The organism is Clostridium coskatii, assembly GCF_001675205.1.
GTDB classification, from domain to species: domain Bacteria; phylum Bacillota; class Clostridia; order Clostridiales; family Clostridiaceae; genus Clostridium_B; species Clostridium_B ljungdahlii.
In genome coordinates this window covers 1-57,671 of sequence record NZ_LROR01000023.1, presented here as the reverse complement: position 1 = coordinate 57,671, position 57,671 = coordinate 1, and the positions used below count along the sequence as shown (strand labels likewise).

Below are 57,671 nucleotides of genomic sequence, written 5' to 3'. Positions count from 1 at the left end.
TTGAGAAGCAAGAGAAGAATTTTTCATAAGTGCAGATCCTTCTCCATTTTTTACTATTTTAGGAGCAGGACACCCCATGTTTATATCTATAATGGCGATATCTTCATTGCAATTAAAAAAATCACAAACTTTAGCCATTATAAGTGGATCACTTCCAAATATTTGAACACCTAAAGGCTTTTCTATAGAAGACACTTTGAGCATCTGTTTAGTTCTATCACTATCATAGAAAAGAGCTTTGGCACTTATCATTTCTGTATAGGTAAATCCGCACTTCATCTCTATGCACAATTCTCTAAAAGCCCTATCTGTAACTCCAGCCATAGGAGCTAAAACCACATTATCTTTCAATTCAAAATTTCCTATTTTCATCAAAGCACCTACTCTTTATTTTTGTCATAGATTATCTTAAGTCCCGTTAATGTCAATATAGAATCTATTTTATCTATAGACTTTGACTCCTCATTTATCAGTTTAGCAAGGCCACCTGTAGCTATTACAAAAGGTTCATCTTCTCCTAAATCTATCATTTCTTTTTTCATTTTCCCAACTATATAATCCACCTGACCTATATAACCATACACTATGCCAGATTGCATACTAGCAACTGTGTTTTTGCATATTACTTTTTGAGGCTTGGTTATTTCCACTCTTGGAAGTTTAGCTGCCTTTTCAACTAAAGCATCTGCAGATATTTTTATTCCAGGGCATATTACTCCCCCTAAATAATCTCCCTTTGCAGTAACTGCACAAAATGTAGTAGCTGTACCAAAATCTATTATAATTATAGATCTATTATACATTTCATGAGCTGCTACAGCATTCACTATTCTATCTGCCCCTACTTCTCTTGGGTTATCATACTTCACATTTATTCCAGTTTTTACTCCAGGTCCAACTATAATTGGAACTATTCCAAAATATATCATTATCATATGCTCTAATGAGTACATTATATTTGGAACTACAGAGGATATGATAACTCCTTTTATATCTGAAGGATCCAGTTTTTCATGTAAGAAAAGTTCCATTACTTGAATTCCATATTCATCTGCTGTCCTTTTAGAATCTGTAGACAATCTACATACTGAAATAAGTTTATTTTCATCATATACTCCTAAAACAATGTTAGTATTTCCTGCATCTAGAACTAGAATCATTAAACAACACCACCTTTCTAAATCGAAATAATAATGATTAATCCCATGATATACACAATTAAGGAGCAGCTTTGTAGCTGCCCCTATAAAACATCAATTTAAGTCAAAATAATAATTTAATTGTATCAATAAAATTTTATTTGTCAAGATTAAATTGCTATCATCCACTTTAAAGAAAATCATATACTCCAAAGGTTCTACAACTTTGGGATAGTCACTTTTATAGTATACATAGGAGTATTAGCACAAGTAGTGGTAATATAGAAAAAGCCCCTGCATACTATCACAGGAACTCTCTACTTAAATATATTCAATTAGGCTTGAGCAAATATTTCTTCAAATTCATTTGCTTCAAGTTTTTCTTTTTCTAAAAGCTGTTTTGCTACTGCATGAAGCTTATTTAAGTTATCTGAAAGAAGCTTTTCTGCTTTATCATAACTTTCATCTATTAATTTCCTTATTTCCTTATCTATCTCAAAAGCTACTTCTTCACTAAAGTTTCTACCCTTGCCTAAATCTCTACCTAAGAATACCTCATCATGTCCTGATCCAAATGCAATAGGACCTAAATCACTCATACCATAATCCATTACCATCTTTTTAGCTATAGTTGTAGCTCTTTCAATATCATTTTTGGCTCCAGTACTTATATCGCCTATAATCAATTTTTCTGCTACTCTTCCTCCTAGAAGACCCACAATTTCATCTTCCAGTTTTGACTTTGACATATAAGAACTGTCCTTCTCAGGAAGGTGCATGGTATATCCTCCTGCCATTCCTCTAGGTATTATACTTATCTGATGAACGGGATCTGAATTAGGTAAAAGTTTCATAACAACAGCATGACCTGCCTCGTGATATGCTGTAAGCTTTCTATCTTCCTCATCAATTACCCTACTCTTTTTTTCAGGTCCTGCTATTACTCTAGTTACTGCTTCTTCTAGCTCATCCATACCAATTAGTGTTTTACTCTTTCTAACTGCTAAAAGTGCAGATTCATTCATAAGATTTTCCAGATCTGCACCTGTAAATCCAGGTGTTCTTTTAGCTAATACATCTAACTTAACTTCATCTGATAAATGCTTATTTTTAGAGTGAACTTTAAGTATTTCTTCTCTTCCCTTAACATCGGGTGCACCTACAAGTATTTGCCTATCAAATCTTCCAGGTCTTAAAAGTGCAGGGTCTAATATATCAGGTCTATTTGTAGCAGCTATCATGATTATTCCTTCATTGACTCCAAATCCATCCATTTCAACTAAGAGTTGATTCAAGGTCTGTTCTCTTTCATCATGTCCTCCGCCAAGTCCAGCGCCTCTTTGTCTTCCAACTGCATCTATTTCATCTATAAAAACTATACAAGGTGAATTTTTTTTGGCTTGATCAAATAAGTCCCTAACTCTAGAAGCTCCTACACCAACAAACATTTCCACAAAATCTGAACCAGATATACTAAAAAACGGTACTCCAGCTTCACCAGATATAGCTTTAGCAAGAAGAGTTTTTCCTGTTCCTGGAGGTCCTACAAGTAAAACTCCTTTAGGTATCCTAGCTCCCATTTCTATATATCTTTTAGGTTGTTTTAAAAAGTCTACTATTTCTGCTAATTCTGCTTTTTCCTCTTCTGCTCCTGCAACATCTGCAAAAGTAACTTTCTTCTTATTATTGTCTGGTGTGGCCATTTTAGCTCTGCTCTTTCCAAAATTCATCACATTACGATTTCCACCGCCACCTTGTGATTGCTGCATAAACATAAACCAAAATGCTACAAGCATAAGTATTAAAAGAACCGTTGGTAAATATTGTACCCACATAGGTATTGTTGCAGGTTTAGCATACATTTCTTGAACTTCACCATCTTTAGGATGCTGACCTATAAATTGAAATAATCTTTCAGATGGGACTACAGTCTCATATGCTGTTCCATTTTTTAAACTACCTTGAACTGTCATTTTATCTTCTCTAAGCTGAAAACTTTTTACATCATTACTTAACCAATACTTCTGAAAATCATTAAAACTAATAGATGTTGAACTTTCACCAGTTCTTACCAGCAACAATGCTGCAACTATCACTAATATAAAAACTACTGCCCAGGCCGTTGCACTTGAAAATTTTTTCATTAAAGGCCCCCCTCTCTTTCTAGTTTTATACTGTAAAATTGTATCATAATTAAAATTCCTTTACAATAAAATTTATTACTAATTATTTGTAAATTTCTTCTTTTAATATCCCAACATATGGGAAATTTCTATACTTTTCTGCATAGTCTAGGCCATATCCTACTAGAAAATAATCAGGCACTTCAAATCCTATGTATTTTGCATTAACGCTAACCTTTCTTCTATCGGCTTTATTTAAAAGACATGCTATTTCTACACTCTTAGCTTTTCTTCCCTTCAAGTAATCCACAAGATAGGCTAAGGTTATGCCTGAATCTATGATATCTTCTACTATTAATATGTGCTTATTCTCTATTTCAAAATCTAAATCTTTTAAAATTCTAACAACACCTGAGCTTTTCGTAGAATTTCCATAGCTTGAAACTGCCATAAAATCCATGCTACATGGAATAGTTATTTCTTTAAGCAAATCTGCCATAAATGGGACAGATCCTTTCAGAATGCCTACAAGGAGCAAATCTTTTCCATCATAATCCTGACTTATTCTTTTCCCTATTTCCTTAACTTTCTTTTTAATCTTACCTTCATCAAGTAGTACTTCCTTGATATCTTCACTAATGTTGGTCATGCTTTCCTAGTTCCTCACTTTCAAATTTTATAGCTAAAATATTTCTAGTATTCTTATCAACTTTAAAAAGTTCGCTTATTCTATATCCAACAATCCATCCAATTTTGTCTCCAAAACATATGATAGGAATATAATTTCTTTTATCTTTTGATACTTTTAAATCTATAAACAGGTCTTTTAATTTCTTACTTCCAGTCATTCCAAGTGGTATAAACTTATCCCCTTCTCTCCTATTTCGTAATGTAACATCTCCTTCTATCTTATCATAATCAAAATACTGTACGAACTTATTTTTCTTACAATGTATATATTCTTTAGCTTCAACTAGCTCTATGTACACGGTAGATTTAATTGGGGAGATATTATTGCATCCAACTTGCAGTATATACTGCTTTTTATAATCTGATACAGCTTTTTTTGTATTTTTACTTATTATAATATTTCCATAGTCGTTTAAAACCAATACATTATTGGGAAGCATCTGTTCCTTACCTGTAGAATGTTTTTGAACTTCTATTATATTTAGAATATGAATTCTTTCAAAATCTTTTAAGTTTCCAGTTACAATTTTTAAGGACATTCTTATTATCCTACTTAATATTGCTTCCTTTTCTAAGAATGCCTCTTTAGATATTATAACCTTTTCTCCCTTTATGTCACAATGTTTTTTAAATTTTTCTTGTGAAATATAGCTTAAATATTCATTATCTATTTTTATTGTATCAGAAAATCTATTTAATACTTTAATTATATCTTTATTAAAGTTCTCCTGTATATATGGTATAAGTTGTAACCTTATTTTATTCCTAGAATATAAAGTTTCTAAATTAGTTTTATCAATTCTAGGATTAAGATTATTTAAGCTGCAGTATTTTTCAATTTCATCTCTAGTACTGCATATTAGAGGTCTAACATATATATTATCTCTTACAGGTCTTATTCCCACTAAACCGTCCAGCCCTGCACCCCGCATAATTCTCATTAAAATTGTTTCAGCCTGATCATTAGCATTATGGGCTATAGCTATTTTTTGAGCTTTTAACTCATCTTTAAGTTTTTCAAAAAAGCTATATCTTACTTTTCTTCCAGCACTCTCACAAGATATTCCTTCTTCCTGAGAAACATGATTTACATCTATTTTTAAGCTTTTAAATTGTATCTTCAAATTTTCACAAAACTTTTTTACATATTCTTCGTCTCCATCTGCATCTTTTCCTCTCAGACAGTGATTTACATGAGCTACACATAAAGTTATGTCTAATTTTTCTCTCAAAACATACAATATGTGTAATAGACATATCGAATCTGGTCCTCCCGATACAGCTACTATTACTTTATCTCCTCTATCAAACATTTTATTTTTTGTGATGGTATCTAATACAGATTCTATCAAAACAAACACTTCCTAAAAATTATTATTTTAGAAACAATACGCTAATTTATTATAACATAAATGAATTATTTTTTGTGCAAGAATGACATAAAAGCTATATTTAGACTGCCTACAGCACCAATTCACAATTTACACCGCACAGTTCACAATTCACAATTTCAGTAGATTTTTATCCGCCAGTATTATGAAAAATCTAAAAACTAAGTGGCGTAAACTAAAAGAATTGCCAAGCAATTTTTTTAGTTAATAGTTAAGAATGAAGAATTAATAGTTAATGTGGATTTTTTTCCGTTACACTACAAAAAATCTTTAATTAAATTTTTGAATGCTCGTTTTGCTAAAGCAAAACATTACTAAGCACTGACTTATATAAATTTAAAGATTTTTTGCGATAGCTAAAAATCACCCTTAACTATTAATTTTTCATTCTTAATTTTTAACTTGCGAAGCTTTGCTTCACAATGTTTTTAAACTGTAAACGTTGAATACTCAAAGATAATACCTATCTCCTTTAATAAAGGCTGTATACCTTTTCTACTATTGCTGTCATATCATCTTTTGCCTTCCCTCCAGAAAGTTCTTTTGCTTTATCAGTAATTTTCTTGCACATTTCCTTAGGATCAGTGCAATCTAATTCTTTTAGGAATTCTATCATCCAATATAAATTTCCTGCTGCCTCACTTTCATAATCAATCACTCCATCGCTTACCATTATTAGGAAGTCTCCATTCATTATTTTGTTATTACTAATGTCCACATCCACTTTATCTAATATTCCTATAGGAAGTGTTTTTGATTTTATTACTATAACATCCTCCCCTCTTTTTATAAAACTAGCCGCTGCTCCTACTTTCATAAAATCTACTTCGCCTTTATATAAATCCACACTGCTTAAATCTAATGTGGAAAACTTCTCATCTTCAGTAAATTTTATACCCATTATAGAATTTACCGTATTGATGGCTGTCATTTTATTGAAACCCGCACTTGTAAATTCCTTTATAAGTTCAACAGATGCACTACTTTCCTGTCCTGCCTGAGGGCCTGAACCCATTCCATCACTTATAATCGTCATATATGTTCCATCTGGCAATTTTCCAAAGCTATAACTGTCACCATTACATTTTTCACCATCCTTACAAACTCTACTCACATAAGCTGCTATATGATATTTAGGCGTTTCTTCAAAAGTTATACTACAGCTATCCATAGAAGAATTTATATTACATCCGTCTTCACTTACACACATTAATTTTTTAGTTACATTGTTTATAAGTGGAAGTATATTTTTAACACACTCCTGTTTGCCGCCGCAAGCTTCCATAGATAAGTTTACAACTAAGTGTCCCTTTTTATTATTAAAGCAAAACACATCTTTATAATGTATGTTGCTTTTGTTTAGAATTCTTCGTATATCATTTTCCACCTCAGGATTGAACTTCATATTTAAGTTAAAATCTTCTACTATATCACCTATAGTTTTTCCCATATTCTTTATTTGGGATGCTAGTAATTCTCTACATTCACTGAGTCTGTTCTTTCTCATTTCACTTACAATATAATTATTTACAATCTCTTCCGTATTTTTTATAAGTACCGTTCTTTTAGTACATTTTCTTTGAAGTTCCCCTGGCATATGTTTTTTGTTATCTTCGTAATTTTGTATTAATTCTGCAAAAGCATTATAAGTATAAAAAGCTTCTCTGTTCCAACACATGTGCTTCATATCGCAATCAGAACACACTCTATCTGCCAAATTTTCTATAAGTGCACTACTTTTATTTTTCAAAGCAAGCTTATCATTATCTGCCAATTTAGCCAAAACAACTGACATGTTATTAAGTACTTTAGAAAAGCTATCAAACTTATGTGAAAAAATAGATTTGATTTTACCTGCATAATTTTCTTTTAAATGCTCCTGCTTCTTTTCCCAGTCTAACTCCATTTCTATTTTTTTGTATATTTTCTGAGGTATTACAAAAAATATACAACAACTTATAATTATTTCTATTATTTTAAATTCTGTTCCTATATTAGAATACATCTTTAGTACCATAAATCCTATAATATAAGCGCTTCCGCTCATCCACTTACCTGTTTCCCTAAACACACCTGATATAAGTCCACATAATCCATAAACTGAAATATATATCATCATATCGCTAGAGGTAACTCCTATTATAGTTCCCATGGCTACACCAGCGGCTGCCCCCGATGGACTTCCCTTTACATAACCTAATATAAGTATAAAACCTAGTGCTATTATATTTCTAAAAGATACTTCATGTATACTCATTCCCCAAGTTCCTGCTATAATCAAAGATGCAGTTATAGACATACTAATTATTTCCTCACTGCTGTATAAATGTCTAGTTTTTAATTTTTTTAAGCATAATATAGAATAATTAATAATAAAATATATTGGAAAGATACACATAACTTCAAAAACAGAATTAAAAGCAGCTACCCCAACGGTTAATTTCAATATTAAAAACTTATAAGCAAAAAACTCTATTAATGCAGCAGAAAATAATAATACTAACTTCTTTTTTGCACTAATGTTATTTAATATATGGTTTAAAGTTGCTAATGTTACAATTACTATACAATATACAGGAAGATATTTAATATTTCCATACATTGAAATATACCCTAATAGTGTTCCCAACGCAGCAATCAGGGAAGGTTTTCGTTTTTCACATTCTGCTATTGATATAAAAAAGGCTATTCCAAAGGGTGCCATAAGATTTACCATCATAACCCTTCCAACTAAAAAACCTGCTAGGAAATAAAATATTATTTGAATTGTTTTTGTTATATCCCTGGCTTCATGGTTTTTTTCTTCATTCTTTAGCTTTTCTGTCCTTTGATAAGGAAATACCTCTGCTCCATATTGCATATAATACCACCCACCTTATAAAATTACTGCTTACATTATAGCAGTAATTTCTGGAAATAAATGTCATAACGTGAGATACCCCTATATTTTTTTTAGGACATTAATTTTATGTTTTTTTCATAATTTTTATTTTATACATACACTAAAAACTAGTTATCCTATTTTATCCACAATGTTAATAAGTTTGTGATTTTGATAATTTTAGAAAGGTATACTGTAACCCGATTAGACTTTAGCCATTATTAAGAACTTCAATGGCAAGTAAATTAGAAACTAAAAAAAACTTGCAATATATGCAAGTTTCTGTGGTTGCGGGGGAAGGACTTGAACCTCCGACCTTCGGGTTATGAGCCCGACGAGCTACCAGCTGCTCCACCCCGCGGCATTAATTGGTGCTGAAGACCGGAATCGAACCGGTACGGGTTTTAAAGCCCGCAGGATTTTAAGTCCTGTGCGTCTGCCTGTTCCGCCACTCCAGCACATCATCAATTGGTAGCGGAAATAGGACTTGAACCTACGACACTTCGGGTATGAACCGAATGCTCTAGCCAGCTGAGCTATTCCGCCATGTTATATATTTCTGTGGTTGCGGGGGAAGGACTTGAACCTCCGACCTTCGGGTTATGAGCCCGACGAGCTACCAGCTGCTCCACCCCGCGACATTAATTGGTGCTGAAGACCGGAATCGAACCGGTACGGGTTTTAAAGCCCGCAGGATTTTAAGTCCTGTGCGTCTGCCTGTTCCGCCACTCCAGCAAAATATATACACAACAAATTGACGACATATATTATTATATATGGTACTAACTATATTGTCAACTAATTTTTAAAAATTTCTATAAATAAAATTTAAAAAGAGGCTAAACAGCCTCTTTAGGTAATCCTACTAGTAATTAGAAGATTTTTTGTATCCTTTGCCTTTTGCATCTTGATGTTTCTTTATATCTTGGAATCTTTCTTCACTATCTTTTAAAAACTTAGATAATCTATCTTCAAAATTACCTTGATTTTGCTTAGTTTTTTCTTTTTGCCAATCTATTTCCATAGGTCTAACACTCTTTTTATCAAGTCCAGCCTGTTTTATAGATAAACTAATTTTTCCATTGTCATCAATAGAAATTACCTTAACTTTTACTTTGTCCTTTTCCTTTAAATAATCTCGTATATTCTTAACATAAGTGTCTGACACCTCAGATATATGCACTAACCCAGTTTTACCTTCAACATCTACAAAAGCTCCAAAACTAGTAATGTTAACTACTGTACCCTCTAGTATGCTTCCTGCCTTTAAGGTCATATTAAAAAAACTCCTCCTTAAAAAATAATACTATATAATATAAACTTCTTCTCTTTTAACAGAGTAGGACTTCTTGGATCTTGCCCAAAAATCTTTGCTACATCCACAACCACTTATCCTCCATAATCTCAACAGGCATAATTTCAAAAAACCTGTTATAGTTTTCTATTACAGCATAACTGGTAATTAGTTTTTATTGTCTATTACAGGAGTTTCGCCTTGCTTAATAAGACCTAATTTTTCTCTAGCTAATTTTTCTATATACACATTAGAATTAGACATTTTAACCTCTTCCTGTAATTTTTGATTTTTATATTTACCCCTCTGCTCTTCCATCTTTTTTTCACTTATCTGTTTATTTATGTTTTGCATAGTTAATTGCTGACTTATAAAAATATAGCCTATATATAGAACTATTAATAAAAAGATTATATTTTTCCACTTGATTTTTATTTTCATTAATAATCACCGATTCTCCCACTAACGATTTACGTTTCTATATACTCATTCTATTAACTATTGCCTTCCTCGATTTATCATAGCACATCTCACTTATATTGTAATTTGATTTTTGATTTTCTTCAAGCTAATTTTTATACTTTTTTTTATTTTTTCTTTTAACACTATAAATAAGGTATTGAAAAGGATATATTATTATATATATAAATACCCTAAATAATCTTCCCAATACTTTGAAGAATTTATTATGTAATTCTATAAGAAAATTGCTGAAAAACTTCAAATATAAACATATACCTATACCTAATAAGATATACACATACATTCCCATATAGGCATAGTTTGTATACATTAAAAATATAAATACAATTATGGCTGTAAATACCCAAAACAGAGTATCCTCGATAAACGTTATTATCTTATTTAAATCTTTAAACCCTCTTATTAGTCTGTAAAAATCAAATAATATTCCCGTTATTATTCCTGCTGTAAGGCTAAATATTATAAGTCGAATTTGAGTACTTATTGATATAATCATACTAATCCTTTCATGGTAACGTGATTTTATTTAAACATCTTTGATATTAAACTTTGGTTCCTTTTTTTCGACTTATTATTAGTATATACACAAGAATTTACCATACCAACTATAACTACATCTCCATTTTGTACATCTAACTTATTCATCTTTAAACTTTTGCCTTTAATATTGAGGGTTCCAAGATTAGTATTTAAAACTATTTGATCTTCATTAAAACTTACTACTTCAATAACACCAGTTAACATTAACTTTCTTCTATTTTCAAGACTTAATAAGCTTTTCTTATCTTCTACACTTATTTCTTTTTTCTCCATAAAACATCCCCTCCACCTATAATAAATATATGTAGCCATTGGGGATTATATTACTTTCTATTTTAAATCTTATTCAGTTGAAATTATCCTATACATACTTTGAACGTTTTCTTTTGTAACATGAGCTGCAATATTTAAAATTTCTGCCTTTAAACACTTATTGGCATATTTGATTTCTATTATATCCCCTTCTTTGACTTCAACACTAGGTTTGGCCACTTTTCCATTTATAGCAACCCTTCCACCTTCACATGCTTCTTTTGCTACAGTTCTTCTTTTTATTATTCTAGATACTTTAAGGTATTTATCTAATCTCATACAAACTCCCCTTTAAAACAGAAAACCTAGATTTTCACCCAGGCTTTCTGAAAAATACATTATTTATTTACTCTATCTTTAAACTCTTTACCAGCTTTAAATACAGGAACTGTTGATTCAGGTATTTTTATTTCTTCCTTAGTTCTAGGATTTCTTCCAATTCTTTCAGCTCTTTTTCTTGTTTCAAAGGTTCCAAACCCTACTAATTGAACTTTATCTCCCTTTTCCAATGTTTCTTCTACACTTTCTATAAACCCTTTAAGAGCTGCCTCTACATCTTTTTTTGTTAATTTTGACTTTTCTGCTATACCTGCTATTAATTCTGATTTATTCACTTTTTTTACCTCCTCTAATTTTCATAGATAAATGTGTACAAATATTCACAAATATCTTTACGGCTAATTTTCGGTCATCATTAACCAAGTTTTTCTAATTAAGCTTTTGAAAGCAATAAATATTGTATACTATTCAAAAATTTTTAGCAACTTACTATGTAATTATATATACTTAAAAATATTCATCACTTTCTAATCCATTGAATATACTTATATGGATATAGTAGCATATTCTGCATTAATTAAAAAATTCCTTCTTTTTGCATATAAAAAATTAAATTTATATATTTTTAGCCTTTTCCCAGAGTTCATCCATTTCATTTAATGTCATGTCTTCCATATCCAGTCCTTTCTCTCTGGCACACTTCTCTATATATGCAAAACGATTTATAAATTTCTCTATAGTATAATTTAATGCAAATTCAGGGTCAATGTCAAGGAATCTGGCTACATTTACACAAGCAAATATTAAATCTCCTATTTCTTCTACTATTTTTGCCCTTTCCTTACTTTTATATACATCCTTTACTTCATAATATTCCTCTAATACTTTATCTAATGCACATTCAACTTTGTCCCAGTCAAATCCAACCTTAGCAGCTTTTTTTTGAACTTTAGAAGCTCTCATCAAGGCAGGTAAAGCTTGTGCAACATGTCTAAGTTCATCTGTATGAGTTTTAAGCCCTTGCTCCTTTTTCTTTAAAGCATCCCAGTTTGTTAGCACCTCCTCTGAATTATTTACCTCTATATCTCCAAATACATGTGGATGTCTCTTTATCATTTTATCACATACACCATTGATTACATCATTAATATTAAAAAATCCTTCTTCTTTTCCTATTTGAGAATGGAAAACTATTTGAAATAATACATCTCCTAGTTCCTCCGTCAGTTCCACATCATCCTTTTTATTTATAGCTTCTAGTACCTCATAGCTCTCTTCTATAAGATATTTTTTTAGACTCTCATGGCTTTGTTCTTTATCCCAAGGACAACCTTCTTGACTTCTTAATTTCTCCATTACATCTAATAAATCTTTTAAATCATATTTGCACTCTAAATCTTTAGGTATATAAATTGATGTCAAATAGTCTATATCCTCTTGTCTGTCCAGCTCATACAATTTTATTTTTCTTATACTTTCACTATCCTTAACTCCTGCAGCTCTTATAAAATATATGTCTGCATCGTCTCTATAATAATCCATAAGACTTAATTTCACTTCAGATGCAATTAACCTATCGTATACTTGAGTTATTATAGTACCTACCCTTTTATCTAATGTTTCGTGTTTTATATCAAAAGCATCTATTATTTTTATTCCTTCAATAACATCTATGTTTAACTTCTCTGCAATAACATCTATAAAGCTAACTGATGGTATCATATCCACATCTACGGAATTTTGTTTACACAATTTTAACAATAATTTTACAGATTTTTCTGCTACCAGGGGATGTCCTGGTACTGCATAAATTATTTGATGAAAACTTTTTTCTTTTAATATTAAATCTTCTGCTATGGATCTATATACATCTTCAAATTTTTGTTTTTTTTCATATAGATGATCATACGTTTCAAAATTTATACCCAATTGTCTTAAGTAACCCACAGTAGGATGTTTCTCCGTCCTCAAATATACTTTATTCACATCCTTCAGTGCATTAACAGCACCTATTGTAAGGGATTCTATGGATCCTGGCCCCAGACCTACTACCTTAATCATTTGTAAATCCTCCTTTATTTTTTTAAGAATCTCCTTTTTATATAACTGTATTTGAATATTCCAAATATAACTATGATTGGTACATATATAATCACACCAGCAATTACAGCTAAAAAACAAGCTATTCTACTATTCATGCTATAATTATAGACATACAAATATATAATTACAACAGCTGCCATCATAAAAATGGATGCAAATGCGGGTTTAACCATAGTTTCAAAATAATTTACACGAATTTTTAATTTCCTGCTTAAAAATATTATGTTTAAAATACAGGTCGCAATATATCCTCCTATACTTCCTAAAACTGCCCCATAAATATTTATATGAGGTATTGGCACAAGAAATAGGGTTATAACTACCTTTATAATGCATCCTAACGCCAAATTAGCTACAGGTCTAACATAATGTCCAATGCCCTGAAGCACAGCTGTAGATGTCTGAACAAGTACAATAAAAGGAATAGACAATGCTGAATATTGAAGTATATCAAATCCTGCAGATTGACCTGGGAAAATCAAATCCAGAATAGGGTGTGCTAGGACATATAATCCAATGGTAGATGGAATTGCAATAACCATAGAAATTTTAAAAGATAAATCCACTTTATTTATGACATCAACTTTTCTATTTAATATATACGATTCTGCAATTATTGGCATCAAAGAAGCACATAGCGCTGAAGATATTGTTAGTGGTATATTTATAAGCACAAATGCCTTTCCAGTAAGCTGTCCATATAATATAGCAGCTTCCCTATATGTAAATCCAGCCTCCAATAATTTCTGAGGTACCAAAGCTGAATCTATAAGACTCATTATACTGCTAACTGCTGCTCCTAGAGATACTGGAATAGCTATGTACAGTAATTTACTCAGTACATCCTTATTATCTGCAACTTTAAATACGTTTATTTCTTTTCTTACATAAACATACTTTACTATTAAATATATACCGCCAAATAGTCCTCCTGCTGCTGCCCCCAATGCTGCTCCTCCTGCGGAATACTCTATACCTTTAGGCAATAGCAAATATGCCAATCCCACTCCTACTATTACTCTGCCTATTTGTTCTATAATTTGAGATGCAGCTGTATAATTCATATTTTGAAGTCCTTGGAAAAATCCTCTGAAAGCACTCATTATGGATATAAATATAGGTGCAAATGCAATGGCAATTAAAGAGTAGTAAGATTTTCTATCCCACTTCAAAAAATGTATAATTGGATTTGAAAATATAAGTAATATAGCTGTAAACCCTGTTCCTAAGATAACCATTAAGAGTATAGATTTTCTAAGTACTTGAATTACCCCTTCATGATCTCCAATGGCATTTCTCTCCGATACCATCTTTGACACCGCTACAGGTATACCTGAAGCTGCAGCAATAAAAAACATATAAAGCGGAAATGACATTTGATAGTAACCCACTCCCTCATCTCCAATAAGCATTTGAAGTGGCCATCTAAAAAATAGTCCTAAGAATTTTGACAATATACCCGCTGCCCCTAATACAAAAGTGCCTTTTATAAGGGATTGTTTTTTCATAAAAATACCTCCGAACGCTATAATTGCAAACAATTTGTTCCATGTTTATAATTATTTAAAACTCGAAGGTATTATTACTTTAAATGAATATTTTTTAAATTATAGTCAATAATGTCAACAGAATATAAATGGCAGCTAATGCTGCCATTATCTATTGTTCCATTTGTTTGCCTAAAAAGGATGATGCAGTTTCAGCTAGCTTTATCTCCATATCTCCAAAGTTAGCTTTTTCTTTAGATACTATTATTACAGCTCCAATTGCATCACCTCCTGCTATTATAGGGCATATAATTTGAGCTGAGTACTTACCCTGTACATCCTCATCATCATACAAAGGAATAATTCCATCTTCATCCTTATCCCCAGCTATGGAAACCGTTTTTCTATTATCTATTAACTTTTCTAGTTCATTACTTATCTTTTTTCCCATATATTCTTTTTTAGGTATACCGCTAATTGACACCATGCTGTCTTTATCACATATCATAATTATATTTCCTATAGTTTGTTGAAGTGATTCTGTATATCCTTTTGAAACATCACTAAGTTCTCCAATAGGGGAATATTTTTTTAATATAACCCCACCTTCTCTATCGGTAAATATCTCAAGAGGATCTCCTTCTCTTATTCTAAGAGTTCTTCTTATTTCTTTTGGTATGACAACTCTACCTAAGTCATCTATACGTCTAACAATTCCTGTTGCTTTCATACTATAATTCCTCCTATAAAATATAATATATAACTTGTATTATTATTATCTTTCTAAATATGCAATTTTATACACAATTGTTATTTAAATTAGAAAAATAAAAAGAACTGCAGCACAATTGCTACAGTTCTTTTCTACCTATTTAAATAAAAATTAATTTACATAATATTTTTTTCTTTTTTAGTTATACTTGCGGCTTTTTTCCACTCTTGAACTTTTTGAGAAACTAATTTACTCTTTTGATCACTTTCCAGCTGCTTCTTTATATCATCTTTAACTTTGTTAAAATCCTTAACTGGGTATTCCTGCTTTTTTATACACTTGATTATATGATATCCGAAACTACTTTGAACTGGATCTGATATGGCACCTTCTTTTAATGCTTTTGCTCCTGCCATAAATTGAGCATCATACCCTGAATCATTATAATTTACAAATCCTAAGTCTCCACCTTTATCTTTAGTAGCGGTATCCTGAGAAACTTCTTTTGCAACCTTTGCAAAATCCTCTCCCTTATCTAACCTTGCTTTCACTTTTTGTGCTTCATCTTTTGTCTTTACAAGTATATGAGCTAAATGCATTTTATCAGGCTGCTCTGTATACTTATCCTTATTTGCATTGTAATAGTCTTTAATTTGTTTATCTGTTACCTTTACACTTTTTGCAAGGTAATTACTTATGTTTGTTTCTATTGCTTGAGTTTTCAATTGTGCTAGAAACATAGTCTTAAATGATTCCTCAGTAAATCCCTGTGCTTTTAATGCTGCATCAAATTGACTGGTATCACCTTTAAAATTCTGCTTTTTAATATCATCAATCTTTTTATCCATGTCTGATTTTAATTTACTTTCATCTGGTAGAAGCTTTAACTCTTTAGCTTTTTGTTCGATTACTTTAGTAGTAATCATATTGTCAAGTATCTGTTCTTTTTGGGTTTTAATAGCACTAGTAGCTTCATCATTTTTTGCATAGTCTGAACCATATTGTTGTTTAGCTTGACTTAGCAATTGGATTGTATTTGGATCTTTATCTAAATCACCCCTTGTGATTTTTTCTCCATTAACTGTTGCCACAGTACTATTAGCTATAGCTTCTGGTGTTTTTTCTATCATATTACATCCTGCAGTTGAAAATGCGAACACTGTTATAAATGCAGCAGCCACCAACCTTTTTATATTCTTCACGGTTTATTCCCCCACTCTTTTTGTGTTTTGCAAAATATAAATTAATTTTAACACAAAACTATTTTTACTACAAAGCTATTTTTGTTCATATATTTTTAGCATATATTTCACAATTTCCTTAATCTGATGTAAAATATCTTCTCTTTTTACATTTTTTAATTTATATCCAAACCCGGGCTTTTTATTCATCTTCAACACAAACTCATGTGGATAAGTTTTAAACAGTTCCCTAAGCACATTTTTGTCAACCCTATCCTGATCTTGAAATGAAAAAACAACTTCGTCCTTTATTTCTTTTATCTCCTCTATTCCAATTTTCTTACTCATACTTCTTATATAGGCTATATCCATCAAGTTGTATACTGAAGTTGGTATATCAGAGAATCTATCTTCCAATTCCTCTTTTATATCAAGCATATCATCATATGAACTTATAGCTGCTATTTTCTTATATATTTCTATTTTCTGAACTTCACTCTTTATATAATTATCAGGTATATATGCATCTATTTTCAATTCTACAGTAGTTTCTACAGGTTCTTTGTCTATATCTCCTTTTATAAGCTTTATAGTGTCCTCCAGCATCCTACAATAGAGATCATATCCTACAGCAGCCATATGACCATGCTGTGATGCTCCCATCATATTACCTGCACCTCTTATTTCCAAATCTTTTAGTGCTATTTTAAACCCAGATCCAAGTTCAGTAAATTCTTTAATAGCTTTAAGCCTTTTTTCTGCTACTTCCGTAAGAACCTTATCTCTCCTATAGCTCAAGTAACAGTAAGCCATTCTATTAGTTCTTCCAACCCTTCCTCTTAATTGATATAGTTGTGATAAGCCCATTTTATCGGCATCATATATTATCATTGTATTTACATTCTGTATATCCATACCAGTTTCTATAATAGTAGTTGCCACTAAAACATTATACTCATTTTTCATAAAATCAACTATTATATTTTCAAGTTCTCTTTCTTGCATTTGTCCGTGAGCTACGGCTACTTTTGCTTCTGGAATTAGTTTGGCTATGTAAGAAGCCATTTCTTTTATGCTCTCAACTCTATTATAGACAAAATAAACCTGTCCTCCTCTATTTATTTCTCTTAGTATTGCATCTCTTATTAATTGATCATTATATTCCACTACATAAGTTTGAATTGGATATCTTTCCTCTGGAGGTGTCTCTATAACACTTATATCTCTAGCCCCTACGAGAGACATATGTAATGTCCTAGGTATAGGTGTAGCACTTAACGTAAGTACGTCTACATTTTTTCTAATCTTTTTGATCTTTTCCTTATGACTTACTCCAAACCTCTGTTCCTCATCTATTATAAGAAGTCCTAAATCTTTAAATTGTACATCCTTTTGTAATATTCTGTGAGTACCAATTAATATATCAACATCTCCTACTTTAACTGCCTTTATGGATGCTTTTTGCTGTGCTGTTGTTCTAAACCTGCTTATCATATCTATTTTTACAGGAAAATCAGAAAACCTTTGAACAAAATTATTATAATGTTGTTGAGCAAGTATGGTAGTTGGAACTAAAAATGCAACTTGCTTTCCATCCATAACAGCCTTAAAAGCGGCCCTTACTGCCACTTCTGTTTTTCCATATCCTACATCCCCACAAAGTAATCTGTCCATTACCTTATCTGATTCCATATCTTGCTTTATATCCTGTATAGTTGTAAGTTGATCTGGAGTCTCTTCATAAGGGAATTCATCCTCAAACTGTTTTTGCCATACTGTATCCTTTGAATACTTGTAACCTTTTAGAGTAGACCTAATTGCATATAATTTTACTAAATCTTCAGCTATTTCCTCTATTGATTTCTTTACCTTTTTCTTAGCTTTGGCCCAATCTGATCCTCCCAATTTACTTACTTTGGGGCTCTTTCCTTCAGAACCTATATATTTTTGCACCATATCCAGTTGTTCTACAGGTACATACAATTTATCTTCTGAGTCATATATAAGTTCCAAATAATCTTTCTTGTGACCTTGAACTTCCAACTGCTTTATGCCTTTGTATATTCCTATACCATGATTTACATGTACTACAAAATCCCCAGGTTTAAGTTCTGTAAAGCTTTTTATTTTGCTTACTCCTTTTTTAAGAACCTTCCTTGTATTCTTCTTTTTTGCTTCCCCAAAAACTTCTTTATCTGATATGACCCCTAGTTTAAAATCCGGATATTCAAAACCCTTGAGTTGGCTTCCAAAAGTTATAACAACTTCCCCTGATTTAATCTCATGAATAACATCTCTATAACTACTTTCTATGCCTTTTTCTCGTAAAGTGTCTACCAATCTTTCTCCTCTAGGTCTTGTTCCAGATAAGATCAAAATTTTATAACCTCTAGACTTTTTATCCTTTATATCCTCAATAAGTAAATCTATCTGTCCTTGGTAACTATTTAGAGTTATCTGAGAAAAATTAGTTATAGTTTTAGGTTGAATAACCTTAGAAGACTTAGCAATAGCATCTAAGGTCATAATTTCCTTATTTTTAAGTTCTTCAAATAAATCAGATTTTGCACATAACATTTTACTCTGTTTGGGGAGTATATTTCCCCTTTCTAAAAGATTTTTATAATTTTCTTCAAATTCAAAATATACACTATCTAATTTCCCGGAGCATCTCTGCACATCATCCATAACTACAAAATAGTCCTTAGCATAATCAAGGAAAGAAGCAGGCTTATCATAAAAATATGGAAGAAAACTATCAATATTTTCAAAGCTCCAGTTCTCCTCTAGACTCTCTAAGTTTTTCTTTGTTAACTCATCTATTCTATCCAATGCTTCTTTATTCTTGCTTTTTTCTAATTTTTTTTCTACTAAAGCTGCGTCATCTTCTATACTTTTTCTTCCCTTTTGAATCTTCTCCTTATCAAGAATAATCTCTTTAGCAGGAAATATTTCTATACTGTCTAATTTATCAATACTTCTCTGCGATTCTAAATTTAAAGTTCTAATAGATTCTACTTCATCCCCAAATAGCTCTATTCTATATGCTTCTGCAGCTATTGGTGAGTATACATCCATTATGTCACCTCTTATGGAAAATTGGCCTTTTGAATCCACAATCTCATTTTTTTCATATCCACTTTGAACCAATTTCTCACTTATATCTTTTAAATTTAAAGCCTCCCCTACAGATATGTTAATTATATAATTTTCATATAACCCTACAGGTATATATGCAGAGGCTAAAGATTCCACACAAGTTATTATAATTTTTCTACCTGTATCTATCATTTTCCTTATTACCTTTAATCTTTCCCACCTCAGGTCTCCCGATATGGCATCTATATTATAAAATACCATCTCTTTAGTAGGAAAATAATATACTTCTGCTAAATAAAGGGATAGATCTTCATATAGTTTTCTGGCTTCTACATCACTATGAGTAACAATTAGGAAAGGCTTGTCTATTTCGTTATACACTCCATATATTAAGTAACTTTTAGCTGACTCTGAAAGTCCAAATACCCCTATAGGGAATTTTTTTTTGCTTATTTCATCAATAATATTTCTAAATTCTCTACTCTCCCTCATAGGTTTTATAAGTCCATCTAATCTCATTTTAACAACCACCCTACAAATTTTATTCATCCAACTCTAGATAAATATTGCACTTAAGTTTTTTAATTTAACGCACAACAACCGTTAATCTCTTTGTTTAAAGAGATTATACGGTATCAACTGACTTATTTTGTAATAAGCTTTATCCGATCGCTACCATTGCTAACCCCCCCTCTTCTATCAAAGTAGGGGATAAGCACTGCTACGCGCCTGGATAAGTTCTTCTAAAGTTCAGCTGGAAAAAGTTGTCCTTATAAGCAAACTCCATCTGAACCTAAGAATCACTTGATATTTTTAATCCATTGAACTTATTCATAGCTTCTTCTACTCCACAATTTATGAGACATTCTAATACATCTGCGCTAGTTTCTAAAACTTTTTCTATATCATTTCTTTCATTTATGTCAAATTTTCCCAAAACATGAGATACAAGATCCCCTTTAGGCTGTCCAATCCCTACTTTTATTCTTGGGAATACATCTGTACCTAAATTTGCTATTACGCTCTTTATGCCATTATGTCCTCCAGCACTTCCATGTTTTCTTATTCTAATTCTTCCAATTTCAAGGTCTATATCATCATATATAATTATTATATTGCTGCTTTTTATCTTAAAAAAATTTGCAGCCTCTATTACACTCTCTCCACTCAAATTCATATAAGTACTCGGTTTTAATAACATTACTTTATTATCTGCTATTATGCCTTCTCCATAGGTTCCTTTAAATTTTTCCCTATTTATAGGAATATTATACTTACTACTTATTAAATCTACAGCATCAAACCCTATATTGTGTCTTGTATGCTGATACTTAGTTCCTATATTTCCTAATCCAACTATTAAAAACATTATTTCACTCCAATCTCAATACTATATTAAATCCATTACATAATATATATTATACTAAAAGACATAAATAATAAAGAGACCAAAAGTCTCTTTATTTATTTCCCTTCAATTCAGAGAGAACTACTTCCACTTTTATAGTCTTACCATCTCTCCAAATTTCGGCATCAACCTTTTCTCCAATTTTATGACTTTCTATTATTTCTTCTATATCTGATACATCTCTTACCTTTTTATCATCTACCTGCATTATTATATCCGTAGGCTTTATACCAGCAACGGCAGCCCCACTATCTTTTTCTACCTGTTCAACATAAACTCCCTGAATTTTATCATCCTCTGACACTACACTTTCTCCAGATATACCCAAATAAGGTCTCGATACTTTTCCACTGTTCATAAGTGATTTTATTATATTCTTTGCTTCATTTATGTCTATAGCAAAGCCCATTCCCTCTGCATTTAAATTAGCACCTATTTTTAAACTATTTATGCCTATAACATTGCCTTGTAAATCACAAAGAGGTCCACCGCTGTTTCCTGGATTTATAGCTGCATCTGTCTGAATAACTTTATATATTGATCCATTATACTCTATCTTCCTGTTTAATGCACTTATTATTCCTGCCGTAACAGATCCCGCAAACTGCTCGCCTAATGAATTTCCTATGGCAATTGCAGTATCGCCAACCTTTACTTTTGAAGAATCTCCAAATCTAACTACGGGAAGGTTTTTTGCATCCACTTTTATTACGGCTAAATCAGATCTTTGATCTGCTCCTAATACAGAAGCATTTAATATCTTATTACTTGAAAGCTTAACAGTAATCTTATCCGCTCCTTGCACTACATGATAATTAGTAACTATATATCCATTAGAATCAATTATTACTCCAGATCCACTTCCTGCATCCTGCAATCCAAAATATCCTTCTGATTTATTACTTATTCCTACTACTGCAGGACCAACAGTTTCAGCTACTTCTGTTATAGAATTTTCCTTCGTATTTTCAGATTTATCTTTTACTTCACTATTATCTTGCTTTGGTTCAACTAACATTCGATTATCAGGTGTATACATTTTAGAGGCCTGTTTTTTATTAATTACATATGCTCCAGATATACCTCCAGAAACTGCAGCTACTAGTACAACACAAAATAAACTAGCTATTTTCTTTATATTTGACCTTTTCTTACTATTTACAAACTTTATTTTTGCCTCATCATCTTTTACATTTTCCCAATTAGCATCCTTTATGTTATCATCATTCATTAATTACACCTCATAATCTCTAAACTTAGAGTAATTATAATAAAAAAATTTTACACAAATATGAACAGAATGTAATTATTCCTTAAACCCTCTTTAAAGTGAAAGTAAACATAATTCCCTTAGGTTCCTTATTTTCAGCCCATATATCTTCACCTAATTGGGTAAGTATACTTCTTACAATAGAAAGTCCAAGCCCTGTACTCACTTTTGAAGTTCTGGATTTGTCCACCTTATAAAACCTATCCCATATATGTTTTAAATCTGACTCCGGTATACCTGATCCATCATTATAAACAGATACAACTGCCTTTTCACCTTTAACCTTAGTTGAAACTTTTATATTTCCACCAATATCTGAATATTTTATAGCATTATCAACTAAATTTGTAACAACCTGAGTTATCCTGTCTTTATCTGCAGCTACATACAACTTATTATCTTCCAGCAATACATCTACTTTTAGTTTCTTATTGTTTATTTTAGTTTCAAATTTTATAACACATAGTCTTATAATCTCATTTATATCTACTTCTTCTATTCTAAGTTTAAATTCACCAGCTTCAATTGCAGATAAATCCAAAAGATCATTTACAAGCCTTGTAAGTCTTTGTATCTCTGAATAAGTAACTGACAGATAATAGTTCTGTTTTTCTGCTGGAATAACTCCATCAATCATTCCCCCAATAAATCCTTTTATAGAAGTTATTGGAGATCTTATTTCATGAGATACATTGGATATAAACTCTCTTCTATGCTTTTCTACTTTTTCTAATGAATCTGCCATAATGTTAAAGGATTTCGCAAGTTCTCCAATTTCATCTTTGGATTCTATATGAACTCTCTTTTCAACTTCTCCTTTAGATATCTTATCTGCTACATGATTTATTTTTTTAAGGGGATTTATTATTATTTTTTGTGATAAATAGTAAATTACAATGCAGCATATTATAATGGCCAAAACAGCTGATATCCATATAATCTCATACACTCTCTTTAGAGGGCTCTTTAATTCACTTATAGAAGTATGCATCATTATAGCACCTCTGAAAACTCCATTCGAAAAAATAGGTATTTCAAATGTATGAACTGGAGTTGTAAATATACCTGGGTAATTTTGTATCTTATTAACTGTTTTATTCTCTCTAAGGTCTTGTAAATCTTTGGTAACTATTTGTCTAGAAGTAGCTATCAGTTTTTTATGCTCGCTTTTTGATACAGAATAAATATATCCGTAATTATCAACTAGCCATATATCTGCTGATAAATACTTTCCTATGTAACTTAAAGTTTCATTTATATTATCTGAAGTCAAATTTCCATTTAAATACTGTATAGCTTTATATTCTATAAGCTGAGATTCTCTAAGCATCTCTACTTTCCTCTGTTGAAAATAATAACTTTCAAACCAATAGGATAAAAAACCTGACGTCATTACAAAACTAACTATAATGATTCCAGTAAACGCAACCATAAGTTTTGAAAATAACCCCTTTTTCATTTACTTCACCTCAAATTTATATCCCACACCCCACACAGTTTCTATTTGCCAATTTGGTCCTCCTTGAAGCTTTTCCCTTAATCTCTTAACATGTACATCTACAGTTCTAGAATCTCCTGGATAATCGTAACCCCAAACTTCACATAAAAGTTGTTCTCTAGTAAATACTCTGTTTTTATTACTTGCAAGATAATGTAGTAGTTCAAACTCTTTCGGTGGCATTTTTATTTCATCATCTTTATAAACTACTGTATATGAATTTATATCAATAGTTAGTTGATTAAACTTTAGCACTTCCTTGTTTTCGTTATCCACACTATACCTTCTAAGTACCGCCTTAATTCTAGCTAGCATTTCCTTGGCCTCAAAAGGTTTAACTATATAGTCATCTGCTCCCAATTCAAGACCTAAAACCTTATCAAAAGTTTCTCCTTTTGCAGTAAGCATAATTACAGGTGTCTCATATTCTTTTCTTATCCATTTGAGTACATCTATTCCATCTATATTTGGAAGCATTATATCTAAAAGCACTAAATCCGGTTTATATTCTAAAAACATAGTTTCCGCTGTCTTACCATCATTAACAACCTTTGTCTCATATCCTGCACTTTCTACGTACATTTTTATTACTTCACATATATTTTCATCATCATCTACTATTAAAATTTTACCTATAGACCCTTCCATAATTTCACCCTCCTAAATAAATATTGATATATGAATACCTCATCAATCATGTTATTTATAATAAAGAAAATTTCCCTATATTAAATTTATCACATATTCTTGTATAAATAATAATATATTATCAAAAGTTACAAATAAGTCATAAATACTACGTACGCTTTAATATTTTTAATTAAAAGGCATGTAGAATATATTTTCTACATGCCTTTTAATTCTAATCTTCAAATAATTTACTTACAGAAACATCTTCATATATTCTTTTTATAGCTTCTGCAAATACTGGAGCTATAGATAGTATCTTAAATTTATCCAACATTTTGCTGTCAGGTAAGTTTATAGTATTCAACATTATTAGTTCTTTTATAACAGAATCCTTTATTCTCTCTATTGCTGGTCCTGATAATACTGCATGTGTGCAGCAAGCATAAACTTCTTTTGCTCCGCGTTTCATAAGAGCATTAGCACCATTTGTTATTGTTCCAGCTGTATCTATCATATCATCCACTAATATAACTGTTTTTCCTTCTATATCCCCAATTATATTCATTACTTCTGATACATTAGCTTTTGGTCTTCTCTTGTCAATAATAGCTATACTTGCATTTAACTTGTCGGCAAATTTTCTTGCCCTTGTTACACTTCCAAGGTCTGGTGAAACTACAACTATGTCATCTCTCTTGTCAAATTCCTTTTGTATAAAATACTTTGCAAGAATAGGTGCTCCCAAAAGATGATCTAAAGGTATATTGAAATATCCTTGAATTTGTGCTGCATGCAAATCCATTGTAAGTACTCTGTCTGCCCCAGCAGCAGTTAATATATCTGCTACAAGTTTTGCTGTAATTGGATCTCTTGCCTTAGCTTTTCTGTCCTGTCTAGCATATCCGTAATAAGGCATTACTGCTGTTATTCTCCCTGCTGACGCTCTTTTAAATGCATCAATCATAATTAAAAGCTCCATCAAATTATCATTTACAGGGTCATTTGTTGATTGAACTATAAATACGTCCATTCCTCTAACTGTCTCATTAATATCTACAGATATTTCTCCGTCACTAAATGTAGAAACTTTAGAATTTCCAACTTTAGTTCCTAAAATATCCGCTATTTGCTTAGCTAATTCAGGATGAGAATTGCCTGCAAAAATTTTAATGTTTTTACCATGGGTTATCATTATGTAAAGCCCTCCTAAAATTTTATTTCTTTAATCCTTTTTTATATACCCAATTTTCCTTATTTATTTGTCGTGCCCTAGCTACTGCTAACGCTCCTTCTGGAACTTCATCTGTTATTGTAGAACCTGCTGCTATATAAGTATCGTCATTAACTTTAACTGGAGAGATCAAATTTGTATTACATCCTATAAATGAATTGTTTCCAATTAACGTCTTATTCTTTTTCTTTCCATCATAATTTACTACTACAGTTCCACAGCCAAAATTGCATCCACTTCCAACTTCCGCATCTCCTATATATGTCAAATGAGACACTTTTGTCTTATCACCTATAGTTGACTTCTTTACTTCCACAAAATCGCCTATTCTTACAGACTTACCTATTGTACTTTCAGGCCTTATGTATGCAAAAGGTCCTACAGTAGTATTTTCTCCTATAGTACTATCTAGTATTACTGAACTTTGAATTGTTACATTATCTTGTATTGTACTATTTTGTATTCTAGAATTAGGATACAATGTACAATTTTCGCCCACTACAGTATTACCCTGAAGTACATTTCCAGGATATAATATAGTATCTTTACCTATTTTAACGTCTAACTCTATGTAAGTATTATCAGCATCAATAAGAGTAACACCGTTTTCCATATGTTTTCTATTTATTCTTTTTCTCATAATTCTTTCAGCTTCTGAAAGCTGAACCCTTGAGTTAACTCCCATAGTCTCCTCAAATGGAATTGGTAATGCTCCAACTTTTTTTTCTTGACCTTTCAATATTTCTATGACATCAGTCAAATAATATTCGCCTTGAGCGTTATCGTTATGTATTTTATCTAGGCTTTCCATTAAGCTCTCTATGTCAAAGCAGTACATTCCTGAATTTATCTCATTTACTCTAAGCTCTTCCTCTGAGCAATCTTTATGTTCAACTATTTTAGATACTTCTCCATTTTTTTCTCTAATAATTCTTCCATATCCAGAAGGATCTTTCACTAAAGAAGTGAGTATAGTAGCTTTATATTCACCTTCATTATGAAAGCTTAGCATCTTTTTTATGGTATCCTCTTTTATTAAAGGTGCATCTCCTGTAAATATAGCTACAGTTCCCTTTTTATCCTTTAAAAAGCTTGCCGAACATAAAACTGCATTTCCTGTACCCAATTGTTTTTCCTGAAAAGAATAACTTACATTCCTGCTTTCAGTATGTTTTTTTACCTCATCTGAACCTTTGCCAATTACCACATCTATATTTTTTATTTGTGCTTTCTTTACAGTATCAATAACTATATTCACCATTTCTCTTCCGCAAACCTTATGAAGTACTTTAGGATTAGATGATTTCATCCTTTTTCCTTCTCCAGCCGCCAATATTATAGCACAATTATACATTTTAACACCTCTTTATGGTTATAAGCTTCAATTTTATACATTATATTATTAAAACATCCTATAATATTATATTTTATATGAAAATTATTTGCAACCTTATAAATAACTTTCGGATAATAATTTTTTAAATGTATTTTCAAAATTATTAAGGAATAATAAAAGGGAGTATAAATACTCCCTTTTATTATTCCTTAACCTTTTCTTCGGTAACAGTTTCTTCACTTTTTACTTTTTCATACTCATCAAGAATTGCCTTTTGTATTTTCTCCCTTGTTTGAGTATTTATAGGGTGAGCAATGTCTTTAAACTCTCCATCAGGAGTCTTTCTACTTGGCATTGCTATAAAAAGACCATTTTGACCTTCTATAACTTTTATATCGTGAACTACGAATTCGTTATCAAAGGTTACTGAAACAATAGCTTTCATCTTACCCTCTGCTGCAATTTTTCTTACCCTAACGTCTGTAATTTGCATATAAATCCACCTCCAAGATGCTTATGTATATACTATTCTCTATATTTTGTATTTTTCCTTCCTATTTTATTAAAAATAAATAAAATTTTTTGAAAATTTTATTAGTTAAACATTTTAGAAGGAAATAGAATTGCATTTCCACTTTCATCAATGCCTTTAAAATCAACTAGTGACACATAGTCTTCAACTAATTTGTTAGCTATTCCTATATTGTCTATTAAAATTCCTATTCCTAAAAGTTCACTTTCAAATTCCTTCAAAAGATCTACTATACCTTTAGCAGTTCCTCCTGCTTTCATAAAGTCATCAATAAAAATACACTTACTTCCTTTCTTCAATGCCTTCTTAGACAAAGACATATTTTGAATTCTTCCTGTAGAACCTGATACATAATTTATAGTTAAAGTAGAGCCTTCAGTAAATTTCGTTTCCCTTCTTACAACTACAAGTTGAACTCCAAGCATCCTGGCTACTTCATAAGCTAGTGGAATTCCCTTTGTCTCAACAGTAACTACATAATCAATATCCTTTTCTATAAAAATAGATGCCAATATCAATCCGGCCGTGTATATTATCTTAGGGTTAAACATTATATCTGTCATATATAAAAAATTCCCTGGTATTATTCTTTCTCTATCTTTCAAAATAATACATAATTTTTCAGCAAATTCCCTTTTCTTTTCATTAGACATACCACATACATATTTAATTCCCCCTGCTGCTCCTGATACAGTATTTATTTTTCCCATGTCCAATTTATTTAAAGTATCCTTCACTACTACAATATCCTCACTCACAGTAGACTTTGCAGTATTAAACATTTCTGTGAAGTTATTCAAACCCATTATTTTATTAGGGTTTTCAAGTAAGATTTTTGTTACTGCAGCTATTCTCTGATTTCTACTAAACTTTTGCATTCTATCACCCATCTATATAATTTTACGAATAATATGTTATTATTTTATTCTATTATTCATATTGTATTCTAAAAAATGTTATTTATCAACACCTATTTACTACAAGCTCAACTAGTAACTTAAGAATTTATCTCTTCAAAGTTTTTAAAAAGTTTAGGGTTCAAATATTGTAAATTATAAATTATATCCATAAAGTTATGTTTTTTAATTAATTTTTGTATATAATTATTAGATGAGTTAGTTAAATTAAAGGAGTGATTTAGTTGTCATTTGATTTTATAAAAAATAAGAAAGTACATTTTATAGGTATAGGCGGAGTAAGCATGAGTGCTTTAGCTGAAATTTTATTAGAAAAGGGTTCTAAAGTATCTGGTTCAGATATAAAAACTTCTCCTGCAACAGAAAAATTAAAATCAAAAGGAGCTACAATTTATATAGGACAAATCAGTGAAAATATAAAGCCAGATATAGATTTAGTTATATATACTGCCGCAATCCAAAAAAATAATGAGGAATTTTTAAAAGCTAAAACCTTGAACATTCCTCTAATGTCCAGAGCTGAGCTTTTAGGTCATATAATGAAAGGGCATAAGTATAATGTAGCTGTAGCAGGTACCCATGGTAAAACCACAACTACATCCATGCTGTCATGTATTACGCTTAAAGCAGATTTAGATCCTACCATATTAGTAGGAGGAAACTTGGACAATATAAATGGTAATGTAAGAATAGGAAACAGCTCTTATTTCATTACTGAAGCTTGTGAATACAAAGGATCTTTTCTGAAATTTTTTCCATCCATAGGAGTAATTTTAAATATAGATGCAGATCATCTTGATTATTATAAAGACATAGATGATATACAAAATGCCTTTATAAAATTTGCAAATTTAATTCCAGAAAAAGGATACTTAGTTGGTTGTGCGGATGATGCAAGGATGAAAAATGTTATATCAAATGTTAACTGCAACGTATTAACTTATGGAATTAATGCTGGTGACATTACAGCTAAAAATATATGTTTTGATGAAAAAAGTTGTGCATCCTTTGATATATACAAAAATGATGTTAAAATATCATCTTTACATTTGAATGTTCCAGGTAAACACAATATATTAAATGCACTGGCAAGTACAGCCGTATCTTTAATCTTAGATATATCCACTGATAACATAAAAATGGGATTGGAAAACTTTAAAGGTACTCACAGAAGATTTGAGTTGAAAGGTAAAAAACAAGGCATAACAGTAATAGACGATTATGCTCATCATCCTACTGAAATAAAAGCAACTTTAAATGCTGCTATAAATTACCCTCACAAGAGAATAATTTGTGTATTTCAGCCCCATACTTTTTCAAGAACTATAAGCTTATTTAAAGAATTTACTGAGGCTTTCGACAACGTAGATGAATTAATTTTGGCAAATATATATCCTGCAAGAGAAAAAGACACTGGCAAGGTAAGTTCTGCTATGCTGTCTAAAGAAATTGCAAAACGTGGTATAAAGTCCACTAATATCTCAGACTTTAAATCCATAGTTGATTATTTAAAATCTAATTTAAAAGATGGAGATCTTCTTTTAACTGTAGGTGCAGGAGATGTATTTAAAGTAGGAGAAATGTATTTAAGCGAATAATTCGAGTGTAAAATACCTCCAATAGGGTAATACTATAGATTAATAAACCTATTGGAGGTGTTTTATTTGAAAAATTTTTTAATATCTGCTTCAGTAGACGTAATTTTAATTCTATTATCATACTTTTTGTTTCAAAAAATAATAAGTGGCCCTACAAGGCACAAACTATATAAAAAGTTTTTTAGTTCTTTTGCTAAATTTGTAATTTATATTTTTATAATCAGCATACTTTTAACAGGCATAACTGCACTAATATTATATAGAACCTCTTACATAGCTTATATAAATATAATATCACCGGCCCTAGTATCAGTACTAGTTGGATTTCTCATGTCTACAGTTCCTACAAGAGGCGAAGGCGATAATGAGGATAAAATGAAGAGTATATGATACTGTATTTTTAATTAATGGTTAAGAATGAAGAATTAATAATTAATGTAGATTTTTTTCGTTATACTACAAAAAATCTTTGATTAAGCTTTTCACCACTCGTTTCGCTAAAGCAAAACATTACTAAACACTGACTTATATATTTAAAGATTTTTGCAATAGCTAAAAATCACCCTTATTAATTCTTAACTTGCGAAGCTTTGCTTCGCAATATTTTTATTTTTGTGATAACAGGAAATTATCCTCAATTACAAATCGTGCATTGTGCACTACAGTTTACAAGTATCTTGTGTTTTCTTTATATATGGTATAAAATAGCATATGAGCGGGGTGTAGCGCAGATGGTAGCGCGCTTGCTTCGGGAGCAAGAGGTCGCAGGTTCAAATCCTGTCACTCCGACCATTGATATAGGTAGGTTTAATGTGATTTGAATTTATTAGTGTTTTTAATAATACCCACCTTTCACCCACCTTTTCTCAAATTTATATAAAGTCTATAGAAATACAAAAACTCCAGCTTAGTTTTAAGCTGGAGTTTTTGTATTAATGTGTACGCTGATTAACCACAAACTGCATTGTGACGGGTTCTTTTAATTTTTGTCCGTTTATTGCTGTTGCATTTGTTATTTTTAAAATATAAGTCCCTGGCTGATAGCTTAAAACTGGTGTAACTGTTACTTTATTATTATTTTTATCTACTAATATTCCCCCCATTATTCCACCATCTTCACCAGTTTTCCCATTGATGTTGGTAACTGTAGCTTCAACCTCTTGAATTGGTTGGCTAAAGGTTATGGTCCATATTTTATTCCAAGCTACATTATATCTTGGTTCAAGTGTTTTTGCTGAAACTGAACTTGTAAAGACTAAAGTAAAAAACATTGCCAATATAGCTATTTTCTTTTTCATGATTTTATCCCCTTTATACATCAAATTTCTTATTACTATATATTATAACAAAATAGCCATATTTTACACAAAAAAATAAAACCTAGCAGGAATTGCCCCCACTAGGTTTAAAATTATTTCTGTACTGTTTTATATTTATTTACTTCCAATACAGTAGCCTTTATAGTGTTATAGATTTCTGTGTCGGACAAGCCTGTCTTTCCAGCCACAAACTCTAAAACTTTAGAATGTTTAAGAGTTCCATCCCAATCAAATTCTTTTCCTAGCTGTTCAACCGTTTTAACTGCCTCCTGAACAACTTGTTTATCTTTATTGTATAGCTCTATACCCATAGACTGCTTTATAGCTTCCTGCTGTTTTTGAATTAAATCCTGTTTACTATCCAAATAACCTTTTAGCTGTCTTCTTCCTATCTCTAAAATTGTTCCTATACCAGCTCCCACTACAGGGATTATTATACTATTTACTATCATTGTATTCATTTTTCATTACCTCCAAATTTTAAATTAAAATAATTTCTTTTGACCGCCTTGTCCTTTATTGTTGTTCCATGTAACCATAGGAGCTCCACCTTTACGAATAGTTATATAATTTCCACGATCTAAGTGGATTCCCATGTCTCCGTCAGTTCTTTTTTCAATATAAAAACAACCTAATATTGGCATTATATTAGGTCCTGTTGGAATAAATTCATCATATTTTGGGACTGATACTGATTGTGTAGGTGTGTCCTCTTTTGATGCACTTACAATTAAATCCTTAATTTCTTGTAATGGATAGTTGGTACCTGGACAATCTGTAGAATAAAATTCCTTATGTCCTCCTATGGTCTTGATGTTATATTTACCCTTAATATATTTACAAAGTTCTATTATTGCATTTTTCTGTATTTCTGGCATAGTTTCACTCATATATTCACCTTCGGCACAAATACCAATAGAATGGTCATTTTCACCCGGGCAATGTGCTCCAACAACATTCTCTGGTCTGCCTGTATAAACTTGTCCTGCTTTTGTAACAAAATAGTGATAGCCAATTCCTGCCCATCCTCTTTGCTTATGCCACTGATCTATATCATACACACTACAATGACTAGCCTCTGCATGATGCAGGACTATTGTATCTGGCTTATTTCCATATTCCATGTTGCTCCTAAAACTTAAATTACTTTGAATAATATTCATAAAATCATTTCCCTTCTATTTAAATATTTTATCTTTTACCTCTGCCACATCTTTTTTAACATCCTCTAATATATTAAATTTATCTGTAAGCTTGCTTATAATATCTTGGTATTTTTCTTCTCTCTTGCTATTTTCATTTAGCACAAAGAAAAGCAGTACTACGAATAGCACTGCCCAAAGTCCCTGATTAATTGCAATTTTAATTATCTCATTTTCCATCTCACACCTCCTAATAATTTGACCACTGTACATATCCTGCTGGAATAGTACAGTAATGTGTTTCATCCCAGTGTATCTTAAGGCTTCCATCTACGGCATGTTCTATATAAAACCACTGACTAGAACTTGCATATATCTTACTACCTGCTGCGCCAAAGTTTCCAGATTGATGCGGCATATCTGATTCAACCAAAATCCTTTCATTATTTATTTTTCCTGCCTGTTGTCCTATATAAGATACAGTTTCATTATTGGCATTTCTTACTGCAACCATAGGACCTATATTGCTATCCGCATACACTGCCACCCTTACAACACCATTTGCATCCTTCAAATTTATTACACCAGAATCATAGCCATCTGATGCGCTTAATTCTACTTTAGAAGATCCAGACGCATCATTCAAAATTAATGTGCCGCCCTGGTTCCCTGAAGATGCGAATTTATTTGAACCTAAGATTACATTCTTGACACCGTAGTTATCATAAACATATATCCTGCCACCTTCTACATCTGGAGTGGCATCTATAAGTAGTGTGCCATAGTCTGTATAACTTAAGGTAGTTATTGTTAAATCTACATAATCAATTTGCAGATAAGCATTTGATGTGGCGCTATAAATTAAAATGTTTATATTTCCATCATCATCTATATAGTCACTGTTATAATACCCCACTGATTGTCCATCATCTGTAAAAGTAAAAGTTTGCACCTTGTAAGTTCCATCATCCGCCCAGCTACCACCTCTTGAATATCTACCTTCAGTATTGTTCCACATGGAAAAATTAACGTTAACCTCTCCACTATAATAAGTACTTGCACCAATTTTTAAATCTATCTTACCTATAGATTGACGTAAGGCCGCAACCTGTTGTGTAGTAGTACCGCCTAAAACTCCATACTGCCTTTGATATTCTGCTAAAAGGTTATATTTTATAAAAGCATAGCAATAAGTTGAGCCACTTGGAACAACACCTAAAATATTGCTATCTCCAGATGCGGAAATTTTTGAAATATCAGTTGGAGTTAAAGCTGTTCCAGAGGTAGCCTGTGTTGGTGTAGGTCTTGAAGTTGTGGAATAACCCTGATAACCACTTATGTTACTTGTACTAAACTCCATATTATGCGCGTATATAGTAACTCCACTTGTTTCCCTGACTAATAAGTTGGTTGCATTTACGGCTCCATCAATGTTTGCCGCCTTGACATGAAGGTTTGTTGAATCAACATTTCCACCGTCTATTGTAGTTTGTCCTGGTGTCATTAGGTTTGTCATTGTAACATAGCCATTCAGATTAATTTTACTTGCATCTATTGCTACAGTAGTAGCTGACTGGTTTATGAGGGATGCAATATAATTGCCATTATAATCATTTTGAGATACTTTAAGAGCAATATTATCTGCATTTTGCTTTATTTCAGTGGTATGAGTATCTATTTGAGTTTGTACATCTTCAGGGGCTGGTGTCCAATCTGTAGCTTTGTTACCTAATTCCACTTTTAAATTAGAAATTGTAACTGTACCGGTTATATAATCTAATCGAATCCATATATCTTTATTATTACCTACTGTTCGATTTGGTAAAGTTAATGTAGTCTTGTTACTTCCTGTTGTAACATTATTTAGCTGTATAGAATTACCCACCCAACCATAATTATCTGAAAAACCTACTGTCAATCTTGCATCATTTCCCAAAGTTGTTCCTACGCCTATAGAATAATCATAAGATATTGTTACAACTTTTCCAGACAAATCAGTAGTTAAGTCACTAGGATTAAATATCTCATTTTCTTTGCCTGTTCCTACTCGAGTTAATACTTTACTGTTTGGTACATAGTTTCTTCCACCTATTTGTATATTAGCTATACTTGTATTTATATCTGTTTGGCTTACCTTACTATTGATACTATTATTTAATATTTGTAGCTCTGCTGAATAATCCGAGGTATTAACTTTACTATTTATTGCACTGCTTAAATTGGAAACTGTACTATTAAAAGCACTTGATTCCACTTTTAGATTTATTGCATTTTGCAATACAGATACTTGACTATCTGTATAACTTTTAGCTATAGTTTTCGTTGTATCGATTTGTTCTTGTACATCCTCCGGTGCAGGACTCCAATCCGTGGCCTTGTTTCCTATTTCTAATTTACACTCCTTAATATAATTTAGAGTTTCACCAGGTTCTATTGAATGTATTATTTCCAGAGTAGCACTCCCTATCGGAGAAATAAAAGTATATTTATTGTACCCTTCTAAGGTATCATTATAATAAGCCTCATAATAAGCATTATAAGTCCAATTTGGCCAAGACAATGAGATTATGTTGCCATCAATATCTCTAAACCTAACTCTAATGCCATATTTTTGGTTAGTAGCATCTCTTTTAAAACTAATAGTATAAGTTTGGCCAGCTACTATAGGAATTTTATTACCTACAAAAAAATTATACCCTGTATAAGGACCAAGTATATCTTTATCTCTGCAATAGTTTCTTCCACCTATTTGTACACCATCTATTGCTGTGGCGATATCACCTTGGCTAGCTTTTCCACTTATAGTAGTAGACATATTAGTAAATTGTACATCTAGTCCTTGTCCATTTAACAATACCTTAGAGCCCTGTATGCTAGTAGTTCCACCGTTGATAGCAGTAACTACGGAATTAATGTCAAGTTTAGTTCCTTGAATATTTGCATCTCCTGCAATTTTAGAATCTGTTATACTGCCCTCAGTTATTCCTTCTCTTTTAACCCCAGTTTCATCCATAAGAACTGTGGTACCATCAGCTCCACGAACCCTAAAACCATAGATAGAGCCATCACCATTAACATCACCAAGACTAACTCTCTCATATAGGCTGTTATCTGGCTTTACTGCAAATACTTGAAGCCTATTGCCTCGAATTAAAAGCCTTTGGTTTACTCCTGCCACATCTACTTTACTAGTGTCTATTGTTCCAGAGGTTATCTTACTGGCTTCAATCTCTGAAATTTGAGCGGTACCTATAGAAGCTTTAGCAATTTGTGAAGTTCCTACGGCTTCACTTGCAATTAAGGCTGATGTTATTTGAGAACCACCAATCTTAGCTGTAGTAATAGCCGCATCCTGTATATTGGAAGTTCCTACGGCTTCAGTCCCTATGGTTGCATTAGTTATTTGAGCTATACCAATATTAGCTGTTTTTATTTCTCCAGTACCAATTTTAGCGGAGGTTATACACGCATCTTTTATGTTAGCTGTATCTATTGCGGCGGTGACTATCTTTGCGTTGGTAATACTTGCATCTTGAATATTAGCAGTACCTATGGCGGCAGTGGCTATTTTCGCATTAGTTATTTGTGCATCACCAATTTTAGCAGTAGTGATTGCGGCTGTTTGAATATTTGAGGTACCTACTGCCTCAACTCCTATTTTGGCATTTATAATAGCAGCATCTGTTATCTTGGCACTTGTTATAGAGGCATCATCTATAGCAGCGGTAGTTATGGCGGCAGTACCTATCTTAGCACTTGTTATACACGCATCCTTTATATTGGCGGTATCAATTGCGGCGGTGGCAATCTTAGCATTAGTAATGTTTGCATCTGCTATGTTTGCGGTTTTTATCTCAGCTATTCCTATTTTGGCAGAGGTTATAGTTGCATTTGCTATATTAGCATTAGTTATAGTCAAATTAGCAACCTTAGTACCTGTAATAGTACCATCTTTTACTTTGTCACCGTCTACCGCATCAATCTTATCACCATTCACTCCAGCACCATCTGGAGTGGTTATATCATCCACAGAATCAGAAGTCTTTTCAAATTTTAATTGTAAATCTTCTAACTGCTCATACTGGCTGTTTAATTCAACCTCGTTATTCTCTGGCTCGAATGGGTAGTCTGTAGTCTTAACAATTCTAACTACTTCCATTATCTGCTTGTTATCATCAACTACTTTTATAAAATCACCAAGTTGATATTTAAGGAAAGCATATGAATCAGGCATAAGGTTTGCCAAATCAAGCACCTTTGCTTTATACGCTATAGCCGGAACGGAAAGCAGTTCTAATTTTTGTATTGCATCTTCCTTAAGTGCGTTTTTATCCGTGTACTGGTCTGCTTTCCAGTATGCAGTTATACGTTGGTTGCAATATTGGTAATTCTCTACATATTCCAGCCCAGCGTTTATATCTGATATTTTCAGACCATCTTTTCCTATAGGTATTAATCTAGTACAAAAATCATAGCTTGTACTTTGAACCTCTAAACCCTGCATATTCAGCTTATCTACAAAGTAAGCATTACTTACACCATTACTAAGAGTCTCTCTAAATATTACGACCTTGTTTTTAGCGTCATATTTAATGTTGCACATATAGAGGTCTGCTAATTTCTGAAGTATATCAAGTGCGGTAGAAGTTGTCATACTTAAACTTCTAAGTTTAGTTACATCACTATCTATCGTCCATCCTGTACCTGCTACTGCATTATTAGCTAGTAGAGACAATGTGACATTTTCCCTTGTAAATCCATCAATTGTCCTATCTTTTAAATCATCTGTATTTACTGTGGCCACAATATCTGTATAATTCTCAACACCAGGGTTAACTTCTTTAATAACATATTCCTGGTCTGGAGTAAGCACAAATTCCTGATTCTTTATTAATTTGCAAAAGTTATCTACACCCTGTGGATAAGAAAAAGAAAGGGTATCATTTCCTTGTAAATCCCTTTCTATTTTTACATCCTTGGCATTTGGAAGTGGAGCAATCTTTTCTCCCTGTGTATTTTCCAGTATAAGCATTGTTTACTCCCTCCCTTTTAAAATTTATTTAATATCTGCCGCCACGCTTTGATTGGCCAGATTAATTATATTTACAGTTGAATTTAATGCCATTACCTCCTTTATTACCTTTCCATCTGCCACAACTTGTACTAAGTAATTCCCTTTGCTTTTAGACGGGTCAACTACTTTAGGCTGAAGTTCTGCTTTCTGCTGTCTACTTTGCGCCTGTCTTTTTTCTAAATCCTTCAATTTTTTATTCTTACTCATTTATAATCACTCTCCCTATGCAAATAATCCAAAGCCAAGCTCTTTAGCTCTTGCCTTAACTGCTGTTTCAAAGTCAGTAAATTGTGTCTGTGCATCCGTAGCATTAGCAGTTATTAAATCCTTATTACTTACATTAATAGTAGTGTTTATATTCTGATTTCCACCATCTATGTTGGCACTCACATAAGCAGCTACTACCATATTTCCATTTGTGTCCTTTAAAGTTATCTGTGCATTTAAATTTATAGTTTCATTAATATTCATTTTTACATCATCCTCTTTTATTTTATTTTTTATTAAAAAAAGAGCCTTTTACAGCTCTATATAAATCTAGGTTTATATGAAATTGTTATTCTAATTTGTACGGTTCCACTTAAACTTTCTAACCCTACAGGTATGCTGTTTAGTCCTGGCTGAAGTGTAACAAAGTCACCCCAAAAATCTTTAAAATCATTTGCCACAGCAAAATCGACACCTTGATATACCAAACACCTTTCACTATCAACTGTTAATTCCATGCCCTTGTAAAGTGGCCTTATTATAAATCCATTCTTAATCCATCCATTAGTACTAGTATCTACATTGGACGGCACGTTGAATTTAAAGTTCTGGTCTGAATCAGCCGACAATATTTGCGCATTTATAATAATAGGAACTGGTATATTACCCTGTATGTTTTTATCTATGGATGTATCTTTCGTTCCGTCAAAATTTATATCAATCCACTGACTGACTAGTGGCAAGTATGCGTATGGGGCTTTTAAAGTTACTTCTATTGTGTATATTCCAATGCCTAACTGCTCCGGTGTTCCTGTATCTGTTATAATGCAATCATAATAAAAAGCAGAATCATCAAATTTTAGTGTGCATTTTTCAAGTGCCGCCACTAAGTTACTTACATTCTTCAAGGCATTGTCATTATCATTGTCTGAGCCATTATTAATAAAAAATGTTAACTTAAGTGTTTTATACTTTTCCTGCTTGCCAAAGTAAAGAGGATTCATAGCATTTTTAAGCCAATCATCATATACTGCTACTTCACATAAGCTAATTTCTTTATGCGTCAATATTGCATTGTAAGCCGTGCTATCAGTATCATTAATCAATACACTAGGCATATGCTATTTCCTCCTCCTTTTAATATTTAAGCTAATAACATTTGAAACCTTTTGAACAAATTCATCCATAGACTTTTTATCCATGAAGCAGTAGTTACCTTTAAAGATAAATTGAACTTGTGACTCTTTATCTTCAGAGCTGTTACTTTCATCTGTGTTAGATTCTTTTGATGGTATATCAACAAAAGTGTTTGGAATTCCTGCAAAACTTAATTTAGGAACTGTTAAATTACTTGACAAACCTTCTAAATAGCTAGCTGTAAAATTATTAATGCTGTCTTTAATTTTAGCAATTAAATCACTTATAAATTTTATGCTGTCTTTGTTATTTAGAACAGTTTCTCCACCAGAAAACCACTTAAGCGCCTTATTTAAAACTATTTCGAATCCATTCTCTGCTACAGGGTGTGTTCCTTTTGTTGCATTATCAGTTCCTTTTTCATATCCAACATAACTTCCACCTCTTGCCAGTGCTCGGACACCTGGCACATTTCCTATACTCCCGTATCTAGCTATCATATATCGAATGGCTGCAACTGCATTATCTATGGGATTCCAAATGTCATCCATACCTGGAAGTGCATATCTCATATTATCATCAATAAGTTGCATAAGTCCCTTAGACGGATGCCCTTCTTTAGCGTTAATATCCCAAAGATTTATAGAACGTGGATCTCCACCAGATTCATGCATTGCAACTTGTTCTAGTGCCGGGAGCCAACTCATACTTTGGCCTGTTATGGCAAGTGCTGTTGTAAGCCAACTTACTAAACTTCCACTAATTCCACTGGCACTACCAATCATACTTGCAATTTTATTCTGGAAGAAGTTCGTAACATCTAAAGATGAAAAACCATTTATAAGTCCTTGTATTGCATAAGCACCTATTTTAAACAACCTTCTGGAAGGTGAATGTATATCAAATCCTTGTTTTCCTGTAAATGCATCTATGACTTTTTGAGTTAGTTCATGCACTATATTAGTTAAATTATCTTCATCTGACTTAATTCCACTACCAATAGAATCAACAATTTCCTTACCTATAGAAGTACAACTACTTGCGAAAGTCTGTAACAATGTTTTAATATGGTTTGTTAAATTATTTATCGTAGTAAACACAGTACTAGCAGTATTATTTACTCCATTGCTAATACTTACATCTGTTTGAGTACCATATTTGATAGACTCATTAGAAAACTTATCTAAATTACTTCCTACTGTATTGGTTACTTTGTTTGCTGCACCAACTACAGCTCCGGAATTATTAGTTATTCCATTTCCAAGATTAGTGTCAGTATCCTGTCCATGATTTATAGCTTTCTGGATAAATGTATTAATTGGAGCTGTAACCTTAGTTAGCAAATTATTCAAAGGTGTTAAAGTAGCACCAGAATTATCTGCTATACCTTTACCAAGATTAGTGTTTAACTGTTGGCCATTCTGTGTAAATTTATTTGCAAGTCCACCCATTACATTAGACATCTTACTACCTAACGTGTTTAAAGGATTTACAGCTTGATCTTGATTATTTGAAAGTCCACTACTTAGAGAAGTACTTGCATTTTGGCCACTGTCTGTATTGGGTGTTGTTACAGCTGGTGCTTTAATCTGAGCCTTGGATTTTATTTTTTGGGTTAACTTTTCAAGAGCATCAGTAACAATCTCTGTATTGTCAGTAATGCCATCCGCCATACTCTGCATAAAGTCCGGCATCCAAGTATCATCATCAGATAGCAGACCTTCTTCTGGTACAGAATGGTGTAAGTATTTCCAAATCGTTTCTGCAACATTTCCAACAGCATCTCCAAGTGCTTTAATTCCACCTTTAATGCCGTTAATAATTCCATTTATTATATCCTTACCCCAGTTAAGGGCATCTTTTGCTATATTGCCTACAGAAGTTTTTAAATCTTTCCATACATTATAGAAGATACTTTTAAAATCATCCCAAGCCTTACTCCAATGCCCAGTTAGAAGATCTAATCCAACTTTGACAACTCCACTTACAATGTCCCATGCAACTTTTATTATTCCTGTTATAGTGTCCCATACTAATTTAAGTGTGTCTTTTATGGCATTCCAAGCAGAACTCCAAGCTCCTTTTATAACCCCAAGGCCAGTGGAAATTATCACATATAAAGCGGTTATTATTGGAGCTAAAACTATTTTCATACCATCCCATACTTCTACAAACAACTGTTTAAGTAATGGCCAAGTCTGGTTCCAAAATACCTTAATTCGATTAACTGCACCTATTATTGTAGGACCTATATAATTCCAAACTGCAACAGCGTTGTTTTTAATGCTATCCCATATCTGAACAAAGAAATTTTTAAACTGCGTGAAAGTTTGCTTTAAATTACCATTGAAAATCTTATTAGCGAAAGCTTGAATTTTGCTCCAGTTTGCAATAATGGCGCCTACTCCAGCCATTATTACTAAAATTAAAGCACCCCACGGTCCTGTAAATAGAGATAACGCAGTTTTAGCTCCTGTTATTATTCCCTGTATAGAGAACATAGATTTAATTGCAGCTAATACTTTAGGTCCTAGTGCAATAATAGTTGCTCCAAAACCAGTAAAAACAGTTTTTAATCCAGCAAATAAGCCTGGTATCTTACCAAACAATGCTGGTATACTTTTAAAAGGTAATAATGCTTTTTCAATTACATTTCCAAAAGAAAAGTTCTTAATTAATCCAGGCAAAGACTTTAAGCCATTACCAAGCAAAGCCCATGGGCCAAAAATAAATTTAGATATTGCAGATCCTGCCGAGCTTAATCCATTTGTTAATCCTGTAAACATTCCTGCAAAAGACACTTTAGGTATTTTTGTAAATATGTTAGAAAATAACCCGAATATACTTGCCAATCCTGCAACAGCGGGTGTTGCCGCCGCGGCTCCAGTAGATAAAACAGCTATGGCTCCCGTAACTGTTCCAATAGCAGTTAAAATGCTACCAGTTATTAAAAGCAGTGGTCCGGCCGCGGCTACAATTCCGCCCAAAATTAAAATAACCTTTTGAGCTGTTGGAGATAGATTGCTAAACGACGTTGCCAAATCTCCCACGGTATTCGCAATGCTTATTATAGCTGGAGCTAACGCCTGTTGTATCTTTATTCCTGCTGTTTCTAAACTACCAAACATTTGCTCAATAGATTTGCTTGTATCACCCATCTGGCTTTGTGCTAGTCTGGAAGCTGCACTTTGGTCGTTGGTAGCCTTTGTGTATTTCTCTAAGCCTTTAACACCATCATTCATCAGGATACTTGCGGCTCTTGTTGCATCAGAACCAAAAATTGTGTTCATGGCTGCTTGTTGCTGTGCATCAGATAAACCACCCATTTTAGACTGCAATTCTTGAGCAATTCCTGCGGCGTTTTTCATGTGCCCGCTAGAATCCCAAACATTAATTCCTAAAGAACTCATTTCTTTAGCCGCGTCATCCGTTGGTGCTCCCAACCTTTGCAACATTGTTTTTAAAGAAGTACCTGCGTCTGAGCCTACAACTCCCGCGTCCGCAAATTCTCCAAGAACTGCGGTGGTATCTTGGATACTCCACCCTGCAAGATGTGCTTGTGCCGCACATTGCGCCAAGCCCTGTGAAAGCGGTTCTACGTCTGTACTAGATGCGGCGGCCGCTCCTGCAAGTGCATTTACAGCCTTGGCTGAATCGTTAGCAGATAACCCAAAAGCACCCATAGCTTGCACAACTGTATTTGCGGCGTTCCCCAGTTCCATACCAGAAGATGCCGCTAAGTCCATAGTTGCCTTTAATGCTCCGCCTTTAATTTGTGCTTCTGTTAACCCACCTTTGGCGAGTTCCGTTATTGCGTTTGCAGCTTCCGTTGCAGAAAATTGAGTATCTTGACCAGTTTTAAGCGCTAATTCTCGCAAACTTCCCATTTGAGACATAGGTTTATCAAGTGCGCCCGCCGCTTGGCTCATAGAAGTTTCGAAATCGTCACCGACCTTTATTGCGGCTCCTGCAACCCCCGCAAGTGGAGTTGTAAGACCTAAGGTAAGTTTTTTGCCGACTTTAGTAAATCCCTCACCTATTTTGTCCATTTTTTCCGTAACAGACGCGGCGCCTTTTTCAATTTTGTCAAATACAGAATCAAAGGTGTTACCTGTCTTTTGAGCTGTAGAATCTATATCTTTAAGCTTATTTTTAGTGTCATTATCTTTTAAGAGGATGCTTCCAAACAAACTAAATATCTCCATGTGAAGTACCTCCTTTAGATTTATTAAAAGCCTTTAGAATATCATCTGCTTGCTTGTAAATTTCTTCTTTTGTTTTAGGTTTTGTCTTTGGCTTCTCTGGATCCCCTAGCATCTGTTTTTTGAAATCTTCAAATGAAATAAAATTATCTTTATCCATCCAAGGATATTTAGCAAGCCACATGTCCCAAACCATGGAATTTGTCTTTTCTTCATATACTTTTTTAATTAATTCAAGTCCATAATAAATATCTAAATCTAATACAGACGGTCCATATCTAGTTAAAAGCAAGTCTAGGCACTCAATATCATCTATTTGAGTGCTGTAGATAAAAAATCACCAAAACTCTCATCATCCATTATTTCATTTAGCATTGCAAAGGTGTCTTTTGGTGGTTGGTCTGCAATTTCTTGTGCTTCTTTATCACTTAAGTTGCCTAAAAATCTATATATCTCCTGTTCAGCATTTCCTATATTTTCAATAAATAAAAGCATTAAATCTGCTCTTAACCCAAGCAATGCTTGTTTCTTTTCTTTCTCAGTTTTTCCGGTTACATCTTTTGCAATTTCTTTCAGTTCCTTCTTCATGTTCATCTTTTTTATAATTCTTGTAAAACTAAATAGATCACTAGTCTTTAAATTTCTCTTTAATAATTTTTCCTTCTTCTTTTCCTCTGCCATTTCCCTTACCTCCCAAAATAAAAAGCACCCTACTTAAGAGTGCTTAAATTAACTATTCTGAACGCTTGTAGTTGCAATATTATCTAATACTACACCACTTGCTGATTGTACCTGCTTAGTTGCATCTGTAGGCTTGCTATAAGCCACTGTAACTGCCTGTCCTGTTGTTGGTGCTGTGGTAAGAGTAAGTTCTATTGTCTTGGTGTTGCTTGTACCTCTTGCGGCAGCTGTAATTACATCCGCACTTCCTGCTACTGTTGCGGTGAAGCCATCTTTTGGAACCGTTGCAGCCACATCATCAGACATAGTTAAAATTATCTTACTAGCACTTACTGCCGCACTAACCAAATTAAATGCCACCATATCGGTAAGTTTTGGATAATAAATTTTATATGGCAAATCCTTTGGCGTTTTCGGATCTGCATGAGCCGTAAATGTAACATCCAAAACATTATCTTTTGAATCCTGTGTTTTTAACTGCAAACCATCTAAGCATAATGCATTCTCGATTACAATTATTACAGGCTTATTACTTCCAGATAAAGTACCTACCCAAGCCAAATTTTTTATATAATCCGAATCTACTATAACTGTTTTACCTGTTAAAATATCATAGTTACTATCACTAGATGTATCTACATTCGCAATTAAAGCAGCCTGTAAGATATCTCTGGAAACTTCTATAAAACTACATTTAAGAGTTGTTGTTATATTGTCTATAATCTCCATGCCCTTTGCATTGGCAGCTTTAACTCCGTCTACATCTATTTGTCGGATTTTAGCTTTTGCGTCAAACTCATTGCCCCCAGATGTTGCACCCACAATAATTTGATCTTCTAACCCAAAATTTTTGTAAACTGCTCCAGCATCAAGCAGTAAATGGTCCATTGTTTTTTCATTGAATCCTGTAGTAGTTACACCACTTGTATTTATGTCAGCCATTTATTTCACTATCCTTTCTCATATAATTTCACCAAAAAGCGGAGCTCCCGACGTTGGATATTAATATCACTGTCTGGGAGCTTTAACCTAAATGGTTTATCTTTAAAAATCTGTACTAACATATTGTCAGTTTTTATTATTTTCTTATTAAGTACTTTCACTAAGTTATCTGCAATAGTCTCAATTTCTTCAACTTGACCAGATTTATCATTCCAAATATCAATTTGAAGTTGATTGAGATCGCTGTATTCATTATTGGCACTTACATTAGGAAAGTTAAACTCTGCATAAGGATATTTTTTTCCACCTTCCTCAGTCTCTTTGTCTATCGGATAATGTTCCGCATAAGAATCAACTACAGGATTAATTAAAGAAAATATCACATCATACAAATTTAACATCTTATTTTCCTCCCATGTTAACTTTTATTTTCTGTCCTGCTATTTCCTCAATCTTACTCAAGTTATCCATTATTGAAGGTTCCAAAAACGGCTGTGCTTTCATTTTGGCAGTACCTTTTTCAACCCAAGCTGCATATGGTTTCTTTTTTTTATTTACTACTGCATTAGTAGCTCCAATGCTCACCCCATTATTGTCATCATGTACATTAAACGTAATGTTCTGTCTAAGTCTACCAGGATCTATGTCACCATCTTCCTTTTTTCCTACTGGTGCTCTTAATTGTGCTTCGGCAGTTCCAAAAGCTCCTATAGAAGTAAGAGCCTCCTTTTTACCTTTTTCCAAAGCATTTAATACATTATTTAGATTGCTCTTATATCCCAAGACAAACCACCTCCATATATTCATCATCCCAAGGTATGGCTTTAACCTCATACACCTCAGTAACGCCTTGTTTATTTACATACTTAAGAATGGTACCTATTTTTATATTAGGCTCGAAATTATCAATAAATATCATTTTATTTACTTTAATGTCGTAGCCATATTCCTTAAGCAAAAGCTCCTGACTATAAGGTTGTATATCACAATCAATATCTTTTATGTGTTCATCTTGTCCAGGTACCCAACCTCTACTGGTATTATGCCCTTCACCTTTTACATAGATACCCACTGTAAAATCACATTTCATTATCCCATCATCCTTGCATAAGGTACTGGAAGTAAACTCTTTACGTTTTCACTCAAGTCACTTCCATAGGTGCCACTTCTTTTACCTTGACTATATTGTTTTGTGGCTTCATTGCCTTTTCTATCAAACTGCTCCATTACATAAGCCACGCAAGCGTCTTGATAAGTATTTTCTATATCTGTAGTATCATTGCTATTTAAATTCAAATAGTTTTTTATAAGTGTCGTAGCTCTGCGAGTATAGATATTAATTTTTCCATCATGTGAATTATCAGTTTGCCACCCTTTTAATTCCTTAACATCATCTATAACAGCCATAAAATCACCTCCAATTAAAAAAGAGAGTGATTATTTTCCTTCACTCTCCAAGCCTTTTAAAACTGCAATCAAATCTTCCTTTTTCATACTGAAATAGCCCTCAACATTTTTATCCTTTGCTATTTGTTTCAAATCATTATAGGCCATATTATCATAGTCGGGTTTAACCTCTCCCATTTCCTCAAAACCTTGACTTTCGAGGACTGCTTTTTCTTCTTTAGTTTCAACAATCCTTATAACATTTAATTTTTTCAGTTTAAACATTAGGACAACGCCTCCTTAATATTTACAAACAATGCATCAAATTTATTATCCGGAATCCATAAGTCATGGTACTTACGATAATCCATCAAATACCCATCATGACCTTGTACTTGTTCAGGTGCAAATATCTTCATATTGTCGGTTTTACTTACAGCTATAGGAACATTCTGGGCGCATATAATCCAGTTTATATTTTTAGCAGATGCATCTGGTGTAAATCCACCTGCCGTCTGACCTGCTGTCTTACCATCATTAAACACATATGCAGTCTTTAATCGTGCTGAAGGTACTGGAATTATAGGGCAATCATCTATCATAGAAACTTTAGTGTTGTACTGCCCTGATTGAAAATTATCAATTGCTAACTGCCTTGTTATTTCTTTACTCATATCAAGCACGTTTTTGGTAGTTCTGCTCATTGTAATTACAAGTGGAACATCACCTACAGCATCCTGTACATTTGCTATATCAGTCTTTATTTTCGTAAATACATCATCAACTACAGGTGTATAACCTCCGCTTGCCTTACTTTTAGAAATTGCAAGAGCTGCTATTTTAGAATACCTATAAGCATCTATTTCAGGAATAACTTTGAGCCTTTGAAATTCAGACATTACAGTTGAAGCGTTAACTACAAAGTTAGACTCATTAACATCCATAGAATCTAAAAGGAATTGTTTACCTCTATCCATTGTCATTGTCATGGTTTCATAATCAAGACCTACAGTTCCACCTGGATAACCTCCTTCTCTGTCATAATTACCAAGTCCGTCAATGCTTATTTTAGGTATTTTAATTTCTTTTCCACCATTATATATAACCTGTCCTGCATTTTTTTCCATCCATCCACTTGTGGCCTGTTGTGTTATTTGTGCATCAAGTGCAGCCATAAATAAAGTCACATAATTTATTGCATTTGCCATGTCTTATTACCTCTTTTCCTTTTTATTTAAGTCCAAAAGCAGAATTAATCTGCCCTTTTACTGCTTCTTCAGTTGGCTCTCCACCTTGCCCACCTGGTTTATAGGTACCATCTTTTAATATTTCTGTCTTTATAGCCTCGTCATGACTATTAAAAACCTTCTCTAAAGTTTCAAGATTTTTATTTGTACTATCCTCATCAACCCCAACAATAAAATTAACCAAATCAGTAGGAAGTTTTTTCTCTGTCATAGTCTTAAGAGCTTTATTGGTTAAATCTTTTTTAAGAGACTCTTTTTGCATATCTTCAAATTGCTTTTTTAGTTTTGCAATTTCAGTATCCTTTGGATCAGCTTCTGGGTGTTGTTTTTTATATTCTTCATCAACTAATTTTTGTAAATTATTAGTTTTAAAGGTATCAATACCCTTTTGAAGATGCTTATCTTTCTCAGAATCCATAAAACTTTTAAAATTTGAGTCACTTTCTAATTTAGATTTAAAATTATCCAGGGTTAAACCACTTGAAACAAGTGCCTTACCTAAATCACTTTTAGATATTGTTTCGTCAATGTCGTCATCATCTTTTAAAGCCTCAATTAATTTTGTTAATTCACTTTTTTTCATAATATTTTACCTCCTGTGCCCTCTTAACTCTTACGAACTAAGAACGCAATTAAATTTTTATAAAATAAAAAAGCCTTATTTCTAAGACTTTTTAATATTTCATTTTGAACCTTTGACTTCATTAGAATCATTTAATAATTCATTAACAATATTCATAATATCTTGTATATCATTAATAGAATTAACCTGTCGTTTTTCCTTTTTGCCGTTATATCTAATTTCAATTTTACTTAAATACTCTTCTGTTTTATTCATATACAGAGTAACTATATTTCTATCTTCTTCAACTGTACTAACTGTTACTCTTCCATCATCCCTTATTATTATATTAAAATGAATTTTTTTATCTTCCACCACCTTCATATTTATAATATCCAAGTAAACACTTTCAATCATATTTCTGCAAATCCTGCTCCATTTTTTACTTTCTTCTGATTTCATAACATCTTTTAAATTTTTATAAGTTTCCATGCAACCACTCCTATTATAATTATTAGGCATATAATTTTTATACCTAACATTATATACTACTAAAAGTCATATTTTTTACAGTGGTTTTTAAAAAAATTATTCTATTTTCTTATCTTCTAGCCATTGGCTATAATCTTCATAGTCAATAATATCTTTTGTTTCGTTGTCTTTGCGCTTTGTCGGCTTCCAATCTGCAAAAGGGACATTTATTAAAATGCAACGGCAACGAGGGTGCGTGTCTGTAACTGGTTCAGGATGGTTTTCTGTAATATCCCATGCCTTACCATCAAGGCTTGCATCATACGGAGCTGTTCTACTATCTAAAGTTGCACTCCACATAACCTCTTTACAACCAGAATCAAGTCCTATTTGTTCCTGTGCTTTTACTGCTACCCTTGCAGTTTCTGTGGCCACAAGACGGTTACTATCATAAGCAGAAACATTAAAAGTATGCTGTATATCTTTTGCTATTTTATCTATTGTGGTATTACCTTTAGAGGCTTCAACTATAGAATTTTTTAATTTATCTATCATAGCAGCTTTATTATTCCAAATTCTATCACTAAAAGTAGACTCTTTAAATTTTGCATTTATAGCAGCATCAACAAATTCCTGTTTTGGCATCTTGAATTTTATATCTACATCCATACCACTATCAAGCACGTAAGCATTTTTGTAATAAGTATCTTTATAGGTTTTATCCAGTATACTCTTAACCTTGCTGACTTCCTTTTGCCCCAAATCTTTTCCTATACCCTTTAATTTGCTATCAATTTGAGCCATTACAGAAGCTTTTTGAGAGTTATTAAATTTCAGTAGACCATCTACACTATATTTTATATACATCATTCCTATGAAGCTGTGTAGCTCATTAAGCTTGTCTTTTTGGTTAGAATATACATCTTTCATTTGTTCATCTGCATATTTTTCAGAATCAAGTCTAATTTGTTCAATCATTTTGCGGTATTGAGGATTTATTTTCATCTATTCCACCACCATTTAAAAGACTTTGGCCAACACTATCGGCTTCATTTTCTTTTTTCAGTTCTGCCATTTCATTGTCCACATTGTCAACAAAACTCAATTGAGCTAATCCAGTTTTAAGTGAAAGCTTCCCATTTAACTGGCTTATAATTTGTGACATCATCAAATCATCTGTAGGTATATTTGGAACAATCTTTATGTCTATATCTTTCCAGTCATAGTCTTTATTTTGTTTTATCTGAAGATATATAAATAAAAATTGCAATCTCACTTTAATGGCATCAACTAAAGCCTGTATGTTATTAGTACACTTTTCCTCCAAACCAATTAGTCTATTTCTAAGAGCTAAAGAGCTTGTATTACTTACTAGCTTTTCATTATTATTTATATGACTTGCAAGTTGATACATCTTATCTTCAAGGGTATTAAGAGTATTTTGTACAAAACTATCATTAATTTCTTTTATAAGCCATTTTGCATCTGCCTTATCTCCTGGTAAATTCATAACTCCCAACCTCTTCATTTTATCAAGGTCAGTTTCTCCATTTTCGTCCTTTGTTGTATCATCAAGTTTACAACCTTTAAAGGCAAGATAAGCATTTCTAAAATCAGATATTTCATTAACCATGTCGGACAAATTGGTTTCAAAACCATCTTGAAGTCCCTTTAAAATAGAAAATAAACTTTCATCTATAGTGCCTATTTGAACTACACTCACCGGAACTTGACCAAATATATTAGCATCAATATTATTATTTATCGGCCCGATTCCTGCATTTTGACTGAATGAATTAATATCATTGTTATTACTTTTTATTATGCTATTAGTACTATTCAAAACATTAGCTATAATTGGTGTAAATTCATCACCAATAACCGTATAATGGCCAATATCCGTAGTTGTATAAACATCAGCATATAAAGTTCCTGAACTATCAAATTTTCTTGTCCAGAACCTTATAAAAAGTATTATATTACTGTAATCATCCTTAAGGATATAACTATCAAGAGGCGTACAAATCAAGCTATTAAATAACCCATTTGAATCAATATAATACAATTCATAAGCTTCATTGAAAATTAAGGATTGCTTACAAAGTTCTTTGTTATGCTTTTCCTTCCAATGTTTAAAATTAAGTCTTATATCTTCAATTACATCTGCATTACTGGAGTGACTTGAATAAGTAACCTTGTTACCACAACAATAGCTGGCTTCTTCATTTATAAATTTTTGTATAAAATTACAGCGTACTTTTGTATTGGCACGCTTAGTTATCATTTTGTACTTTTCCATAGCCTCGGTATGGCCATCATAATATTTTTGCATACTCATGTACATTGGAAGTTTCGTATCAAAATCTTGCTTACATTTTCTTAAAAGTTCCAAGTCTGCTGGCATAATACTCACCTCCTACAATCCTAATTTTCTTCTATCAAACAATTGGACCTTTTGAATGACTTCTATATTTTCAATTCTGTTGGCAAATTCTGCTGTAATATCTGGAGCATCATCATGAACACTAAATTTTTGCCCTCTAAAATCAAGAATCTGCTTTATAAAGTCCTGATCCTCTTCAGCAAAAATAAGTTGTCCCTTATTTAACACTGGAATAATAGTTGAAATTTTATCATCCTTATTTTTTCGCTGAGACTCGTTAATAATTTCAATATTTCGGAATCTCAGAGTATCATCCTTATTGATTTTTAGCTCTAGTTGGTTTGCGTCAGCTCCATTAAATGTATTTTTTTCAATATAAACATGTGTGGTATCTGGATACTCTTTTAAAAGTTCAATCATATGGTCTACATATTTATCGAAGTCAGTTCTTGCATTTATTTTTGCCAATTCTGCTTTTCTTGCATACTTTAAATTATTATCTGCTTGAGAGCCTACCAAATAAGCAGAGTAGTCGGATTTAGTTCCAGAAGTTGAAGCAGGATCTACAAGCAACATTGTTTTTATAAAATTATGCGTTTCTATTTCTTCTCTTGTTTCTGTGGCTACTGTTTTAAAATACTTTTTACCTATAGAATCAACATCCCCCTGCATTTCCTGCTTATAACTTGAAGGATTTTCGTAGTATTTCAAAGCCTCGTCTAAACAGTCCCAAAATTCTTCCCACAAAAGTGGAAACTGCATCTCCTTTTCATGCTGCCAATAAAATTCTTTAGCATCTTCAAGGTGGTTTTCATTTTTAAAATTAAAAAGGATGTTCTTGAATTGAAGCCATAGACCACTTTCGAAATATTTGTCTATATCATCAATTAAAACACCCTTATCATGTTTAAATTTCCATGTCGGCTGCTTCATAAGTCTAGAATAAAAGCACTCTTTATGCTGTAAAGTTCCAAGAGCTATGAGCGTTGTTCCTTTTTTTATTACTTTTCCAGCTCTTTTAACTGCCTTTTGTACTGCATACTTAACATCATCACTAAATCTTTTCCATTTCTTTTCCCTGGCATCTTCAGTTCTGACATCATCCTCACTTTGGTAATCATCTAAGATTATTAGTTCTGGCCTTATATTGCCATATTTACGGCCACGCATTGGAGAGCTAGAGGAAATGGCTTCGATAAAAGTCTTATTGGTAAACTCAAGCTGAGTGCTATTACAAATATATCTTTTGTCCCTATCATCAAGTAACTTTCCAAAGCTTTTCTCAATATATTTATTTTCAAGAAAAGTATTTTTAATATCCTTGATAAACTTTTCAGCAGTTGAACCTATATCAGAACAAATCAAGGTATATTTCTTAATTCCATAAGCGTGAACCCAACATACAGGGCCAAAATTACCAAAAGCACTTTTCCCGGTGCCTCTTGGTTCTATCCTCCCTATTTGATTAGAGCCATCACCAATTATGGAATCTTCAATGTCATGCCAAATCTCATGATGAACTTGTGCTAACGGAGCTGCGGCATTGTTTTCTTTAGGTAAAAATGTGTCCTGGAGAAAATACATACAAAAAAACTCGAGAGACATTCTCCCGAGCTCATACGCAAGGCCTTTATATCCAAATAAATTGGAACTATGTTTAAGGATCATATCGGTTGTAGCATTTTCGTCAAAACCAACCTTTTGAAGATAGGTAAAAAGTAAATAGTTATTTTGTTCATCTTCATTTTGAAACATTTAGATCAATCCTCTTCACTGACTTCATAATTCATCATGGCATTATACAGCTTTTCTGGTATCCTGCCTCTGTATTTGTTAGCAGTTTCTTTGATTAATTCTTCTTTATATTTTTTATAAGCTAAAAAAGCCTTATGTGATGTATTAAAATATCCAAGGCGTTTTTGTATTTTGCCATCTCTGCATTGAGCAGTATAACAAGTTTTCCTATTTTTAAATTGCCAAAGATAAACCCCTATTGGTAAATTATTTCTTATGGAGTCAGCTTTAGTGAACAGTTTATTAATATCTTGAGGTACAAATACACAAGTCAAAGGAGAATATGTCTTATTTCCTTTAATTAAAATATCCTTATCTATGTGCATTTTCTGACCTATTATTTCATAATAATTTTCACTAAACCATTTTCCAAACTCTTGAAAGTTCATCCACTTATCGCAAATCTTACAACCCTTGTAAGTTGGTTCTCTTTGCTGATATTTCAAAGAATAGCATCTTTCAAACATACTGGACCATACTGCATATTCTTTGGTTGCTTTGCCCTTAACAGTAGCTTTGTACTTACCTTCACCAATGTAACCAACTCCATAGGTCGTTTTATCATAAGGATTTTTAACACTCCCCCTTACAAAATTTCCATAGATAGTTTTAGTAATATATCCATTCTCAAATTCAACAGTTACATTGTTGTAATTCTTATAATCAATAATTGTCATTACTGACCCCATATTATTAATTCTAGTTTCACCAAGACGCTCGAAACTTCTTTCTTTGTAATACTGCCTTTTCTCTTTGTTAGTCATTTGTTTTCTTAGTTCCATGGTTTCTCCAAATGCCTTTCAGGAACAGGCATAACCTTAATTTTGGGTATAAAAAAAAGACAGATTGTTTCATCTGTCTTACAAATATTTCTATTCGGTTTTTAAATTTTGTTGCAAAAAATGTGACGTCGCTCACGGGGTAAATTTTGCCAAACGCATTTAGAATGGCCCCGGGGCGGATTGCTTTAAAAGTATACCTTTTTGGTCATATTCGCTAAACGTAGATTTCGCGAATATAGGTTTACACACAAAAAGTCACTCAATCATAGTCATATCAATACTTTCAAGGCATTTCCTACTTGATAACTTTTAACTTTTTGAACTTCTCAAGCTCCTGTTTAAGATCATTCTCATTTACATTTTCGTTGCCATCTTCCGTTTCGTCATCACCTATAGCCGTTGGTACACCTAACGTTCTGTCTATTAGATACTTATTAGCAGAGAACTTTACTCTTTGATCTGTACTTTCCTTTGCTATCTTCTTTACTTCATCAATATAAGTGTTTACATCTTTCAATATATAGGCATTGCCTTGATTCTTTATGTCCTGTTTACGTTGGTCAAGCTCAGCGTTAACTTCACTATTATTTCTCCATGAGTAAATAGTCTGCCTACTTACTCCAATCTTCTTAGCAATATCAGTAATCCTATAACCTTCTATAAGCATTGTAATCATCTTCTCTTGATCTTTAGTAAGCAACTCTATCCCTCCTTTACACTTAACATAAATAAGACACTCAGAACTTAATCTAAGTGTCTTTCTTGTAAATTTCTACGATACTATAATAACACAGACTACATTATATATATCTTATATAAATCTAATATTTTTATATAATTTTTATTATACATATATAAGAGGTATCAACTTCTTTATTATTTTACTTTTCAAACAAACACAGTATACTTCATTCCTATCAATTATTTGTGCTATAATTTTAAACTGTAGCTTCTTGAAATATCTTAGATCTACTAAATTCATTTCATCATCAGATAAAGTCTCTAATGCATTATTAATCTTTTCTAATTGGACCTTAAGTTTATGCCTCCTCCTCCTCAATTGTTCTGGCTTCAATGCTTCATTCTCAACTGCACTATTAAATTTATTTGTAGGAGCCGACTTCTCTTCATATCCTATAGCCTTACATCCTGCTCCTTCATTATCCAACTCTTGTAATTCTAAATCTATATTCTTAATTTCAGCTTTTATAGATTTATAATTATATAAATTTGATTCCACACCTTTGTAATATTTTATAGCAAACACCTCTTTTCTATCGGGTTACCTTTTTGGTTACTACTTTTTAGTAACCTTTTAAGTATTGGTATATCTAGCTTTAAGAGCATTTTTTGAAAGGTTACCTTTTTGAAATACATATGGACAGAACTTTATATATGAGTGCATGTACACTCGCGTGTATATATATATGTTTATGTAACTTAGTAACTCATATATATATATATACTCCTATGCTAGCTATACCAACATTTTCAGCGGTTACCTTTTTGGTTACCTTTGGTTACCTTTTTGCATTTTTAGTAACCTACTTACTTTTATTAAACTTGTCCGGAAACACAACTTTTTGCTCGTCTTTTTCCCACTCGTCCTCAAAAATATCCGGCGGAGCTATTGCCTCAAGTCCTAGCTTCTTAATTTTTTTAATATCATATAAATCAAATTTTGTGGTTTTCTTATTTACTTTTACCACTTTTCCTGATGGTTTTAATAAATATCCTGCCATTTTGGCCTGTTTCTTAAAATCCTTTAGCTCCATCATTGGCTTTTTATCTCCAATGTCCTTCATGTATGAAAATATCTGGTTGTACATTTCACTAGTTCTAATGTATATATTACCTTCATGACGATATACAGCACATTTTAAATATTCATCACTTACTCTATCGTCACCAACAATCTGGTCGTAAAGTTTCAATATTTCTTCAACTTCAGAAGATGATTCCTCTTCATTGTCCAAAATTTCATTTTTAATATTTTCTACAACTAAAGTTTCATATCCTTGTATATATTCTAAACTAAATTTACTAAGTAACTTATTTAATATAGCAACTCCAGTGCAGATATTAATTGCAGTATTTAACGGTCTATCTTTTAACCCTTCAATCTTATTGGCCTCAATATCTCTAAGATTTTTATATTCTTCTACAGACATCTTCAAGGCTACATCAATCAAGCTCCTACCTAGTTTATTTAAAATATCTTGACGCTCTATTATCCAATTCATAGCAATAGTATGTTCCTTAGTCCTTTGGCCTTTAGAAAAGTAAATAATACACGACCTCTCATTTAATGCTTTTTCATTATTGACGAAAGTTTGCTCTCCGGCTAATATAAGTGGTCTTGTAAGTGCAAATACTGTATTACTTTTTAAATTTCTGTTACCCTTATCAATAGTATGTCTATCATAAGAATTCCTTAGAATCTCACTTATCATTTTTTTCTTATATTCATTCATTTCGCTTGGTTTAAATTCTTCAAACAAAATTGAATAATTTCCTTCACTTAAAGCTTTCTCCATAGCAAACGGAGTAGTTAACCCTATTGATTTAATATCATCCTTTGGATAGTTTAAGATAGCAGCAATAACATTTTCCATTACTGTACTTTTGCCACCGCCACTTTCACCCGCCAATAGTAAATGATGAAAACTTATATTTAGCTCCATAGCTTGAGCTATTGCAAAATTGTTAATTACAGTGCCTATAATAGAATAACTTATTTTCTTTGGTGCAAACTCAAATAAATATTTTTGAAGCTCTTTGAGTTCTTCCTTTTCTATAGGCTTTATGTTTATAATTTTAATAGCTGTACCGCCATCACTTTTTATTTTTGGATCTACACCTTTACTGGTTATCATCCCGTCTTTTGTGACAAGTTTAATATCATCATTCTCAAGTACAAATCTGGTGCCTGAATAAACTTTGGATTTTTCAAGAGCAAAATATTTGTTTATCCATGCCTTTAAAGTCATTAAATCGTCAACTTTTCCTTTAAATATAAGGTCCATAGAACCAAGAAAATTTCTAAATGACTTTGGATCATCAAACACGCTTACATAATCCATCTTCTCAATTATGCTGCCAAAAGATGTTTTTATAGAAAGCTTTATACCTTCCACATCTTCATTTACATAGTGTATAGCCGTAGCATCTACTATATTGAAGTTAGTCATGTATATTTTTTTCTCATTATTGTCCCTAGTTAAAACGGTCTTATAAATTCCCAAAGAATCTTGCTGCAACTCATATTTATTTTTTAAATCTAAGGACCTATTAAAAGCATTTAGTAAATCCCTTTTATCGTGTCCAGCATCTAACCAGTCTGTAACATCTTTGTTGTCCCCCATGGATTTTATACCTGGGAGGTTTATAAATTTGAATGACTTGGCTGAACTAAATAGTTTTTTATATATGGACCACTTATATTTTTCTCCGGCTTCTCCGGTATCACCGCAAATGTATAAGTATGCATTTTCATACATAGACAAATTTTTTACATTTTTAACACTGGTGGCAACATAATCATTTTTTTTAAGTACAGAGTTAAGGTTATTTACATCTTTTTCACCTTCACATATAATTATTACTTTTCCATTTTTAATGCCTTGTATGGCATTATACAGGTTATATGGGAGTTCCTCACATCCACGCTTATTAATTACCTTACCGTCCTCGATATGATAGTAAGAAAGCCGTTTCTCGCCTTTATCGTTCTTGAATTTGGCTTTGAAGTATGCAATTTCGCCCTTATCGTTTGTAAATGGAAACAAACCTATAAGGTTCTCTTTCAAATCAAATTTCTTTATTTGCCAATCTATATATCTTTTTATTTTTTCAGTCTGCTGCTCTTGAACACTTTTTTCAACTGTAAGTCTCAAATACTCCCGGGCTTGGTTATATGTTATATTTTTTAATTTTTCTATAAAGTCTATTGCATCCCCTACTTCTCCACAACCAAAACATTTAAATTTATATTTGTTTGCATCTGGAAAAAACCTAATAGATAGGGAAGGTGTTTTTTCATTATGGAAGGGACATTTTATATACCCCTGTTTATTAAAATGTACGCTCTCGAAAACTCAGAGAGCTTGATTTTTATATAGTATAAGGTTCAGCATCTCTGCTTCACCCCTAATATTTAAGCTAAATTAATATCATATTTTCCAATAAACTTATTACCAGTAGCATCC

The 57,671-nt window shown here is 32.3% G+C and carries 54 protein-coding genes and 6 tRNA genes (1 of these 60 running past the window's edge); 3 read left to right on the top strand and 57 right to left on the bottom strand.

Annotation, left to right across the window (positions count from 1 at the left end; genetic code table 11):
- From dusB to purR, 30 genes are all read right to left on the bottom strand, one after another.
- Positions 1 to 372, bottom strand: partial view of a tRNA dihydrouridine synthase DusB gene (dusB, locus tag CLCOS_RS01845; protein WP_063602025.1) — the 5' portion only. Its footprint begins 591 nt before the window's first position; only the first 372 of its 963 coding nucleotides appear in the window; its start codon is at positions 370 to 372; the stop codon falls past the left edge of the window.
- An 8-nt stretch (positions 373 to 380) separates the two neighbouring features.
- The gene (locus tag CLCOS_RS01840; RefSeq protein WP_013240729.1) at positions 381 to 1,160 is read right to left on the bottom strand and encodes a type III pantothenate kinase; all 780 of its coding nucleotides are present in this window, start codon (positions 1,158 to 1,160) and stop codon (positions 381 to 383) included.
- Positions 1,161 to 1,474: 314 nt separating this feature from the next.
- On the bottom strand, positions 1,475 to 3,283 hold the full coding sequence (ftsH, locus tag CLCOS_RS01835) for an ATP-dependent zinc metalloprotease FtsH (RefSeq protein WP_013240730.1): 1,809 nt from the start codon (positions 3,281 to 3,283) through the stop codon (positions 1,475 to 1,477).
- 82 nt (positions 3,284 to 3,365) lie between these two features.
- A complete protein-coding gene (hpt, locus tag CLCOS_RS01830) occupies positions 3,366 to 3,911 on the bottom strand; it encodes a hypoxanthine phosphoribosyltransferase (protein ID WP_013240731.1) in 546 nt (181 codons plus the stop codon).
- Positions 3,898 to 5,304 carry a tRNA lysidine(34) synthetase TilS gene (tilS, locus tag CLCOS_RS01825; RefSeq protein ID WP_063602026.1) on the bottom strand — a complete coding sequence of 469 codons (1,407 nt, stop codon included), beginning with the start codon at positions 5,302 to 5,304 and terminating at the stop codon, positions 3,898 to 3,900. The genes hpt and tilS overlap by 14 nt, the downstream gene beginning before the upstream one ends.
- A 511-nt stretch (positions 5,305 to 5,815) precedes the next feature.
- Positions 5,816 to 8,203, bottom strand: a complete 2,388-nt coding sequence (gene spoIIE / locus CLCOS_RS01820) for a stage II sporulation protein E (RefSeq protein WP_013240733.1) — start codon at positions 8,201 to 8,203, stop codon at positions 5,816 to 5,818.
- Between the two features lie 306 nt (positions 8,204 to 8,509).
- A tRNA-Met gene (locus CLCOS_RS01815) sits at positions 8,510 to 8,585 on the bottom strand.
- An 8-nt stretch (positions 8,586 to 8,593) separates the two neighbouring features.
- Positions 8,594 to 8,682, bottom strand: a tRNA-Leu gene (locus CLCOS_RS01810).
- 11 nt (positions 8,683 to 8,693) lie between these two features.
- A tRNA-Met gene (locus CLCOS_RS01805) sits at positions 8,694 to 8,770 on the bottom strand.
- A 16-nt stretch (positions 8,771 to 8,786) separates the two neighbouring features.
- Positions 8,787 to 8,862, bottom strand: a tRNA-Met gene (locus CLCOS_RS01800).
- 8 nt (positions 8,863 to 8,870) lie between these two features.
- Positions 8,871 to 8,959 (bottom strand) — tRNA-Leu (locus CLCOS_RS01795).
- Between the two features lie 130 nt (positions 8,960 to 9,089).
- Complete coding sequence (locus CLCOS_RS01790) at positions 9,090 to 9,500, bottom strand: S1 domain-containing RNA-binding protein (RefSeq protein ID WP_013240734.1); 411 nt, start codon at positions 9,498 to 9,500, stop codon at positions 9,090 to 9,092.
- 186 nt (positions 9,501 to 9,686) lie between these two features.
- Positions 9,687 to 9,959 (bottom strand): FtsB family cell division protein, encoded by a 273-nt coding sequence (locus tag CLCOS_RS01785; protein ID WP_013240735.1) that lies wholly within the window; start codon positions 9,957 to 9,959, stop codon positions 9,687 to 9,689.
- Positions 9,960 to 10,086: 127 nt separating this feature from the next.
- Entirely contained in the window at positions 10,087 to 10,497 is a 411-nt protein-coding gene (yabQ, locus tag CLCOS_RS01780) for a spore cortex biosynthesis protein YabQ (RefSeq protein ID WP_013240736.1), read from the bottom strand.
- 26 nt (positions 10,498 to 10,523) lie between these two features.
- Positions 10,524 to 10,814: a sporulation protein YabP gene (gene yabP, locus CLCOS_RS01775; RefSeq protein WP_013240737.1), complete on the bottom strand. Its 291-nt coding sequence runs from the start codon at positions 10,812 to 10,814 to the stop codon at positions 10,524 to 10,526.
- A 69-nt stretch (positions 10,815 to 10,883) separates the two neighbouring features.
- On the bottom strand, positions 10,884 to 11,132 hold the full coding sequence (locus CLCOS_RS01770; RefSeq protein ID WP_013240738.1) for an RNA-binding S4 domain-containing protein: 249 nt from the start codon (positions 11,130 to 11,132) through the stop codon (positions 10,884 to 10,886).
- A 59-nt stretch (positions 11,133 to 11,191) separates the two neighbouring features.
- Entirely contained in the window at positions 11,192 to 11,467 is a 276-nt protein-coding gene (locus CLCOS_RS01765) for an HU family DNA-binding protein (protein WP_013240739.1), read from the bottom strand.
- 280 nt (positions 11,468 to 11,747) lie between these two features.
- Positions 11,748 to 13,193 carry a nucleoside triphosphate pyrophosphohydrolase gene (mazG, locus tag CLCOS_RS01760; protein WP_013240740.1) on the bottom strand — a complete coding sequence of 482 codons (1,446 nt, stop codon included), beginning with the start codon at positions 13,191 to 13,193 and terminating at the stop codon, positions 11,748 to 11,750.
- Between the two features lie 14 nt (positions 13,194 to 13,207).
- Entirely contained in the window at positions 13,208 to 14,743 is a 1,536-nt protein-coding gene (locus CLCOS_RS01755; protein WP_013240741.1) for a putative polysaccharide biosynthesis protein, read from the bottom strand.
- Between the two features lie 151 nt (positions 14,744 to 14,894).
- A complete protein-coding gene (gene spoVT, locus CLCOS_RS01750) occupies positions 14,895 to 15,452 on the bottom strand; it encodes a stage V sporulation protein T (protein WP_013240742.1) in 558 nt (185 codons plus the stop codon).
- A 158-nt stretch (positions 15,453 to 15,610) separates the two neighbouring features.
- Positions 15,611 to 16,636: a peptidylprolyl isomerase gene (locus tag CLCOS_RS01745; RefSeq protein WP_013240743.1), complete on the bottom strand. Its 1,026-nt coding sequence runs from the start codon at positions 16,634 to 16,636 to the stop codon at positions 15,611 to 15,613.
- Positions 16,637 to 16,711: 75 nt separating this feature from the next.
- Entirely contained in the window at positions 16,712 to 20,233 is a 3,522-nt protein-coding gene (gene mfd / locus CLCOS_RS01740; protein ID WP_063602027.1) for a transcription-repair coupling factor, read from the bottom strand.
- A gap of 274 nt (positions 20,234 to 20,507) precedes the next feature.
- Positions 20,508 to 21,083: an aminoacyl-tRNA hydrolase gene (pth, locus tag CLCOS_RS01735; protein WP_013240745.1), complete on the bottom strand. Its 576-nt coding sequence runs from the start codon at positions 21,081 to 21,083 to the stop codon at positions 20,508 to 20,510.
- A 91-nt stretch (positions 21,084 to 21,174) separates the two neighbouring features.
- On the bottom strand, positions 21,175 to 22,353 hold the full coding sequence (locus CLCOS_RS01730) for a S1C family serine protease (protein ID WP_013240746.1): 1,179 nt from the start codon (positions 22,351 to 22,353) through the stop codon (positions 21,175 to 21,177).
- An 82-nt stretch (positions 22,354 to 22,435) separates the two neighbouring features.
- The gene (locus CLCOS_RS01725) at positions 22,436 to 23,851 is read right to left on the bottom strand and encodes a sensor histidine kinase (RefSeq protein WP_013240747.1); all 1,416 of its coding nucleotides are present in this window, start codon (positions 23,849 to 23,851) and stop codon (positions 22,436 to 22,438) included.
- Positions 23,852 to 24,538 carry a response regulator transcription factor gene (locus CLCOS_RS01720; RefSeq protein WP_013240748.1) on the bottom strand — a complete coding sequence of 229 codons (687 nt, stop codon included), beginning with the start codon at positions 24,536 to 24,538 and terminating at the stop codon, positions 23,852 to 23,854.
- 214 nt (positions 24,539 to 24,752) lie between these two features.
- Positions 24,753 to 25,712, bottom strand: a complete 960-nt coding sequence (locus tag CLCOS_RS01715) for a ribose-phosphate diphosphokinase (protein ID WP_013240749.1) — start codon at positions 25,710 to 25,712, stop codon at positions 24,753 to 24,755.
- A gap of 22 nt (positions 25,713 to 25,734) precedes the next feature.
- On the bottom strand, positions 25,735 to 27,105 hold the full coding sequence (gene glmU / locus CLCOS_RS01710) for a bifunctional UDP-N-acetylglucosamine diphosphorylase/glucosamine-1-phosphate N-acetyltransferase GlmU (RefSeq protein WP_023162489.1): 1,371 nt from the start codon (positions 27,103 to 27,105) through the stop codon (positions 25,735 to 25,737).
- A 184-nt stretch (positions 27,106 to 27,289) separates the two neighbouring features.
- On the bottom strand, positions 27,290 to 27,580 hold the full coding sequence (gene spoVG, locus CLCOS_RS01705; protein ID WP_013240751.1) for a septation regulator SpoVG: 291 nt from the start codon (positions 27,578 to 27,580) through the stop codon (positions 27,290 to 27,292).
- A 101-nt stretch (positions 27,581 to 27,681) separates the two neighbouring features.
- Positions 27,682 to 28,497 (bottom strand): pur operon repressor, encoded by an 816-nt coding sequence (gene purR / locus CLCOS_RS01700; RefSeq protein ID WP_063602028.1) that lies wholly within the window; start codon positions 28,495 to 28,497, stop codon positions 27,682 to 27,684.
- Positions 28,498 to 28,760: 263 nt separating this feature from the next.
- On the opposite strand from purR, the gene murC reads away from it, so the two are divergent.
- From murC to CLCOS_RS01685, 3 genes are all read left to right on the top strand, one after another.
- Positions 28,761 to 30,134, top strand: coding sequence for a UDP-N-acetylmuramate--L-alanine ligase (gene murC, locus CLCOS_RS01695; protein ID WP_063602029.1), 1,374 nt, complete (start codon positions 28,761 to 28,763; stop codon positions 30,132 to 30,134).
- Positions 30,135 to 30,200: 66 nt separating this feature from the next.
- On the top strand, positions 30,201 to 30,524 hold the full coding sequence (locus CLCOS_RS01690) for a hypothetical protein (protein WP_023162491.1): 324 nt from the start codon (positions 30,201 to 30,203) through the stop codon (positions 30,522 to 30,524).
- 326 nt (positions 30,525 to 30,850) lie between these two features.
- A tRNA-Pro gene (locus CLCOS_RS01685) sits at positions 30,851 to 30,926 on the top strand.
- A 140-nt stretch (positions 30,927 to 31,066) separates the two neighbouring features.
- Here the strand turns inward: CLCOS_RS01685 and CLCOS_RS01680 are convergent.
- The 27 genes from CLCOS_RS01680 to CLCOS_RS01550 form a co-directional block, all read right to left on the bottom strand.
- On the bottom strand, positions 31,067 to 31,432 hold the full coding sequence (locus CLCOS_RS01680) for an Ig-like domain-containing protein (protein ID WP_063602030.1): 366 nt from the start codon (positions 31,430 to 31,432) through the stop codon (positions 31,067 to 31,069).
- A 113-nt stretch (positions 31,433 to 31,545) separates the two neighbouring features.
- A complete protein-coding gene (locus tag CLCOS_RS01675) occupies positions 31,546 to 31,914 on the bottom strand; it encodes a hypothetical protein (RefSeq protein ID WP_063602031.1) in 369 nt (122 codons plus the stop codon).
- 24 nt (positions 31,915 to 31,938) lie between these two features.
- Complete coding sequence (locus CLCOS_RS01670) at positions 31,939 to 32,616, bottom strand: peptidoglycan recognition protein family protein (protein ID WP_063602032.1); 678 nt, start codon at positions 32,614 to 32,616, stop codon at positions 31,939 to 31,941.
- A gap of 15 nt (positions 32,617 to 32,631) precedes the next feature.
- The gene (locus CLCOS_RS01665; RefSeq protein WP_063602033.1) at positions 32,632 to 32,835 is read right to left on the bottom strand and encodes a BhlA/UviB family holin-like peptide; all 204 of its coding nucleotides are present in this window, start codon (positions 32,833 to 32,835) and stop codon (positions 32,632 to 32,634) included.
- Positions 32,836 to 32,845: 10 nt separating this feature from the next.
- Positions 32,846 to 37,627 carry a phage tail spike protein gene (locus CLCOS_RS01660; protein ID WP_063602034.1) on the bottom strand — a complete coding sequence of 1,594 codons (4,782 nt, stop codon included), beginning with the start codon at positions 37,625 to 37,627 and terminating at the stop codon, positions 32,846 to 32,848.
- 24 nt (positions 37,628 to 37,651) lie between these two features.
- On the bottom strand, positions 37,652 to 37,876 hold the full coding sequence (locus tag CLCOS_RS01655; RefSeq protein WP_063602035.1) for a hypothetical protein: 225 nt from the start codon (positions 37,874 to 37,876) through the stop codon (positions 37,652 to 37,654).
- A 15-nt stretch (positions 37,877 to 37,891) separates the two neighbouring features.
- The gene (locus tag CLCOS_RS01650) at positions 37,892 to 38,140 is read right to left on the bottom strand and encodes a hypothetical protein (RefSeq protein ID WP_063602036.1); all 249 of its coding nucleotides are present in this window, start codon (positions 38,138 to 38,140) and stop codon (positions 37,892 to 37,894) included.
- A 56-nt stretch (positions 38,141 to 38,196) separates the two neighbouring features.
- A complete protein-coding gene (locus CLCOS_RS01645) occupies positions 38,197 to 38,994 on the bottom strand; it encodes a hypothetical protein (RefSeq protein WP_063602037.1) in 798 nt (265 codons plus the stop codon).
- A 3-nt stretch (positions 38,995 to 38,997) separates the two neighbouring features.
- Positions 38,998 to 43,218 (bottom strand): phage tail tape measure protein, encoded by a 4,221-nt coding sequence (locus tag CLCOS_RS01640; protein WP_063602038.1) that lies wholly within the window; start codon positions 43,216 to 43,218, stop codon positions 38,998 to 39,000.
- Entirely contained in the window at positions 43,205 to 43,507 is a 303-nt protein-coding gene (locus tag CLCOS_RS01635; RefSeq protein ID WP_082853596.1) for a hypothetical protein, read from the bottom strand. The genes CLCOS_RS01640 and CLCOS_RS01635 overlap by 14 nt, the downstream gene beginning before the upstream one ends.
- Before the next feature lie 20 nt (positions 43,508 to 43,527).
- Complete coding sequence (locus CLCOS_RS01630; RefSeq protein ID WP_063602040.1) at positions 43,528 to 43,896, bottom strand: hypothetical protein; 369 nt, start codon at positions 43,894 to 43,896, stop codon at positions 43,528 to 43,530.
- A gap of 48 nt (positions 43,897 to 43,944) precedes the next feature.
- Positions 43,945 to 44,838 carry a SwmB domain-containing protein gene (locus tag CLCOS_RS01625; RefSeq protein ID WP_063602041.1) on the bottom strand — a complete coding sequence of 298 codons (894 nt, stop codon included), beginning with the start codon at positions 44,836 to 44,838 and terminating at the stop codon, positions 43,945 to 43,947.
- Between the two features lie 8 nt (positions 44,839 to 44,846).
- Positions 44,847 to 45,239, bottom strand: coding sequence for a hypothetical protein (locus CLCOS_RS01620; RefSeq protein WP_063602042.1), 393 nt, complete (start codon positions 45,237 to 45,239; stop codon positions 44,847 to 44,849).
- Position 45,240: 1 nt separating this feature from the next.
- Positions 45,241 to 45,621: an HK97-gp10 family putative phage morphogenesis protein gene (locus CLCOS_RS01615; protein WP_063602043.1), complete on the bottom strand. Its 381-nt coding sequence runs from the start codon at positions 45,619 to 45,621 to the stop codon at positions 45,241 to 45,243.
- Positions 45,611 to 45,928 (bottom strand): hypothetical protein, encoded by a 318-nt coding sequence (locus tag CLCOS_RS01610; protein ID WP_063602044.1) that lies wholly within the window; start codon positions 45,926 to 45,928, stop codon positions 45,611 to 45,613. The genes CLCOS_RS01615 and CLCOS_RS01610 overlap by 11 nt, the downstream gene beginning before the upstream one ends.
- The gene (locus CLCOS_RS01605) at positions 45,928 to 46,245 is read right to left on the bottom strand and encodes a phage head-tail connector protein (RefSeq protein ID WP_063602045.1); all 318 of its coding nucleotides are present in this window, start codon (positions 46,243 to 46,245) and stop codon (positions 45,928 to 45,930) included. The genes CLCOS_RS01610 and CLCOS_RS01605 overlap by 1 nt, the downstream gene beginning before the upstream one ends.
- Positions 46,246 to 46,275: 30 nt before the next feature.
- The gene (locus CLCOS_RS01600) at positions 46,276 to 46,509 is read right to left on the bottom strand and encodes a Rho termination factor N-terminal domain-containing protein (RefSeq protein WP_063602046.1); all 234 of its coding nucleotides are present in this window, start codon (positions 46,507 to 46,509) and stop codon (positions 46,276 to 46,278) included.
- Positions 46,509 to 47,432: a hypothetical protein gene (locus CLCOS_RS01595; RefSeq protein WP_063602047.1), complete on the bottom strand. Its 924-nt coding sequence runs from the start codon at positions 47,430 to 47,432 to the stop codon at positions 46,509 to 46,511. Before CLCOS_RS01595 ends, CLCOS_RS01600 begins: the two co-directional genes overlap by 1 nt.
- A 22-nt stretch (positions 47,433 to 47,454) precedes the next feature.
- Entirely contained in the window at positions 47,455 to 48,054 is a 600-nt protein-coding gene (locus CLCOS_RS01590; RefSeq protein ID WP_063602048.1) for a DUF4355 domain-containing protein, read from the bottom strand.
- A gap of 99 nt (positions 48,055 to 48,153) precedes the next feature.
- Positions 48,154 to 48,525: a hypothetical protein gene (locus CLCOS_RS01585; protein ID WP_063602049.1), complete on the bottom strand. Its 372-nt coding sequence runs from the start codon at positions 48,523 to 48,525 to the stop codon at positions 48,154 to 48,156.
- A 96-nt stretch (positions 48,526 to 48,621) separates the two neighbouring features.
- A complete protein-coding gene (locus CLCOS_RS01580) occupies positions 48,622 to 49,482 on the bottom strand; it encodes a minor capsid protein (protein ID WP_192847931.1) in 861 nt (286 codons plus the stop codon).
- Entirely contained in the window at positions 49,475 to 50,908 is a 1,434-nt protein-coding gene (locus CLCOS_RS01575; protein ID WP_063602051.1) for a phage portal protein, read from the bottom strand. The genes CLCOS_RS01580 and CLCOS_RS01575 overlap by 8 nt, the downstream gene beginning before the upstream one ends.
- 12 nt (positions 50,909 to 50,920) lie before the next feature.
- Positions 50,921 to 52,642, bottom strand: coding sequence for a hypothetical protein (locus tag CLCOS_RS01570; protein WP_063602052.1), 1,722 nt, complete (start codon positions 52,640 to 52,642; stop codon positions 50,921 to 50,923).
- A gap of 5 nt (positions 52,643 to 52,647) precedes the next feature.
- On the bottom strand, positions 52,648 to 53,463 hold the full coding sequence (locus CLCOS_RS01565) for a hypothetical protein (protein WP_082853598.1): 816 nt from the start codon (positions 53,461 to 53,463) through the stop codon (positions 52,648 to 52,650).
- 295 nt (positions 53,464 to 53,758) lie between these two features.
- Positions 53,759 to 54,163 (bottom strand): helix-turn-helix domain-containing protein, encoded by a 405-nt coding sequence (locus CLCOS_RS01560; RefSeq protein WP_082853599.1) that lies wholly within the window; start codon positions 54,161 to 54,163, stop codon positions 53,759 to 53,761.
- A 144-nt stretch (positions 54,164 to 54,307) separates the two neighbouring features.
- Positions 54,308 to 54,703 carry an RNA polymerase subunit sigma gene (locus tag CLCOS_RS01555; RefSeq protein WP_242866989.1) on the bottom strand — a complete coding sequence of 132 codons (396 nt, stop codon included), beginning with the start codon at positions 54,701 to 54,703 and terminating at the stop codon, positions 54,308 to 54,310.
- 304 nt (positions 54,704 to 55,007) lie between these two features.
- Entirely contained in the window at positions 55,008 to 57,524 is a 2,517-nt protein-coding gene (locus tag CLCOS_RS01550) for a CHC2 zinc finger domain-containing protein (protein ID WP_082853601.1), read from the bottom strand.
- Positions 57,525 to 57,671 lie beyond the last annotated feature (147 nt).

Excerpts from the sequence above, each read along its gene's own strand:
- CLCOS_RS01840 (WP_013240729.1), bottom strand. The coding sequence starts at position 1,160 with ATGATTCTAGTTCTAGATGCAGGAAATACTAACATTGTTTTAGGAGTA.
- ftsH (WP_013240730.1), bottom strand. The coding sequence starts at position 3,283 with ATGAAAAAATTTTCAAGTGCAACGGCCTGGGCAGTAGTTTTTATATTA.
- hpt (WP_013240731.1), bottom strand. The coding sequence starts at position 3,911 with ATGACCAACATTAGTGAAGATATCAAGGAAGTACTACTTGATGAAGGT.
- spoIIE (WP_013240733.1), bottom strand. The coding sequence starts at position 8,203 with ATGCAATATGGAGCAGAGGTATTTCCTTATCAAAGGACAGAAAAGCTA.
- CLCOS_RS01790 (WP_013240734.1), bottom strand. The coding sequence starts at position 9,500 with ATGACCTTAAAGGCAGGAAGCATACTAGAGGGTACAGTAGTTAACATT.
- CLCOS_RS01785 (WP_013240735.1), bottom strand. The coding sequence starts at position 9,959 with ATGAAAATAAAAATCAAGTGGAAAAATATAATCTTTTTATTAATAGTT.
- yabQ (WP_013240736.1), bottom strand. The coding sequence starts at position 10,497 with ATGATTATATCAATAAGTACTCAAATTCGACTTATAATATTTAGCCTT.
- yabP (WP_013240737.1), bottom strand. The coding sequence starts at position 10,814 with ATGGAGAAAAAAGAAATAAGTGTAGAAGATAAGAAAAGCTTATTAAGT.
- CLCOS_RS01770 (WP_013240738.1), bottom strand. The coding sequence starts at position 11,132 with ATGAGATTAGATAAATACCTTAAAGTATCTAGAATAATAAAAAGAAGA.
- mazG (WP_013240740.1), bottom strand. The coding sequence starts at position 13,193 with ATGATTAAGGTAGTAGGTCTGGGGCCAGGATCCATAGAATCCCTTACA.
- CLCOS_RS01755 (WP_013240741.1), bottom strand. The coding sequence starts at position 14,743 with ATGAAAAAACAATCCCTTATAAAAGGCACTTTTGTATTAGGGGCAGCG.
- spoVT (WP_013240742.1), bottom strand. The coding sequence starts at position 15,452 with ATGAAAGCAACAGGAATTGTTAGACGTATAGATGACTTAGGTAGAGTT.
- mfd (WP_063602027.1), bottom strand. The coding sequence starts at position 20,233 with ATGAGATTAGATGGACTTATAAAACCTATGAGGGAGAGTAGAGAATTT.
- pth (WP_013240745.1), bottom strand. The coding sequence starts at position 21,083 with ATGTTTTTAATAGTTGGATTAGGAAATATAGGAACTAAGTATCAGCAT.
- CLCOS_RS01730 (WP_013240746.1), bottom strand. The coding sequence starts at position 22,353 with ATGAATGATGATAACATAAAGGATGCTAATTGGGAAAATGTAAAAGAT.
- CLCOS_RS01725 (WP_013240747.1), bottom strand. The coding sequence starts at position 23,851 with ATGAAAAAGGGGTTATTTTCAAAACTTATGGTTGCGTTTACTGGAATC.
- CLCOS_RS01720 (WP_013240748.1), bottom strand. The coding sequence starts at position 24,538 with ATGGAAGGGTCTATAGGTAAAATTTTAATAGTAGATGATGATGAAAAT.
- CLCOS_RS01715 (WP_013240749.1), bottom strand. The coding sequence starts at position 25,712 with ATGATAACCCATGGTAAAAACATTAAAATTTTTGCAGGCAATTCTCAT.
- glmU (WP_023162489.1), bottom strand. The coding sequence starts at position 27,105 with ATGTATAATTGTGCTATAATATTGGCGGCTGGAGAAGGAAAAAGGATG.
- spoVG (WP_013240751.1), bottom strand. The coding sequence starts at position 27,580 with ATGCAAATTACAGACGTTAGGGTAAGAAAAATTGCAGCAGAGGGTAAG.
- purR (WP_063602028.1), bottom strand. The coding sequence starts at position 28,497 with ATGCAAAAGTTTAGTAGAAATCAGAGAATAGCTGCAGTAACAAAAATC.
- CLCOS_RS01680 (WP_063602030.1), bottom strand. The coding sequence starts at position 31,432 with ATGAAAAAGAAAATAGCTATATTGGCAATGTTTTTTACTTTAGTCTTT.
- CLCOS_RS01675 (WP_063602031.1), bottom strand. The coding sequence starts at position 31,914 with ATGAATACAATGATAGTAAATAGTATAATAATCCCTGTAGTGGGAGCT.
- CLCOS_RS01670 (WP_063602032.1), bottom strand. The coding sequence starts at position 32,616 with ATGAATATTATTCAAAGTAATTTAAGTTTTAGGAGCAACATGGAATAT.
- CLCOS_RS01665 (WP_063602033.1), bottom strand. The coding sequence starts at position 32,835 with ATGGAAAATGAGATAATTAAAATTGCAATTAATCAGGGACTTTGGGCA.
- CLCOS_RS01660 (WP_063602034.1), bottom strand. The coding sequence starts at position 37,627 with ATGCTTATACTGGAAAATACACAGGGAGAAAAGATTGCTCCACTTCCA.
- CLCOS_RS01655 (WP_063602035.1), bottom strand. The coding sequence starts at position 37,876 with ATGAGTAAGAATAAAAAATTGAAGGATTTAGAAAAAAGACAGGCGCAA.
- CLCOS_RS01650 (WP_063602036.1), bottom strand. The coding sequence starts at position 38,140 with ATGAATATTAATGAAACTATAAATTTAAATGCACAGATAACTTTAAAG.
- CLCOS_RS01645 (WP_063602037.1), bottom strand. The coding sequence starts at position 38,994 with ATGCCTAGTGTATTGATTAATGATACTGATAGCACGGCTTACAATGCA.
- CLCOS_RS01640 (WP_063602038.1), bottom strand. The coding sequence starts at position 43,218 with ATGGAGATATTTAGTTTGTTTGGAAGCATCCTCTTAAAAGATAATGAC.
- CLCOS_RS01630 (WP_063602040.1), bottom strand. The coding sequence starts at position 43,896 with ATGGCAGAGGAAAAGAAGAAGGAAAAATTATTAAAGAGAAATTTAAAG.
- CLCOS_RS01625 (WP_063602041.1), bottom strand. The coding sequence starts at position 44,838 with ATGGCTGACATAAATACAAGTGGTGTAACTACTACAGGATTCAATGAA.
- CLCOS_RS01620 (WP_063602042.1), bottom strand. The coding sequence starts at position 45,239 with ATGTTAAATTTGTATGATGTGATATTTTCTTTAATTAATCCTGTAGTT.
- CLCOS_RS01610 (WP_063602044.1), bottom strand. The coding sequence starts at position 45,928 with ATGAAATGTGATTTTACAGTGGGTATCTATGTAAAAGGTGAAGGGCAT.
- CLCOS_RS01605 (WP_063602045.1), bottom strand. The coding sequence starts at position 46,245 with ATGGCTGTTATAGATGATGTTAAGGAATTAAAAGGGTGGCAAACTGAT.
- CLCOS_RS01600 (WP_063602046.1), bottom strand. The coding sequence starts at position 46,509 with ATGTTTAAACTGAAAAAATTAAATGTTATAAGGATTGTTGAAACTAAA.
- CLCOS_RS01595 (WP_063602047.1), bottom strand. The coding sequence starts at position 47,432 with ATGGCAAATGCAATAAATTATGTGACTTTATTTATGGCTGCACTTGAT.
- CLCOS_RS01590 (WP_063602048.1), bottom strand. The coding sequence starts at position 48,054 with ATGAAAAAAAGTGAATTAACAAAATTAATTGAGGCTTTAAAAGATGAT.
- CLCOS_RS01585 (WP_063602049.1), bottom strand. The coding sequence starts at position 48,525 with ATGGAAACTTATAAAAATTTAAAAGATGTTATGAAATCAGAAGAAAGT.
- CLCOS_RS01580 (WP_192847931.1), bottom strand. The coding sequence starts at position 49,482 with ATGATTGAACAAATTAGACTTGATTCTGAAAAATATGCAGATGAACAA.
- CLCOS_RS01575 (WP_063602051.1), bottom strand. The coding sequence starts at position 50,908 with ATGCCAGCAGACTTGGAACTTTTAAGAAAATGTAAGCAAGATTTTGAT.
- CLCOS_RS01570 (WP_063602052.1), bottom strand. The coding sequence starts at position 52,642 with ATGTTTCAAAATGAAGATGAACAAAATAACTATTTACTTTTTACCTAT.
- CLCOS_RS01565 (WP_082853598.1), bottom strand. The coding sequence starts at position 53,463 with ATGGAACTAAGAAAACAAATGACTAACAAAGAGAAAAGGCAGTATTAC.